The 55,201-nt window shown below is 71.4% G+C and carries 57 protein-coding genes, 3 pseudogenes and 2 riboswitches (1 of these 62 cut by a window edge); of the genes and pseudogenes, 34 read left to right on the forward strand and 26 right to left on the reverse strand.

Going from position 1 to position 55,201, the window contains the following annotated elements:
• The first annotated feature begins 12 nt into the window (after window positions 1–12).
• Window positions 13–726: a type 1 glutamine amidotransferase domain-containing protein gene (locus tag IEY91_RS32430; protein ID WP_164327154.1), complete on the forward strand. Its 714-nt coding sequence runs from the start codon at window positions 13–15 to the stop codon at window positions 724–726.
• A gap of 193 nt (window positions 727–919) precedes the next feature.
• Window positions 920–1,792: an aldo/keto reductase gene (locus IEY91_RS32435; protein ID WP_164327153.1), complete on the forward strand. Its 873-nt coding sequence runs from the start codon at window positions 920–922 to the stop codon at window positions 1,790–1,792.
• 102 nt (window positions 1,793–1,894) lie between these two features.
• Here IEY91_RS32435 and IEY91_RS32440 read toward each other — a convergent pair whose 3' ends face one another.
• Window positions 1,895–2,206 carry an NIPSNAP family protein gene (locus IEY91_RS32440; RefSeq protein WP_164327152.1) on the reverse strand — a complete coding sequence of 104 codons (312 nt, stop codon included), beginning with the start codon at window positions 2,204–2,206 and terminating at the stop codon, window positions 1,895–1,897.
• Window positions 2,207–2,271: 65 nt separating this feature from the next.
• Window positions 2,272–3,480 carry an MFS transporter gene (locus IEY91_RS32445; protein ID WP_164327151.1) on the reverse strand — a complete coding sequence of 403 codons (1,209 nt, stop codon included), beginning with the start codon at window positions 3,478–3,480 and terminating at the stop codon, window positions 2,272–2,274.
• 275 nt (window positions 3,481–3,755) lie between these two features.
• Here IEY91_RS32445 and IEY91_RS32450 point away from each other — a divergent pair, with 275 nt between their 5' ends.
• A complete protein-coding gene (locus IEY91_RS32450) occupies window positions 3,756–5,309 on the forward strand; it encodes a methionine--tRNA ligase (protein ID WP_189176727.1) in 1,554 nt (517 codons plus the stop codon).
• An 86-nt stretch (window positions 5,310–5,395) separates the two neighbouring features.
• Window positions 5,396–6,076: an HD domain-containing protein gene (locus tag IEY91_RS32455; RefSeq protein ID WP_189176728.1), complete on the forward strand. Its 681-nt coding sequence runs from the start codon at window positions 5,396–5,398 to the stop codon at window positions 6,074–6,076.
• Here IEY91_RS32455 and IEY91_RS32460 read toward each other — a convergent pair.
• Both IEY91_RS32460 and IEY91_RS32465 read right to left on the reverse strand, forming a co-directional pair.
• A complete protein-coding gene (locus IEY91_RS32460) occupies window positions 6,058–7,170 on the reverse strand; it encodes an LLM class flavin-dependent oxidoreductase (protein WP_189176729.1) in 1,113 nt (370 codons plus the stop codon). The two genes, IEY91_RS32455 and IEY91_RS32460, sit on opposite strands and share 19 nt — an antisense overlap.
• Complete coding sequence (locus IEY91_RS32465; protein ID WP_189176730.1) at window positions 7,170–7,742, reverse strand: SRPBCC family protein; 573 nt, start codon at window positions 7,740–7,742, stop codon at window positions 7,170–7,172. Before IEY91_RS32465 ends, IEY91_RS32460 begins: the two co-directional genes overlap by 1 nt.
• A 169-nt stretch (window positions 7,743–7,911) precedes the next feature.
• Here IEY91_RS32465 and IEY91_RS32470 point away from each other — a divergent pair, with 169 nt between their 5' ends.
• Both IEY91_RS32470 and IEY91_RS32475 read left to right on the forward strand, forming a co-directional pair.
• The gene (locus IEY91_RS32470; protein WP_229697369.1) at window positions 7,912–8,292 is read left to right on the forward strand and encodes an ASCH domain-containing protein; all 381 of its coding nucleotides are present in this window, start codon (window positions 7,912–7,914) and stop codon (window positions 8,290–8,292) included.
• 118 nt (window positions 8,293–8,410) lie between these two features.
• Entirely contained in the window at window positions 8,411–9,577 is a 1,167-nt protein-coding gene (locus tag IEY91_RS32475; RefSeq protein ID WP_189176732.1) for a serine hydrolase domain-containing protein, read from the forward strand.
• Window positions 9,578–9,591: 14 nt separating this feature from the next.
• On the opposite strand, the pseudogene IEY91_RS32480 reads toward IEY91_RS32475, so the two are convergent.
• Window positions 9,592–10,062: pseudogene (locus IEY91_RS32480) on the reverse strand (maleylpyruvate isomerase family mycothiol-dependent enzyme); the annotation flags it as partial.
• Window positions 10,063–10,339: 277 nt separating this feature from the next.
• On the opposite strand from IEY91_RS32480, the gene IEY91_RS32485 reads away from it, so the two are divergent.
• Complete coding sequence (locus IEY91_RS32485; protein ID WP_189176733.1) at window positions 10,340–11,482, forward strand: DUF6777 domain-containing protein; 1,143 nt, start codon at window positions 10,340–10,342, stop codon at window positions 11,480–11,482.
• A gap of 207 nt (window positions 11,483–11,689) precedes the next feature.
• Here IEY91_RS32485 and IEY91_RS32490 read toward each other — a convergent pair whose 3' ends face one another.
• On the reverse strand, window positions 11,690–12,184 hold the full coding sequence (locus IEY91_RS32490; RefSeq protein ID WP_164327143.1) for a winged helix-turn-helix transcriptional regulator: 495 nt from the start codon (window positions 12,182–12,184) through the stop codon (window positions 11,690–11,692).
• Between the two features lie 91 nt (window positions 12,185–12,275).
• Window positions 12,276–12,908, reverse strand: a complete 633-nt coding sequence (locus tag IEY91_RS32495) for a CGNR zinc finger domain-containing protein (RefSeq protein WP_229697370.1) — start codon at window positions 12,906–12,908, stop codon at window positions 12,276–12,278.
• Window positions 12,909–12,972: 64 nt separating this feature from the next.
• Between IEY91_RS32495 and IEY91_RS32500 the strand changes: the two genes are divergently transcribed.
• The 4 genes from IEY91_RS32500 (at window position 12,973) to IEY91_RS32515 (ending at window position 16,505) form a co-directional block, all read left to right on the forward strand.
• Complete coding sequence (locus tag IEY91_RS32500; protein ID WP_189176735.1) at window positions 12,973–14,199, forward strand: MFS transporter; 1,227 nt, start codon at window positions 12,973–12,975, stop codon at window positions 14,197–14,199.
• A 173-nt stretch (window positions 14,200–14,372) separates the two neighbouring features.
• Window positions 14,373–14,927 carry a hypothetical protein gene (locus tag IEY91_RS32505; protein WP_164327140.1) on the forward strand — a complete coding sequence of 185 codons (555 nt, stop codon included), beginning with the start codon at window positions 14,373–14,375 and terminating at the stop codon, window positions 14,925–14,927.
• Window positions 14,927–15,430 carry a hypothetical protein gene (locus IEY91_RS32510; RefSeq protein WP_164327139.1) on the forward strand — a complete coding sequence of 168 codons (504 nt, stop codon included), beginning with the start codon at window positions 14,927–14,929 and terminating at the stop codon, window positions 15,428–15,430. Before IEY91_RS32505 ends, IEY91_RS32510 begins: the two co-directional genes overlap by 1 nt.
• Window positions 15,431–15,662: 232 nt before the next feature.
• Window positions 15,663–16,505, forward strand: coding sequence for a sensor histidine kinase (locus IEY91_RS32515; RefSeq protein WP_189176736.1), 843 nt, complete (start codon window positions 15,663–15,665; stop codon window positions 16,503–16,505).
• Window positions 16,506–16,585: 80 nt separating this feature from the next.
• Here the strand turns inward: IEY91_RS32515 and IEY91_RS32520 are convergent, their stop codons facing one another.
• Window positions 16,586–17,203, reverse strand: coding sequence for a TetR/AcrR family transcriptional regulator (locus IEY91_RS32520; RefSeq protein WP_189176737.1), 618 nt, complete (start codon window positions 17,201–17,203; stop codon window positions 16,586–16,588).
• 110 nt (window positions 17,204–17,313) lie between these two features.
• Between IEY91_RS32520 and IEY91_RS32525 the strand changes: the two are divergent.
• The 3 genes and pseudogenes from IEY91_RS32525 to IEY91_RS32535 all read left to right on the forward strand — a co-directional run bounded on the left by IEY91_RS32525 (window position 17,314) and on the right by IEY91_RS32535 (window position 20,328).
• Window positions 17,314–18,798, forward strand: a pseudogene (locus IEY91_RS32525) (cytochrome P450).
• A 193-nt stretch (window positions 18,799–18,991) separates the two neighbouring features.
• Entirely contained in the window at window positions 18,992–19,297 is a 306-nt protein-coding gene (locus IEY91_RS32530; protein WP_189176738.1) for a hypothetical protein, read from the forward strand.
• Window positions 19,294–20,328 (forward strand): glutathione S-transferase family protein, encoded by a 1,035-nt coding sequence (locus IEY91_RS32535; RefSeq protein WP_189176739.1) that lies wholly within the window; start codon window positions 19,294–19,296, stop codon window positions 20,326–20,328. The genes IEY91_RS32530 and IEY91_RS32535 overlap by 4 nt, the downstream gene beginning before the upstream one ends.
• Before the next feature lie 111 nt (window positions 20,329–20,439).
• On the opposite strand, the gene IEY91_RS32540 is transcribed toward IEY91_RS32535, so the two are convergent.
• From IEY91_RS32540 to IEY91_RS32555, 4 genes and pseudogenes are all read right to left on the reverse strand, one after another.
• Entirely contained in the window at window positions 20,440–21,657 is a 1,218-nt protein-coding gene (locus tag IEY91_RS32540; protein ID WP_189176740.1) for a THUMP-like domain-containing protein, read from the reverse strand.
• 73 nt (window positions 21,658–21,730) lie between these two features.
• Window positions 21,731–22,945, reverse strand: a complete 1,215-nt coding sequence (locus IEY91_RS32545; RefSeq protein WP_189176741.1) for a glycosyltransferase — start codon at window positions 22,943–22,945, stop codon at window positions 21,731–21,733.
• Between the two features lie 161 nt (window positions 22,946–23,106).
• Window positions 23,107–23,865, reverse strand: a pseudogene (locus IEY91_RS32550) (MerR family transcriptional regulator); the annotation flags it as partial.
• A 52-nt stretch (window positions 23,866–23,917) separates the two neighbouring features.
• Window positions 23,918–24,556, reverse strand: coding sequence for a helix-turn-helix transcriptional regulator (locus IEY91_RS32555; RefSeq protein WP_229697371.1), 639 nt, complete (start codon window positions 24,554–24,556; stop codon window positions 23,918–23,920).
• Between the two features lie 186 nt (window positions 24,557–24,742).
• Here IEY91_RS32555 and IEY91_RS32560 point away from each other — a divergent pair, with 186 nt between their 5' ends.
• The 4 genes from IEY91_RS32560 (at window position 24,743) to IEY91_RS32575 (ending at window position 27,993) form a co-directional block, all read left to right on the forward strand.
• Window positions 24,743–25,108: a DoxX-related protein gene (locus IEY91_RS32560; RefSeq protein WP_189176744.1), complete on the forward strand. Its 366-nt coding sequence runs from the start codon at window positions 24,743–24,745 to the stop codon at window positions 25,106–25,108.
• Between the two features lie 92 nt (window positions 25,109–25,200).
• A complete protein-coding gene (gene rpmF / locus IEY91_RS32565) occupies window positions 25,201–25,371 on the forward strand; it encodes a 50S ribosomal protein L32 (protein WP_164327128.1) in 171 nt (56 codons plus the stop codon).
• A 31-nt stretch (window positions 25,372–25,402) separates the two neighbouring features.
• On the forward strand, window positions 25,403–26,551 hold the full coding sequence (locus IEY91_RS32570; protein ID WP_189176776.1) for a GTP-binding protein: 1,149 nt from the start codon (window positions 25,403–25,405) through the stop codon (window positions 26,549–26,551).
• 53 nt (window positions 26,552–26,604) lie between these two features.
• On the forward strand, window positions 26,605–27,993 hold the full coding sequence (locus IEY91_RS32575; RefSeq protein ID WP_189176745.1) for a bifunctional folylpolyglutamate synthase/dihydrofolate synthase: 1,389 nt from the start codon (window positions 26,605–26,607) through the stop codon (window positions 27,991–27,993).
• Between the two features lie 160 nt (window positions 27,994–28,153).
• Here IEY91_RS32575 and IEY91_RS32580 read toward each other — a convergent pair whose 3' ends face one another.
• Both IEY91_RS32580 and IEY91_RS32585 read right to left on the reverse strand, forming a co-directional pair.
• Complete coding sequence (locus tag IEY91_RS32580; RefSeq protein ID WP_164328812.1) at window positions 28,154–28,852, reverse strand: TNT domain-containing protein; 699 nt, start codon at window positions 28,850–28,852, stop codon at window positions 28,154–28,156.
• A 101-nt stretch (window positions 28,853–28,953) separates the two neighbouring features.
• Window positions 28,954–30,087, reverse strand: a complete 1,134-nt coding sequence (locus tag IEY91_RS32585; protein WP_229697372.1) for a hypothetical protein — start codon at window positions 30,085–30,087, stop codon at window positions 28,954–28,956.
• A gap of 284 nt (window positions 30,088–30,371) precedes the next feature.
• Between IEY91_RS32585 and IEY91_RS32590 the strand changes: the two genes are divergently transcribed.
• The 6 genes from IEY91_RS32590 (at window position 30,372) to IEY91_RS32615 (ending at window position 37,313) form a co-directional block, all read left to right on the forward strand.
• Window positions 30,372–31,568 (forward strand): lactonase family protein, encoded by a 1,197-nt coding sequence (locus IEY91_RS32590; protein WP_189176746.1) that lies wholly within the window; start codon window positions 30,372–30,374, stop codon window positions 31,566–31,568.
• A gap of 1,341 nt (window positions 31,569–32,909) precedes the next feature.
• Window positions 32,910–33,590 (forward strand): response regulator transcription factor, encoded by a 681-nt coding sequence (locus IEY91_RS32595; protein WP_164327125.1) that lies wholly within the window; start codon window positions 32,910–32,912, stop codon window positions 33,588–33,590.
• Window positions 33,587–35,083 carry a sensor histidine kinase gene (locus IEY91_RS32600; RefSeq protein ID WP_229697373.1) on the forward strand — a complete coding sequence of 499 codons (1,497 nt, stop codon included), beginning with the start codon at window positions 33,587–33,589 and terminating at the stop codon, window positions 35,081–35,083. The genes IEY91_RS32595 and IEY91_RS32600 overlap by 4 nt, the downstream gene beginning before the upstream one ends.
• A gap of 223 nt (window positions 35,084–35,306) precedes the next feature.
• Window positions 35,307–36,290: a 2-dehydropantoate 2-reductase gene (locus tag IEY91_RS32605; protein WP_229697374.1), complete on the forward strand. Its 984-nt coding sequence runs from the start codon at window positions 35,307–35,309 to the stop codon at window positions 36,288–36,290.
• 66 nt (window positions 36,291–36,356) lie between these two features.
• Window positions 36,357–36,845 (forward strand): NUDIX domain-containing protein, encoded by a 489-nt coding sequence (locus tag IEY91_RS32610; protein WP_164328808.1) that lies wholly within the window; start codon window positions 36,357–36,359, stop codon window positions 36,843–36,845.
• A gap of 141 nt (window positions 36,846–36,986) precedes the next feature.
• Window positions 36,987–37,313 (forward strand): transposase family protein, encoded by a 327-nt coding sequence (locus IEY91_RS32615; RefSeq protein WP_164327124.1) that lies wholly within the window; start codon window positions 36,987–36,989, stop codon window positions 37,311–37,313.
• A 70-nt stretch (window positions 37,314–37,383) separates the two neighbouring features.
• Here IEY91_RS32615 and IEY91_RS32620 read toward each other — a convergent pair whose 3' ends face one another.
• From IEY91_RS32620 to IEY91_RS42710, 5 genes are all read right to left on the reverse strand, one after another.
• Window positions 37,384–37,566 carry a hypothetical protein gene (locus IEY91_RS32620; protein ID WP_164327123.1) on the reverse strand — a complete coding sequence of 61 codons (183 nt, stop codon included), beginning with the start codon at window positions 37,564–37,566 and terminating at the stop codon, window positions 37,384–37,386.
• 182 nt (window positions 37,567–37,748) lie between these two features.
• The gene (locus tag IEY91_RS32625; RefSeq protein WP_189176747.1) at window positions 37,749–38,360 is read right to left on the reverse strand and encodes an isochorismatase family protein; all 612 of its coding nucleotides are present in this window, start codon (window positions 38,358–38,360) and stop codon (window positions 37,749–37,751) included.
• A 101-nt stretch (window positions 38,361–38,461) separates the two neighbouring features.
• Window positions 38,462–39,178, reverse strand: coding sequence for a DUF2470 domain-containing protein (locus IEY91_RS32630; RefSeq protein WP_189176748.1), 717 nt, complete (start codon window positions 39,176–39,178; stop codon window positions 38,462–38,464).
• A gap of 82 nt (window positions 39,179–39,260) precedes the next feature.
• Window positions 39,261–39,674, reverse strand: a complete 414-nt coding sequence (locus IEY91_RS32635) for a GNAT family N-acetyltransferase (protein ID WP_164328807.1) — start codon at window positions 39,672–39,674, stop codon at window positions 39,261–39,263.
• A gap of 20 nt (window positions 39,675–39,694) precedes the next feature.
• Entirely contained in the window at window positions 39,695–40,591 is an 897-nt protein-coding gene (locus IEY91_RS42710) for a helix-turn-helix domain-containing protein (RefSeq protein ID WP_373288069.1), read from the reverse strand.
• A gap of 146 nt (window positions 40,592–40,737) precedes the next feature.
• Here IEY91_RS42710 and kilB point away from each other — a divergent pair, with 146 nt between their 5' ends.
• Entirely contained in the window at window positions 40,738–41,205 is a 468-nt protein-coding gene (gene kilB / locus IEY91_RS32650; RefSeq protein ID WP_164327120.1) for a plasmid transfer protein KilB, read from the forward strand.
• A gap of 178 nt (window positions 41,206–41,383) precedes the next feature.
• Here the strand turns inward: kilB and IEY91_RS32655 are convergent, their stop codons facing one another.
• Window positions 41,384–42,043 (reverse strand): MBL fold metallo-hydrolase, encoded by a 660-nt coding sequence (locus tag IEY91_RS32655; protein WP_189176749.1) that lies wholly within the window; start codon window positions 42,041–42,043, stop codon window positions 41,384–41,386.
• On the reverse strand, window positions 42,043–43,128 hold the full coding sequence (locus tag IEY91_RS32660) for an S-(hydroxymethyl)mycothiol dehydrogenase (RefSeq protein WP_189176750.1): 1,086 nt from the start codon (window positions 43,126–43,128) through the stop codon (window positions 42,043–42,045). Before IEY91_RS32660 ends, IEY91_RS32655 begins: the two co-directional genes overlap by 1 nt.
• 126 nt (window positions 43,129–43,254) lie before the next feature.
• On the opposite strand from IEY91_RS32660, the gene IEY91_RS32665 reads away from it, so the two are divergent.
• Window positions 43,255–44,055, forward strand: a complete 801-nt coding sequence (locus IEY91_RS32665; protein WP_189176751.1) for an ABC transporter permease — start codon at window positions 43,255–43,257, stop codon at window positions 44,053–44,055.
• Between the two features lie 16 nt (window positions 44,056–44,071).
• A complete protein-coding gene (locus tag IEY91_RS32670; protein WP_164327116.1) occupies window positions 44,072–44,563 on the forward strand; it encodes a glutathione peroxidase in 492 nt (163 codons plus the stop codon).
• 51 nt (window positions 44,564–44,614) lie between these two features.
• On the opposite strand, the gene IEY91_RS32675 is transcribed toward IEY91_RS32670, so the two are convergent.
• From IEY91_RS32675 to IEY91_RS32685, 3 genes are all read right to left on the reverse strand, one after another.
• Window positions 44,615–45,292: a GNAT family N-acetyltransferase gene (locus tag IEY91_RS32675; RefSeq protein WP_189176752.1), complete on the reverse strand. Its 678-nt coding sequence runs from the start codon at window positions 45,290–45,292 to the stop codon at window positions 44,615–44,617.
• A 181-nt stretch (window positions 45,293–45,473) separates the two neighbouring features.
• Entirely contained in the window at window positions 45,474–46,067 is a 594-nt protein-coding gene (locus IEY91_RS32680) for a helix-turn-helix domain-containing protein (RefSeq protein WP_164327114.1), read from the reverse strand.
• 33 nt (window positions 46,068–46,100) lie between these two features.
• Window positions 46,101–46,883 (reverse strand): AraC family transcriptional regulator, encoded by a 783-nt coding sequence (locus IEY91_RS32685; protein ID WP_229697377.1) that lies wholly within the window; start codon window positions 46,881–46,883, stop codon window positions 46,101–46,103.
• 157 nt (window positions 46,884–47,040) lie between these two features.
• Here IEY91_RS32685 and IEY91_RS32690 point away from each other — a divergent pair, with 157 nt between their 5' ends.
• The 3 genes from IEY91_RS32690 (at window position 47,041) to IEY91_RS32700 (ending at window position 49,546) form a co-directional block, all read left to right on the forward strand.
• Window positions 47,041–48,348, forward strand: a complete 1,308-nt coding sequence (locus IEY91_RS32690) for an MFS transporter (protein WP_229697381.1) — start codon at window positions 47,041–47,043, stop codon at window positions 48,346–48,348.
• Window positions 48,349–48,427: 79 nt separating this feature from the next.
• Window positions 48,428–48,676, forward strand: coding sequence for an SCO4226 family nickel-binding protein (locus IEY91_RS32695; RefSeq protein WP_164327112.1), 249 nt, complete (start codon window positions 48,428–48,430; stop codon window positions 48,674–48,676).
• 324 nt (window positions 48,677–49,000) lie between these two features.
• Entirely contained in the window at window positions 49,001–49,546 is a 546-nt protein-coding gene (locus IEY91_RS32700) for an EF-hand domain-containing protein (RefSeq protein ID WP_189176753.1), read from the forward strand.
• A 7-nt stretch (window positions 49,547–49,553) separates the two neighbouring features.
• Here IEY91_RS32700 and IEY91_RS32705 read toward each other — a convergent pair whose 3' ends face one another.
• A complete protein-coding gene (locus IEY91_RS32705) occupies window positions 49,554–50,216 on the reverse strand; it encodes an O-methyltransferase (protein ID WP_164327110.1) in 663 nt (220 codons plus the stop codon).
• A gap of 70 nt (window positions 50,217–50,286) precedes the next feature.
• Between IEY91_RS32705 and IEY91_RS32710 the strand changes: the two genes are divergently transcribed.
• Window positions 50,287–50,952: a TetR/AcrR family transcriptional regulator gene (locus IEY91_RS32710; RefSeq protein ID WP_189176754.1), complete on the forward strand. Its 666-nt coding sequence runs from the start codon at window positions 50,287–50,289 to the stop codon at window positions 50,950–50,952.
• A complete protein-coding gene (locus IEY91_RS32715; RefSeq protein WP_189176755.1) occupies window positions 50,949–51,320 on the forward strand; it encodes a hypothetical protein in 372 nt (123 codons plus the stop codon). The genes IEY91_RS32710 and IEY91_RS32715 overlap by 4 nt, the downstream gene beginning before the upstream one ends.
• 18 nt (window positions 51,321–51,338) lie before the next feature.
• Here IEY91_RS32715 and IEY91_RS32720 read toward each other — a convergent pair whose 3' ends face one another.
• Complete coding sequence (locus IEY91_RS32720; protein WP_189176756.1) at window positions 51,339–51,680, reverse strand: hypothetical protein; 342 nt, start codon at window positions 51,678–51,680, stop codon at window positions 51,339–51,341.
• A gap of 173 nt (window positions 51,681–51,853) precedes the next feature.
• Window positions 51,854–52,071, reverse strand: a riboswitch (cobalamin riboswitch).
• A 150-nt stretch (window positions 52,072–52,221) separates the two neighbouring features.
• Window positions 52,222–52,320, forward strand: a riboswitch (adenosylcobalamin (AdoCbl) riboswitch).
• A 443-nt stretch (window positions 52,321–52,763) separates the two neighbouring features.
• On the opposite strand from IEY91_RS32720, the gene cimA reads away from it, so the two are divergent.
• Both cimA and IEY91_RS32730 read left to right on the forward strand, forming a co-directional pair.
• A complete protein-coding gene (gene cimA / locus IEY91_RS32725; RefSeq protein WP_189176757.1) occupies window positions 52,764–54,476 on the forward strand; it encodes a citramalate synthase in 1,713 nt (570 codons plus the stop codon).
• 53 nt (window positions 54,477–54,529) lie between these two features.
• A protein-coding gene (locus IEY91_RS32730) for a thiamine pyrophosphate-binding protein (protein ID WP_164327105.1) crosses the window boundary here: on the forward strand, window positions 54,530–55,201 show its beginning. Its footprint extends 1,653 nt past the window's final position; only the first 672 of its 2,325 coding nucleotides appear in the window; the start codon lies at window positions 54,530–54,532; the stop codon falls past the right edge of the window.

Genomic DNA, 55,201 nt, shown 5'->3' on the forward strand with positions numbered 1-55,201 from the left:
TACGTTCGGGGCATGTCGAAGATTCTTTACGTGATGACGGGCGCCACCTACTGGACGCTCGCCGACGGAACGCAGCACCCCACCGGCTTCTGGGCCGAGGAGGCCGTCGCGCCCTACGAGGCGTTCAAGGCCGCGGGCCACGAGGTCGTCGTCGCAACGCCGGGCGGCGTCGTACCGACCGTGGACCGCGGCAGCCTTGCCCCGGAGGTCAACGGCGGCCAGGAGGGCGCCGACCGGATCGCGGCCGGGCTCGCGTCCTTCACCGAACTCCAGGCGCCCATCAGCCTGGAGGACGTGGACCTGGACGACTACACCGCGGTCTACTACCCGGGCGGCCACGGCCCGATGGAGGACCTGGCGACCGACGCCACGTCCGGCCGACTGCTCACCCGGGCCTTGGAGTCGGGCAAGCCGCTGGCCGCCGTGTGCCACGCGTCCGCCGCCCTGCTCGCCGCCACCAAGGACGACGGCTCCACCAAGGCCGACGGCGCCAACTCCTTCGCGGGCTACCGCCTGACCGGCTTCACCAACGCCGAGGAGACCCAGGCCGGCCTCGCCCCCAAGGCGAAGTGGCTGCTCCAGGACCGCCTGATCGCCGCGGGCGCCGACTTCCAGGAGGGCGAGCCGTGGGCCCCGTACGTGGTCGTCGACCGCAACCTCGTCACCGGCCAGAACCCGGCGTCGTCCGCCCCGGTGGCGACAGAGCTCCTGAAGAAGCTGGGCTGACACCACTCCCACCTGCGGCTTCGCTCTGTCCTGTCCGACGTGACGCCCCGGCGGGCCGATACCACGGCGTCGGCCCGCCACGCCGGGGCCCGGCGGCTGCCGCTGCGCGGCCGAATCCACTCTTCACGCGTTCCAGCGCTTAGGTTCGGAGTCACACATCTTGTCGTACGTACGCTGTGAAAGGACCGCTCCCATGAGCACCTCGAACCCCTCGCGACCCGCCGACGCCGCGGGCACCTTCGCCCTCGGCGGCGACCTCCCCGTCAACCGGCTCGGCTACGGCGCCATGCAGCTCACCGGACCGGGCGTCTGGGGCGAGCCCAAGGACCGGGACGAGGCCATTCGCGTACTGCGCCGCGCCGTGGAGCTCGGCGTGAACTTCATCGACACCGCCGACTCGTACGGTCCCATAGTCAACGAGGTCCTCATCCGCGAGGCCCTGCACCCGTACGCCGACGACGTGGTCATCGCCACCAAGGCCGGCCTGACCCGCTCGGGCCCGGACGACTGGCGCGCGGTCGGCCGCCCCGAATACCTGCGCCAGCAGGCCGAGTTGAGCCTGCGTCACCTCGGCGTGGAGCGCATCGACCTGTTCCAGCTGCACCGCATCGACGAGCAGGTCCCGGTCGCGGACCAGATCGGCGAGCTCGTCCTGCTGCAGAACGAGGGCAAGATCCGCCACATCGGCGTCTCCGAGGTGACGGTGGATCAGCTCAAGGAGGCGCGCGAGCACGGCGAGATCGTGTCCGTGCAGAACCAGTACAACCTGGTCAACCGCAGCTCCGAGGACGTGCTCGAGTACGCCGAGCGCGAGAACATCGCCTTCATCCCGTGGTTCCCGATGGCCACCGGCGAACTCGCCCGCCCGGGCGGCCCGCTCGACGCCGCCGCCAAGGACCACGGCGCATCGCCGTCCCAGCTCGCCCTGGCCTGGCTGCTCCGCCGCTCGCCGGTGATCCTGCCGATCCCCGGCACGTCCAAGGTGGCGCACCTGGAGCAGAACACCGCCGCCGCGGGCATCACCCTGACCGACGCGCAGTTCGAGAAGCTCGCGGCCGCGGTCTGAGACACGGCGGCACGGCGCCTTTTGGCGTACGTCGCTTACGGCTTTGGGAAGAATTGAGTTCGGGGCGCGCCGGCCTGGCGGTTCGGTGCGCCCCGCCCCGTCCTAAGACATGACGTCGAGCGGCCGCAGGAAGCGGCGTTCGTACCGCTTGATGCAGCGGGTGCTACGAGCCAGTTCGATGGCGGCCTGGCACTCCGGGTCGGTCATGCTGTCCGTGCGGTACTGCTCGTACGCGGCGAAACTGGGAAAGGAGAAGAGGGCGTAAGCGATGTCGCTGTCGCCCTCACTCGGCAGGAAGTAGCCGTGGTGCGTCCCGCCGAAACGGTTGACGAGCCCGACCCAGCGGCGGCCATATTCCTCGAAGTCCTCGAGCTTGTCGGCATCGATCTCGTACTTCAGATGAATGGTGATCACGCCCACATGATGCTGCATGCCGGTTCGGGCTCGAAGGCGGCCCATGCGGCGCCGGAGCCCCCGGCTCAGCCCGTTCGGCCGCGCAGCCCCACAGCCGCCACCGCGAGGACGGCCGTCAGTCCGGCAAGGACCATCACCGCCGACGGCGACGCCCCGTCCACCAGCACGCCGCCCGCGAGCGCGCCGAGCGAGAGCGTCGCCTGGAACGAGGCGGTGAAAAGCACCGATGCCGCCTCGGGCGAGCGGGGCACCGCCGCCGCGAACCACGCCTGCGAGCACACCGGAACGGCCCCGTACGCGATCCCCCAGACCACCAGCAGCACGACCGCCCCGACCGGCCGGGTCCCGAGGACGGGCAGCAGCAGGGTGGCGACGGCGATCAGCCCCGCGGCCACCGCGAACGCGGCCCGCGGCCGACGCACCACCGCCGCGCCGCCCAGGAAGTTGCCCGCGATCCCGGCGGCCCCGTACACGAGCAGAAACACGGTGACCAGCCCCGGACCCACGTCCGTCACCTGCCGCAGAAACGGCGTCACATACGTGTACGCCCCGAAGTGCGCAAGGACGACGAGCACGGTCACGAGCAGCGCCCAGCGGGTGCCGACGCCCCGCAGCGCGCCTCGCAGGACCGACCCGCGCAACGCCTCCTCGGGCGGCAGCGGAGGAATCACCACGAGCATGGCCACCCACACCCCCACGGACAGAACTCCCAGCGCCACAAAGGCCGTTCGCCATCCCGCGACGTCACCCACGAAGGTTCCGGCGGGCACACCGAGCACCGACCCGAGCGGCACCGCCGAGAAGATCACCGCCGTCGCCCGGCCCACCGATTCCGGCGGCACGAGCCGCCCGGCGAGCCCGGCCCCGATGGACCAGAACCCGCCGATGGTGACGCCGACCAGGACGCGGGACACCAGGACGAGCCAGTAGGCGGGCGCCACCGCCGCGAGGAAGTTCGCCGCCACGAGGAGCGCCATGAAGGCGCACAGCATGAAGCGCCGGTCCACGCGGGCGGTCGCCGTGGTCACCACCGGCGCGGACAGCGCGGCGAGGAAGCCGGGCATCGTCATCGTAAGACCGGCCGTCCCGTCCGTGACGCGGAAGCTGTGCCCGATCTCCGGCAGCAGACCGATCGGCAGGATCTCGACGGTGACGATGACGAAGAGACCCGCCGTCACCGATGCGACGGCGAGCCAACTGAGCAGTTGGGAACGGGTAGTTGGGCGTGCCTGCGCGTGCTCGGCGGCGGGCGTGGTGGTGGAGGCTTGAGGCATGTGCGTCAGTTCAACAAGAGGCACTGCCCTCGGTCTGGCAGGTAAGCGACGCCGTAGTGGGCCCGCGGGCCCGCGCGGGCCGCGGAAAAATGCCCGGCCCCGACACCGCCCCCGTTGCTAGCATCACCGCATGATCACGCCCGAGTTCCGTGTCGCCATGATGCCCCGCCAGCGGGGCCGCTGACCGGACGCGCGTGTCCGAGGCCCCGAGACGGGGCCTCGTTCCGAGCGGCTGCGGAGCCCCGCCTCTCCCCCTGGAGAGCCTGGAGGCTCCCATGACCACACCGCCCACCGTTCCCTCTGCCACGCCACGTACCACGTACGTCACCACCACCATCCCGTACGTCAACGCCCGCCCCCACCTGGGCTTCGCCCTCGAACTCGTCCAAGCGGACGTGCTGGCCCGCCACCGCCGCCACCGCGGCGACCAGGTCCGTTTCCTCAGCGGCACGGACGAGAACTCGCTCAAGAACGTGCTGGCCGCGGAGGCCGAGGGCGTCCCCGTACAGGATCTGGTGGACCGCAACGCCGAGGCGTTCGCCGCGCTGCGCGGTCCGCTCGCCCTGTCCTTCGACGACTTCATCCGCACCAGCCGCGACCCGCGCCACCGGGTCGGCGTGGAGCGCCTGTGGCGGCGCTGCGCCGCGTCCGGCGACCTCTACCGCAAGCATTACGAGGGCCTGTACTGCGTGGGCTGCGAGCAGTTCTACACTCCCGCCGAACTCGTCGATGGCCGCTGCGCCGAGCACGGCACCGAGCCGCGGCTCGTCGCCGAGGAGAACTGGTTCTTCCGGCTGTCCCGGTACGCGGACGACCTGCGCGAGCTGATCTCCTCCGGCCGCCTGCGCGTCGAGCCTGCTGTCCGTCGCAACGAGGTGCTCGCCCTCATCGACAGCGGCCTGCACGACTTCTCCGTGTCCCGCTCGCACACCCGCGCCCACGGCTGGGGCATCCCCGTGCCGGACGACCCGGATCAGGTCGTGTACGTCTGGTGGGACGCCCTCGGCAACTACGTCACCAGCCTCGGCTACGGCACCGACGACCCCGCGTACGACCAGTGGTGGACCGGCAGCACGCGGCGCACGCACCTCGTCGGCAAGGGTGTCGTCCGCTTCCACGCCGTCTACTGGCCGGCCATGCTCCTGTCGGCGGGCCTGCCGCTGCCCACGGACATCCTCGTACACGACTATCTCACCGTCGACGGCCGCAAGATCAGCAAGTCCAGTGGTACGACGGTCGATCCGGCGGAGCTGGTCGCCGAGTTCGGCACCGACGCGGTGCGCTGGTGGCTGCTGCGTGACGTGCCGCGCGTCGGTGACGCGGACTTCACCCGGGAACGGCTTGTCGCGCGGGCCGACGCCGACTTCGCCGGCGGGCTCGGGAACCTCGTCAACCGGGTCGTGTCGATGGTCCACCGCTTCCGCGGGGGTCGCGTGCCAGGGCGGGGCGCGGTGGCCGCCGAGGGCACGGAGCGACTGCTGACCGCCTGTCGTGAGGTCTCCGGACACGTCGACGACGCCCTGGCGGACTTCGACTTCCGGCGGGCGACGGCCGCCGTGTGGCGGGTCGTCGAGGAGGCCGACCGCTGCGTCGACGCCACCCGGCCGTGGGAGCTGGCCAAGGCCGAGCGCGCGGGCGACCGGGCGGCGGGCGAACGGCTCGACGGGGTCCTCGCGGCGCTGGTCGGCGCGTGCCGCACGCTCGCGGACCAACTCGGGCCCCTCGTACCGGAGTCGGCGGCGCGGGTGGCGGCGCAGTGCGCGGAGGTCGACGGGCGGCTTCCGGTGGCGCGGCCGCTGTTCGCACGGGTCGGTGACGTGGAGGGGTGACCGTGGGCGCGGACTGGGAGGACTTGGCAGGATAAGCGGGGTACTTGTCATTGCGGACATCCGTCACCGGCTCAAGAATCTGAGTCATGGACGACACCTACGACGGCAAACTCTCCGAACTCCCCTTCCCCACAGGTGACTTGGCCTCCAAGGCCACCACCCACATCCGCTCCCTGCTGTCCCCCTCGCTGTTCAACCACAGCCTGCGCACCTACCTCTACGGCCGGCATCTCGGCGAGCAGGACGGGCTGCTGCCCGACCGTGACTACGACGACGAACTGCTCTTCCTCGGCTGCGTCCTGCACGACGCGGGGCTCAGCGCCGAGGGCGACCGGGACCAGCGTTTCGAGGTGGACGGCGCCGACGTCGCGGCCGAGTTCCTCACCCGCGAGGGCGTGTCGGCCGACCGCGTGGAGGTGGTCTGGGACGCCGTCGCGCTGCACACCACGTCCGAGATCGCCGCGCGCAAGCGGCCCGAGATCGCGCTGGTCAGCGCCGGGACCCGGCTGGACGTCGTGGGCAACGCCACGCAGCTTCCGGCCGGGTACGCCGACCGCGTGCACGCGGTGCTCCCCCGCCTGCACGCGGCCCCCGCGCTGCGCGACGCGGTCGTCGCCCAGACCCTCGCCAAGCCCGCCAAGGCGCCGCTGTTCACCCTCCCCGGCGAGCTGACGCGCCAGCGAACGGGGACGGACTGGCCGACGTGGGAAGAGATGACGCAGTCCCCCGGCTGGGGCGACTACGAGGGCTACGACCCGTCGGCCTGACCCTCCCCCGGTCCCTCGACGTCGCGTAGGAAATCGCTGCCCGGCGCCGTATCGATCTCCCGTACGAGATCAAGGGCTCGCCCCAGCGTGGCGAGGCGCGCGTCGAGGGTGTCACCGGCCGGATAGAAGCGGACAGTGGTGACACCCGCGGCCCGCCACACGCGCAGCCGTTCGCGCACCATGTCCTCGGTGCCGATGAGCGTCGTCGCGAGGACCATCTCGTCGGTCACCAGGCCTGCGGCGCCGTCCCGGTCGCCCGCCTGCCAGCGCTCGCGGACGGCCGCGGCGACGTCGGCCCAACCCTGGCGGCTGTACGCGTCGTTGTAGAAGTTCGTGGAAGCCGAGCCCATGCCGCCGAGGCTGAACGCGAGTTCCTTCTTGCGCCCGGCGACCATGGCGCGCAGGGCGTCCTCGTCCTCGGCGAACGCCACCTCCGCGCCCTGGCAGATGTCCAACTCCGAACGTTTGCGGCCCACTTCGGCCAGTCCGGCGTCCAGGTGGTCGAAGTACGCCGCCTGCGCGCCTTCGGGTACGAAGCTCGTGCCGAGCCAGCCGTCGGCGACGCGGCCGGTCAGGCGGAGCATGCGGGGCGAGAGCGTGGCCAGGTAGACGGGCAGGTCGTGCTCGGCGCGCATCGCCAGGCGCATCGGCCTGGCCTCGCCGCCCGGCAGCGGCAGGGTGAACTCCCGCCCCGCGTACGCCAGTTTCTCCCCGGCCACCGCCTGCCGCACGATCTCGACGGTCTCCCGCATCCGTGCCAGCGGCCGGTCGAACGGGACGCCGTGCAGCCCTTCGACGACCTGCGGTCCGGACGGGCCGAGGCCGAGCAGGAACCGGCCGCCGGAGATGTTGGACAGCGTGATCGCCGCGCGGGCGATGGCGACGGGGGTGCGGGTGGCGAGCTGGATGATGCCGGAGCCGAGCAGCATGCGCTCGGTCCGGGCGGCCAAGTAGCCGAGCGGGGACGGCGCTTCGGCGCCCCACGCCTCGGCCACCCAGCAGATGTCCAGGCCGAGCTTCTCGGCCTCGGTGACGTAGGCGACGGTGTCCTGCCAGTCGCCGCCGGACGCCTCGATGGTGGTGGCGGTACGCATCAGGCGTCACGCTCCGATCCGGCGCCCAGGCCGGTACTCGTGCCGACGCCTGTGACTCCCTCGGCCCCCGACTCGGCGAGCCCCTTGATGGCGTCGACGGTCACCCTCATCCCCTGCTCCAACTCCCGCATCCGCACGAAGACAATCTTCTGTTCCTTCTCCGGCATCCGCTCGATCGCGAGCGAGATGCCGGACCGCGCCGGGCCCATCCGCATCCAGTGCGTCAGCTCGGTGCCGCCGTCGCGCTCGCGCAGACTGAACCGCCAGGTGGCGGTGGGGTGTTCGGGATCGGTCACCGCCCATCCGAAGACGCGTGGCGCCTCGCACTCGACCACGTGTGACACCGTCGTCCACTCGCCGAGCGCCTCGTGCTTGTTGTGTCCGGCGAAACACGCCCCGCGCGTGGGGGCGACGGCGCCGTCCAGCCACTCCACGGCCCGCAGCTCGCCGCTCCGCTCCGGCATCCGCGCGATGTCGCTCACGAAGTCCCACACCCGCCCGGGCGGGGCGTCGATCCAGGTGCGCACCTCGACGGTCGGCCCCTCCGCGTAACGTACCCCAGTCCACTCCATGACCAGCAGAGTTGCTTAACAGGACTGACCTGTCAAGGAGTTGTCGGCCCAACACCGGACGGCGAGCACCCCTAAGGTCGGCCATGACACCCTCAGCAACGGCGCCGTGGTCTCGGCGCCGACGGACCCGCGAGTGAGGCGAAGAACGATGTGGCCGCGAGTCAACGGAATGCGCTCCATCGAGCTGGGAACGCCCGGCGCGATGCGGGCCGAGCTGAACGCCCTGGTCCTGGCCGGGACGAAGACCACCACCACCGGTCTCCTCGGTGACTACGCCAAGGAGACCGAGGGCCTGGAGTACCCGGGCGAGCGCCTCGCGCTGCTCGACGACGAGGGCCGGTACGTGGCCACCGTGGAGATCACGGACGCCGAGGTGACGTCGTTCGCGGGGGTGACCTGGGCCCATGCCGACGCCGAGGGCGAGGGCTTCACCTCACTCGCCGACTGGCGTACGGGGCACCGCCGTTACTGGGCGGAGCAAGGAACGCCGGTCACGGACGAGACACTCGTGGTGTGCCTGGCGTTCCGGCTGACGCGGGCCGAAGCCTGAGCGGCGGAGTGCTGGGCGTGGGCCCAAGTGGCGCCGGTGACCATCACGGTATATCCGGCGAACCGCATGGCCGCCGCTGCCCGCGCCCGCGGCAGGGCGTTGATGCCATCATGCTGGGGTGAGTCGCGACGTGAGTGCGGATGTGCGGGCCCGGGTCGACAGCCTCCTGCACGGACTCGTGGAATCCGGCGCGGAGAGCGGGCTGCAAGTCGCGGCGTACGTCGACGGGGAGCAGCTCGTCTCGACCTGCGCGGGCGCGTACGACCCGCCCGGGGTCCGGGCACCGGGGCCTGACGCTCCGGCCACTCCGGCGGCACCTGCCCCGCTCACGCCCGACACGCCGATCCACAGCTTCTCCACCGGCAAGGGCTTCATGGCCACGCTCGTGCACGTGCTCGCGGAGCGCGGCCTGATCGACTACGACACCCCGATCGCCCACTACTGGCCCGAGTTCGCCGCCCACCGCAAGGACCGGGCCACCGTGCGCGACGCCCTGACCCACACGATCGGCATCCCGCAGCTCCCGCCCGACATCACACCGGCGGAGCTGTGCGACTGGGACACCATGTGCGCCGTAGTCGCGGACCAGAAACCACTCTGGGAGCCGGGCTCGGACAGCGGCTACCACGGCTGGACCTTCGGCTGGATCCTCGGCGAACCGGTGCGCCGCATCACCGGCCTCACCCCGGCAGAGGCCCTTCGTACGTACGTCACGGAGCCGCTCGGCGTGGCGGACGAGCTGTACTTCGGCATTCCCGAAGCGGAACTTCCCCGCGTCGCACCGCTCGTGGAGGGCAACTGGGCGGCATGGCTGGAAAACCTGCCCCCGTCCGTGCCCTTCCGCCGCTTCGTCGTACCGAACCGGAGCGTGTGGACGACCGCCGAACTGGCCAACCGCCGCGACTACCTGCTCGCGGACACCCCGGCGGGCGGCACCACCACCGCACGCGCCGCCGCGCGCATGTACGCGGCGCTCCTGGGTGAGGTCGACGGCGTACGCCTGATCTCACCGGAGCGCCTGGAGCAGGTCACCGCGGTCGCGGTCCAGGGCAAGGACCAGATGCTCCTCGGCCGGTTCGCCAAGGGCCTCGGCTACTTCCTGGGGCTGCCCGAGATGGGCGGCGAGCACACGGCCTTCGGCCACCACGGCAGCGGCGGCAGCATCGCCTTCGCCGACCGCGAACGCGGCCTGACCTTCGCGCTCACCCGCACGCGGCTGGTCGGCGGCGAGGCGGACCGGGCCGCGCGCCTGGCGGCGGACGAGATCCGGTCCCACCTCTCCTAGCCCCCATCCAGCGGTCAGTAGACGATCGACACGATGCGGCAGGCGGCTCCGGCCAGTTCACGGTCGCCGTCGACGCGGGCGCGGGCCAGCGCGCTGTCCGGCTGGATGCCTCGGGTGCACAGGCGCCAGGCGGTCTCCGCGTCCAGACCGACCAGCGTGGCAGGACGTCCGGCATCCGGCTGGGCCAGCGACCAGCCGGCCCCGGTGGCCGTGGCCGTCCAGCTGCCACCGGCCGCCCCCTCGATCCGCACCCGGATCTGCGTGCCGAGTGGTGCGTCGACCTCGCGCAGAGCGTGCGGCAGCGCCCGCATGAAGGTGTCCAGGACCACGGACAGGAACCGCGGATCCGGGTCGGTGTCCTGGCCGATGGCGTGGCGGATCTGCTGGCGGTGGGTCCAGAACTCGGTGAAGTCGCGGGCGCTGTCCAACCACATCGGTGCCGGGTCGACACCGGCCCAGGACACACCCAGCGACGGCGATCGGGGGATCTCACCCAAGCCTGCCAACCACGTACTCGGTCGACTACCGAACATCCCCCTTTGGGCCGCTCGTGCCCGCGAGTCGGCCCGACCCGCTCCGCAGTCGGTACCGACTCGTCCGCACGCGGCCGAGCGGTCCGCCGTCGCGAGGTGGTGCGCGGTGGTGCGACTGGCGCCGTCGATGCGCTGCGGTGCGCCCCCTCAGCCCTGTCCGGTCGCTATCCGGCTCTGCCGGGCCGCGCCATGGTGAGCAGGGGTACACCAAGTGTGCAGGGGGGACATCATGAAGCTTTCCACGGGACGGCGCGTCGTCGCGGCACTGACCGCGGCCTTGCTGATCGCCGGCGTCACCACCGCGTGCGGTGGTGACGAGGACGCGAAAGAGAAGGTCATCCCGGTAGCGGCCGGAGCACTGGGGCCGGACCCGTTCTTCCGGGGAACCATAGGCCACGACCGGCAGGGTCTGACACCGCAGTCCGGCGGCGGCGTACGCACCGGTGACACCCCGGGGCTCTACGGCGGGACGCTCAACAAGAGCAGCTGCGACAAGGCCGCGCTGGTCGACTTCCTGACGGATGCGCGCAACACGAAGAAGGCGGCGGCGTGGTCGAAGGCGCGTGGCATCGGCGTCAAGGGCATCGGGCGCTATGTCCGGGGCCTGACACCCGTCCTGCTGCGCACCGACACGCTGGTCAAGAACCATGGCTTCCGCAAGGGGGTGGCCACGGTCTTCGAGTCTCTCCTCGAAGCGGGCATCGCGGTGCTCCTCGACCGGTTCGGCCAGCCAGTGGTCAAGTGCAACTGCGGCAACCCCCTCGCGCCGCCCTCGCTGAGTCCCGGCGACATCGATCCGGGCAGCATCCCGGATCCGGACTGGCGCGATCGGTATGACCGGGACAAGACCACGACTGTCAAGCCCGGCACGAAGCCCAAGCGCATCGGCAGGTTCCGGCTGCTCGACCTCGACAGCGGCAAGGGCATCGGACGCACGGCGGGCACGAAGGCGACGCAGGACGTCCGGCTGCCCGCACCGCCGCCGCTGCCGCCGCCGGCCCGGTCCGAGACCGGCACGCCCGCGCCGTCGAGCACCGCGCCCGCGCGCTCCGGAATCGTCGGCACCTGGGAGCTCGCCGGAGAGCGGGTGCGAGTCGAGGAGCGCGGACCGGACGCGTTCACCGGCCGGACCACTGCCGAGAACGAGGTCGGCACCGGGGGCTGCGTCATCGAAGTGGGCCGTGAGATCTGGAAGGTGAACGGCAGCGGACCGCGCTACACGGGCACCGTGCTCTCGCTCGACCCGCGGACCTGCCAGGACACAGAACACATCGACGCCACCTGGGAACTGACCGGCACGGACACGCTCAAGGTGTGTGCGAGTGTCGCGCAGCAGCAAGGGTGCAACACCCTTTCCCGGGTGACGGAGTAGGTCCAACGGCGACGGGCGGTCCTGTCATTCGCGCGCGGTGAACGCCCAAAGAGGGGCACAACAACCCAGGGAGAAGGCCACCCGCCACGACATGGGCAAAACCGCAAAACGGAGGCCGGGGGGTGATCCTTCACCAGCCACTCGGCCTTACCCCCGGCTCCGAGGCAACGGACTGGGTCCTCAGCCTCCACGGCTACTGGACACCCCCTAGGCGAACCTCCTGCGCACGTCCGCCCGTTCGGCCAGGCGAGGTGGGAAGCCCGGCCCCATCCGGGGTCTGGTGTCCTCGGACGTCATCGGCTGCTTGCAGTGCGCGCACACCACTTCGGGAGTGCCTTCGTGGCCGCACGGCTCGTGGTGGAAGACGACCGGTGGGCCGTCGTCGCCGCTGAGCCAGCGGTTGCCCCAGCTGTTCATGGCGGCGAGGACACCGAAGAAGTCGTGTCCCTTCTCGGTGAGTACGTAGTCGTGGCGCACCGGTTCGCTCTGGTAGGGGCGCTTCTCCAGGAGGCCCTCGTCGACGAGGCGTCGCAGGCGGTCGGCGAGGGTGTTGCGCGCGATGCCGAGTTCCTGCTGGAAGGTGTCGAACCGCGTCACTCCGTAGAAGGCTTCGCGCAGCACGAGTGGCGTCCACCAGTCGCCGAGCAGATCCATGGTGCGCGCGATGGAGCAGGGCCAGTTGGCAAAGGATGTCCGCCTCATGGAGTCAGCATAAGAAGGGTTCGCGCATGCGTACGCCCTCCGGTGCGCACCGGACGCACTCCGTGCACCCGGCCGTGCGTCGCCGCGGGGCTCAACCGCCTTCCGTGAGGCGCTCCTTGGCGCGCCGGTGGCCCGCCACCCGCTCGCGCGTCGCGCACCGCGGTGAGCAGTAGCGACGCGGCGTACCGCTGCCGCCGGTGACGTACACGTTGGCGCAGCTCGGTGAGGCGCACAGGCCGCCGGGGGGCCTCTGCCGGTCCCAGACGAGGACGGCGAGGGCCATGCAGGACGACGCGAGGAACCACTCCGCCCACGGCGCGTCGTCGTGGCCGTCCAGGTGGATGTGCCAGGGGGTGCCGCCGCCGTGCGCGGTGAGCCGGACCGGGCCGCAGCCGTCGGCCAGGAGCCGGTTCAGGCGTGCCGCCGCCGCGTCGGTGTCGGCGGCGGCGAAGACCTCGCGCAGCAGCGCCGCGACCGCGCGCATCTCCGTCACGTCGGCGGCGGACACGTCCAGGGGGTCCTTCTCGCCGTACTCGCGCAGGACGGCTTCGACGGTGCTGATCACGGTGTTCGCGGCGGGTGCGGGCTCTTCGGCGCCGAGGGCGCTGGATGCGCTGAGGGCGTTGACGAGCGCCGCGGTGCGCTGGGCGGACCGGAGGACGGAGTGACGGGTGGACCACTCGTCCTTGGCAGGCGTCGCGCCTTCGTCGTTCGGCTTCTTCACGAAGGCGAGGGTATCGCCGTAACGCCTATGGTTCGCCTGCCCGTTACCTTGTAACGTGCTGCGCATGTTAAAGCGTTACGGGATGGCGTCGTACCTCATGGCAGCCACGGCCGCACGTACCGGTGACGAGATGTCAGGTCCCGCGCTGCTCCTGGTGGGCCTTTCGGTGACGGGGTCTCCGGCCACGGCGTCGGCGCTCCTGTCGGGGATCACCGTCTCGGCGGCCGTGGGCGGGCCGGTCTTCGGGGCGATGCTCGACAGGGCGGCGCGTCCGGGGCGGCTGCTCGCGGGTGCGCTGGCCGCGTACTGCCTCGCACTGCTGGTCATCCTGTTGAGCCTCGGACGCCTTCCGCTGCCGTTCGTCCTCGCCACGGCCGTGTGCGGCGGGCTGCTGGGGCCCGCGCTCGCCGGCGGGTGGACCTCGCAAGTCCCGCGCGTGGCCGCCCCCGAGGGCCTGCCGCGCGCCAACGCGCTCGACGCGCTGACGTACAACTTCGCGAGTCTGGCGGGTCCCGCGCTGGCGGGCGCGGTCGCGATGGTGTCCGGCGCTTCGGCGAGCGTCGTCGTGTCCCTCGCCCTGATCGCCCTCGCGCTGCCGACGGCGTGGACGCTGCCGCGGAACCCCAAGGCGGCCCCGCGCGGGGCCTCCCGTCCGGTCGTCGCCGACCTGGCGTCCGGCTTCCGCGCCATCGGCCGCACCCGGCCCCTCGCCCGCGCGACCCTGACGTCCGTCCTCTCGTACGTCGGCGTCGGGATGCTGGTGGCCTGCACTCCCCTGCTCGGCGAACAGGCCCTCGGCGCCACCGGATCGGGGACGTTCCTGCTGGCCACCCTCGCCGCCGCGTCCCTCGCCGCGAACGCCCTGCTGGCACGGCGACCCGGCCTGCTGCGGCCCGACGCGACGATCCTGGGCAGCACCCTCGCGCTCACCGTCGCCCTGCTCCTCTCCGCGACCGTGTCGCCCGTCGCGCTCTTCGTGGCGATGGCGGTCGCGGGGGCCGGGACGGGCCCGCAGCTCACGGCGCTCTTCGCCGTACGTCACCGGGAGGCGCCCGAGCGTCTGCGCGGCCAGATCTTCACCACCGGGGCCAGCCTGAAGATCACCGGGTTCGCGATCGGCGCGGGCATCGGCGGCCCGATCGCCACGTGGTCGCTCTCCGGCTCACTCGTCACGGCGGCGGGCTTCGAAGTCCTCGCGGCACTGGCCTTCTGGGCACTCAGTACGGCCCCCACTCGCGCGCAAAAGAAACACACGCATCGCCCCACCCAGGAAACCCGCACGTCACCCTGACGCGCCGTCATCACACGGCTCCCACGCGCACGTACGGCCGTAACGTCCTGGTTCGTCCCGGGCGTCCTGCGACGTCCCGTGGCGCCCCCTGAGCGTCCCGTCGTGAGCGTGCCGTTGCGAACCGTGCCTCCCCCGTCGCGGGCGCCCCACCAGCCTCCCGGAAGAGAGCTTCTGTGCCCGTGCCCCCGTTCCTGCGCCGCCTCGTCGTCCTCGCACTCCTGCCCCTCCTGACCGCCCTCGTCGGCGCGCTGCTGACCCCGGCGCACGCGGACACCGCGCTCCCGGCCGACCGGTCCGCCGCCGTCAGCGCGCTGTCCACGACGGCCGACGAGCCGTGCACCAGTCCGGAACCCGTCGTCTGCGCCATCCGGAAGATGACGCCCGAGCAGCGCGCGGAGGCGCGGGAGATCCGCATCCGCTACCTGCAACTGCTCGACCACATGGAGGATGTCGCCGACGAGATGCGCGCCGAGGGGCGCTCCGACGAGGAGATCGCCCGGCGCCTGGTCGACATGCGCAACGAGGCCAAGGACATCACGCGGGCCGGCATGTCCCCGGAGGCGGTGAAGGAGCTGGAAGCACGCAACATGAAGAAGTACGGCAACCCGCTGGGCCCGACGGCCGACCAGCAGTTCGCCAGGTACGGGAGCTGGGCGGCCGTGATCGCGGCGGCGACGCGCAGCAGCGCGGCCGTCGACCAGGAGCTCGGACTGGAGCGCCGCCGCTGATGCCTGCCATAGGGAAGCCCACCGCACCGCCGTCCGCGGTGGTGCTGCAGGACTACGACCGGCACGGCCGCGTGTGGTCGCTGGACACCGCGACCGGCCTGCTCACACCCGGATCCGGCCGCTGCCACGGGTTCGTCCACCTCACGGACGCCGCCAGGGGCGGACACGCTCCGGTCGCGGCCGCCCTGTACGCCAAGGGGTCCGGCACCACCACACTCTGGCTGCAGTTCGGCCCGCAGTCGTGGGACTGCTCCTCGGTCGCCGTGCGGCAGGCGTCCGAGCCGGACGGGCACCGGCTGTTCACAGTGTTCGGGGCACGCGGCCCGGAGCTGGAACTGCGCTACCCGGCCCCGGATCCGGGGCCCGCCGACCCGACGTACGACTGGATCGACACCGTCGCGGACGACTTCTTCCTGTGGGCCGCGGAGCGCCTCACCGATGACGCCGAGGGCGCCAGGGAAGCCCTGACGGAGCACTTCGGCACGGGCTTCCTGCCTGCGTGAAGCCGGAGAGTTCATCGCGGGCCGGCTCGACGCGCCGTGGGGACGTCGCAGAGCCATGGCCATCGCTGGCGAGGCTCTGCTCACCTTCACGCCCTCGCCTACGCCACGGACCTCAGCACCACGTGACAGACGTGGATGGTGGCCGCGCTGGGCACGAGACACCCAGGGGCGGAACCAGTTCCGCAAGCAAGAGCGGCGGTAGCGACGGTTACTGCGGCCAGAGGGATGTGCTGTGGAATCTTCAAGAGTTCCCTGGCGGGCACGGGCCGGTACTGACGGCGGCACCGTCGGCTGGCAGTTCCAGCAGCCCGGCCTGGCGCCGAGAGCCGTTCCGTTCGGCCTTGTCGCCGTGGTGGCCACGGTCAGTGTCCTGGTGCCGGGCGGTGACGTGCGCTCCTGGGTGGAGTACGCGGCGAGTGCCGCCCTCTTGCTCGCGTGCGCCGGAGCCTTCCTTCTGCCCTGGCAGCGGCTGCCGGCGTGGGCCCCGGTTCTGGTGCCGCTGCTCTACGCCGGTTCCGTCCTGGAACTGATGCTGGCGTCGGGCACGGCATCCGGCGTGGGGCTTGTGGCGCTGGCCCCGCTGATCTGGTCGGTGCTCTACCACCGCCGGTGGGAGTCGGCGTGCGTGGTGGTAGCGGTGGTGTCCGTCCAGGCGGTGACATCCCTCGCTCAGGCCGTGCCCGGTGCCGTCATCGCCAGGCGCGTCGTGCTCTGGAGCGCCCTCAGCGCGATGATCGCGGTGGCCGCCCATGGCCTGCGGGACCGCATCCAGGCCTCGCTTGTGGCCAACGCCGCGTTGCAGGCGGAGGTTCGGCAGCTTTCCCTGGCGCGGGAGCGCGAACGTATCGCCGCTGATCTTCGTGAGAGCGTGGTCCGGAAGATCTTCGATGCCGGCCTTGACCTGCACGGCACGGCCACGATGATCGGCGAGGGGCCCGCGCGCAGACGCCTGTTGCACGGCGTGGCCGAGCTCGACGAGGTGATCCGGGCGCTGCGCGAGAGCGTGTTCGACCTGGGCCGCGACACCGACGCGGCGGCCGGCACCTCGGAGAAGCCCGAACCTCACGAGCACTGAGTTGCGGTGGGCGCCGTGGGGGCGCTTCCCATCGCCTGAAGCCCTCAGGCCGCCTGAAGCCCTCAGGTCACCCGAGGCCCTCAGGAGTCCTGCGGCAGGATCGCCCCCAGCAGGGCCCGCGCACACAGATCCCGCACCTGCGCGCGCGTCAACTCCCGCTCCGCCAGCCACTCCAGGCACACCGCGACCATGAAGGCCAGCCAGCCGCGCACCGCGAGCCGCACCGCGGGCAGCTCGGCCGTCAGGGGCGCGGTCTCGGGGTCCGCGGCCAGCGCCGCGAGGATCTGGCGCTCCTGCGCGGCGAGGCCTTCGCGATAGACCTCGCGGACCACGGGATCCCCGGCCGCCGCGGCGGTGTGGAAGGCGCGAAAGCCCTGGGCGTGGCCCTCCACGTACCCGAGGAAGGCGTCCAGGCCCACGCCGAGCTGCTCGCGCACGGGCAGGCCCGGCTCGGCGGACGTCAGGCGCAGCATGCGTTCGCTCTCGCGGCGTACGACGGCGGCGAAGAAGTCCCGCTTGGTCGGGAAGTAGTGGTACAGCAGCCCGCGGGAGACGCCCGCGATCTCGGCGACCTGCTCGATCCAGACGTCGTCGTAGGGGTTCTGCGCGAACAGCCGCGCCCCCACGGTCAGGAGCTGCTCCCTGCGCTCCTGGGTGCTGAGCCTGCGGCGCGTGCGCTCCTGCGGATTCGCGGCCATGCGAGCACCTTACTTGACGTCGGTTCAACAACCTGACCAGACTGGAAGCCCGTATTGAATCCACGTACAACAGGCGCCAACGGCCCCTGTGCACAAGGGAGATGGCGGCCATGGCACAGAAGACGGAGCGGACGCAGCCGACGGGTAGCGCGGGGGCGGGGCCCGGGGACCTGCCGAAGGGCTTTCGCGGCGCCGAGGCCGGCTGGCCCGAGTTGCACCGCATACCGCACCCGCCCCGCCGTGTTCCGCTGGTCGGCGACGTGGTCGGCGTGAACGTGCGTACGCCCGTGCAGGATTCGATGCGCATCGGCCGCCGCCTCGGACCCATCTTCCGCCGCAAGGCCTTCGGCAAGGAGATCGTCTTCGTCTGGGGCGCGGGGCTCGCGGGCGAACTGGCCGACGAGGCACGGTTCGCCAAGCATGTGGGGCTCGGGGTGGCCAATCTCCGGCCCGTGGCGGGCGACGGCCTGTTCACCGCGTACAACCACGAACCCAACTGGCAACTGGCGCACGACATCCTCGCGCCCGGGTTCAGCCGTGACGCGATGGCGGGCTATCACCCGCTGATGCTCGAGGTGGCCCGGCAGCTCATGGCGCGCTGAGACGGCGAGGCGACCGCGGGGCGGGCCGTGGACGTGCCCGGCGACATGACGAAGCTGACCCTGGAGACGATCGCCCGCACCGGATTCGGACACGACTTCGGCTCCTTCGAGCGCACCCGGCCGCACCCCTTCGTGACCGCCATGGTCGGCACGCTCACCCACGCCCAGCGCCGCAACGTCATGCCGCCCGCCCTCGCGCCGCTGCTCCTGCGCGGCTCCGAGCGGCGCAACGCCGCCGACATGGCGTATCTGAACCGGACCGTGGACGAGGTCGTCGCGGCCCGGCGCGCGGCGGACGCCTCGGGCGCGCGCGGCGACCTGCTCGACCGCATGCTGGACGTCGCCCACCCCGAAACCGGCGAACGGCTGTCTCCGGAGAACATCCGTCGGCAGGTCATCACCTTCCTGGTGGCCGGTCACGAGACCACGTCGGGCGCCCTGTCGTTCGCGCTGCACTACCTGGCGCGCCACCCCGACGTGTTCACCCGCGCGCGGGAGGAGGTCGACCAGGTGTGGGGGCGGACGGAGACGCCGGGATACGAACAGGTGGCCAAGCTCCGTTACGTACGCAGGGTGCTCGACGAGTCGCTGCGGCTGTGGCCCACCGCGCCCGCGTTCGCGCGTGAGGCGCGGCAGGACACGGTGGTCGGCGGGGTGCATCCGGTGCGGCGGGGCGCCTGGGCGCTGGTCCTCGCGGTGCTGCTGCACCGGGACCCGGAGGCGTGGGGCGCGCGGCCGGAGGAGTTCGACCCCGACCGGTTCGCGCCCGCCGCCGTGCGCGCCCGTCCGCCGCACGTGTTCAAGCCGTTCGGCACCGGCGCGCGGGCCTGCATCGGCCGTCAGTTCGCGCTGCACGAGGCGACGCTGGTGCTCGCGCTGCTGCTGCGCCGCTACGACCTGGTGCCGGAGCCGGGCTATGAGCTGCGGGTGGCGGAGCGGCTGACGCTGATGCCGGAGGGGCTGCGGCTGCGCTTGGTACGTCGGCCTGGGTGAGGGGGTGGCGGCGGTCCGGGTGACGTCGGGGCGGAGCCGGTTCGGGTGATGCCGCGGCGGCCTCGCGCGGGGTGGCTCGCGTGGTGGTGGGAGGGCACGCGCGTGGTGGTTGAAGGGCAATTGTCAGACCCGTGCGCAAGAGTGGGGGTTGCACCTTCGACCATGGGACCCGCGCGCTAAGGAGCCAACCGACATGACCGGCACGACGTACCCCGAACTGGCCGCGGCACAGGCTTGCTTGCGGCTGCTGCACACCGCACGCGCCGCCCTGGACGGACCCGTGACGGCACAGACCGCGGCGCTCCTCGCCGTGCCGATCCAGGACGCCGACGAGGCGCTGCGGCGCGCGGGCCTCGCGGGCAACGAGGCGGAGCTGCTGAACAGGATCTACGACCTCGCGCCGCACGCCCCGACGCCCCTGTCCGCCGACGCGGCGCACCCTCCCGCCGACACGCCCGCGCCCGCCCCGGCCCCCCGCCGCGAGGGGAGCCTGCGATGAGCGACGCGGCACAGCAAACGACGGCGTCGGGCAACGAATCACTCGGCAAGAAGCCGTTCAAGCGCTCGCGGAGCCACTTCGCCGACCGCGTCACGGCAGACGGCCGGGACGGCTGGCCGGTGGAGGCCGGGCGCTATCGCCTGGTGGTGAGCCGCGCCTGCCCCTGGGCGAGCCGCGCGCTCATCTCCCGCAGGCTGCTCGGCCTGGAGGGCGCGCTCTCGCTGGCGGTCACCGACCCGATCCAGGACGATCGGAGCTGGCGCTTCACCCTCGACCTCGACGGCCGCGACCCCGTCCTCGGCATCCGCTATCTCAGCGAGGCGTACGACGCGCGGGAGACGGGCTACCCCGGCGGCGTGAGCGTCCCGGCGCTCGTGGACGTACCCAGCGGCAAGCTGGTCACCAACGACTACCAGCAGCTGACGCTGGACCTCGCGACCCAGTGGTCGGCCCTGCACCGCCCCGGCGCCCCGGACCTGTATCCGGAGCCGCTGCGCGAGGAGATCGACGCGGTGATGGAGGGCATCTACCGCGACGTCAACAACGGCGTGTACAGAGCCGGTTTCGCCTCCTCCCAGGGCGAGTACGAGGACGCGTGCCGCGATGTGTTCCGGCGGCTGGAGGAGACCTCACGGCGCCTCGCCGACCGCCGCTATCTGGTCGGCGACACCATCACGGAAGCGGACATCCGGCTCTTCACGACGCTGGTGCGCTTCGACGCCGTGTACCACGGCCACTTCAAGTGCAACCTCTGGAAGCTGACCGAGGACCCGGTGCTGTGGGCGTACGCGCGGGATCTGTACCAGACCCCGGGCTTCGGCGACACGGTCGACTTCGACCACATCAAACGGCACTACTACCAGGTCCACACCGGCATCAACCCGACCGCGATCGTGCCCCTGGGGCCGGACCTCGCCGGGTGGCTGACACCGCATCACCGCCACAAGCTCGGCGGGAGCCCGTTCGGCTCGGGCACTGCGCCGGGGCCGGTGCCCGAGAGGGAGGAGGTGCCGCCGGAGGGACGGCCGTGACGGACCTCGCCGCCCGGCGTGACACCCCGCGCCCAGCGACGATCCCCGGGCGCCGCCCAGGGGCACCGCAGAACCCGTCTCGGAAACATTCTTTCGGAGGTTCCGACGGGCTCAGCCGATCGGATGGCCGAGCAGCATGACGGGGACTCGCGCGGCGCGCGTGAGGATCACGGTGGCCGTGTTCGGGCCGGGGGGCGTGCCGAGGCGGGAGAGTTCGTCCGGCACGACGGCCGCACCGCGCTCTTTCACCGACAGTTCGCCGATCCCACGCTCGCGCAGCAGCGCCTGGAGCTTTTCCACGTCGTACGGCAGCACGTCGGTGATCTCGTACGCGGTGGCGAACGCGGTGGCGTGCAAGGTGTCCGCGGTGAGGTAGGTGGTGGTCTCGTCGATGAGCCCGCCGCCGACGTCCTGCGCGACCTCGGCGAGCAGGCCCGCACGGACGACGGCGTCATCGGGCTCGTACAGGTAACGGCCGACCGGGCACACCGCCGGGGCGGGCAGGCCGCGGCTCGTGAGGGATGCTCCCCCGGGAAGCACAGTGGCACGGCGCACACCGTGGGGCACGGGGGTGTCTGGCCGGTCCGCGTCGTGCTCGGACAGGCCGAACCACAGGACGGCTTCGGTGACCTGTCCGCCGTAGGAGATCCATTCCGTCTCGGAACAGTCGGGTATGGCCTCCCCTGCGATGTCCGGTGGGACCTTGACAGCTCCCTCACCGACTTCGCGCACGACGTCCAGCGCCCACTCCAGCGGAGGCCAGTACTCAGGGGCGCCGACCTCCCCCTCCCGGCCTCTGCGCTGCGCGAGGCTGATGAAGACCGACTCCGAGTACCTCACGGCCTCCTCCGCCATCGCCGCGAGGTCCGCGCACTGCTGCGCCCACGCGAACTCCGCGACGATGCCGCCCAGCGCGCGCACGTTCGCCTGCGTGACCGCACAGGCCAACGGGTCCTGGTCGACCACAACGGTCACCATCGGCGCCCGGGCCATCTCGACTGCGTCAACGCCGACCCCGCACCCCACGGCGCCGGCGTTGACGATCCCGAACTCATTCAGGATCCGGACTCCCCGGTAGGCCGCCACGGCTTGAGGGGACGAGTGCTCCAGGCTGTCCGGCGTGAAGTACATGCGGTACGCCTCCACACCGAACTTCGCCACGGCCCTTCGCCGCAACCGCACCTGCTCGACAGCGGCCAACACCCACTCCGCGGGATACTCACCCCGCAGCCGCGCCGCCATCTCACCGGCCGGATCGAGACCGCTCACCGCAGCCAGCAACACCTGACCCCGCTCGGTCAACAGCCCCTCAAACGTACGAAGATCCATCCGCGCAGTCTCCCACCCACACACGACCGCCCGGCTGAGCGGCTTTGCCGGGGTCGGGCCATTGAGCACAAGCTCACTCCGCTTCGAACCGCTCCACGGCCTTCAGGAACTGACCTGCGCCGTCCTCCGCCGCCATGACGCGGGCGACGGCTTCGGCGGCGGACGCGTACGTCGTCTCGCGGACCGCGCGGGTGAGCGCGTCGGCCAGGCGCTCCGCCGTGAGCTCCCGGAACGGGACGGCGGCGGGGGCGGCGCCGAGCGCGGTCAGGCGGCCGGCCCAGAAGGGCTGGTCGGCGGTGACGGGCACGGGCACGGCCGGAACGCCCGCGCGCAGGCCCGCCGCCGTGGTGCCCGCGCCCGCGTGGTGCACCACGGCCGCCATGCGCGGGAAGAGCAGGGCGTGCGGGAGTTCGCCGACGGTGAGGATCCCGTCGCCCGACGCCGCAAGGCCCGCCCGGCCGGACTGCAGCACGCCACGCAGTCCGGTCCGGCGCAGCGCCGCCACGGCGACCTCACCCAGGCGTTCGCCCTCACCCGCCGCCATGCTCCCGAAGCCGATGAACACCGGCGCCGGGCCGGAGCCGAGGAAGTCCTCGACGTCGGACGGAAGTCGCGCGGCCGGGTCGTGGTGCGGCCACCAGTTGCCGACGACGTCGAGCCCGGCGCGCCAGTCGGCCGGGCGCCGTACGACCGCCGGGCTGAAGCCGTGCGACACCGGCCAGGCTTCGCGTTCCCTGCGGGCCCGGACGGCAGCCGTCGTGGCGGCGGGCAGGCCGAGGCGCGAGCGCAGATCCCCGACCGCGTCGGCGTAGACGCGGTCGACCATCCGCAGGGAGAACCGCCCCATGGCGCGGTTGCCCCAGCCGCCCAGGGTTCGCGCGCCGCTCACCACGGGCGCGAACTCCCGGGTCGGATGGGCAGGCTGGAGGTACGCGCCGATCGTCGGCACGTCGAGGGCCTCCGCGAGGTGCCAGCCGAGCGGCGCGGTGGTCGTGGACAGGACGAGCAGGTCGTCGGCCTCCTCGACGGCGTCCGCGAGTCCGCCGCCCAGGTCGCGTACGAATGCGCTCGCGGTCCGCATCAGCGCGCGCCGTCCCACCGCCGGGCCCGGAGCTCCCGCGTCGGCGGGCAGCGGGCGGAACCGCAGGCCCGCTCCCCGCACGAGCGGGGCGAAGCCGTCGTGGGTGGCGATCGCGACGTCGTGGCCCGCCGTGCGCAGTCGGGTGCCCAGACCGGTGTACGGGGCGATGTCGCCGTACGAACCGGCGGCGGCGATCAGGATTCTCACCGTCCGTCACCTCCGCAGGCGCCGCCCGCGGGCCCGTCACCGCCGCCACCACTATCAACCTCAGGTTCAGCTTTACCCTCACGTCGGCCTCGGTGGCCTCGGTGGTCTTGGTGACCCTCGTGGCCCATGTGGCCTTGAATGTCGCCGCGCACCCCGGCGGAAGCAGCATTGGCACGAACCGCCTCACGCAGATAGGAGGCAAGCCCTGGACGCTGCTGCGAGGGCGGTATCACCAGCGCGAACGCCCGCGCGTCGGCGACGAAGTCGTCGGCGATGCGCAGGTGCATGTCGGGCGGGCAGTCGGTGAACCAGCGGCCGATGTGCTGCCGATGCTGCTCGGCGAGTTCACGGGCCCGGGAGCCGTCGGCGGGCTCGTGGGCGTCGAAGGCCGCGAGGACCCGGTCGCGCCAGGCCGCCGCCTCGCCCATGACGCGGGCCCAGTCCTCCTTGGAGTGCGCGGCGGCGCGGGCCATGGCCTCCTTGTGCCCGGCGCTGCCCTCCCACTTGAGCTCGGCCTCGGTGGCGTAGCTCAGATCGAAGGTGATCTCGCCGAAGACCTCGAACCGTTCGCGCGGGCTCAGCCGGACGCCCGTCTGCTGCACCTCCATGGCACGCTCGGCGACCTCGACGAGCCGCTCCAGCTTGCCGATCTGCTCACGCAGCGCCCGCCGCCGGGCGCGGAGCTGGTCGAGGGCCTCGGCCTGCGGGTCCCTCAGGATCTCGGCGATCTCGTCGAGCGCGAAGCCGAGTTCGCGGTAGAAGAGGATCTGCTGGAGCCGGGCCAGGTCGGGGTCGCCGTACAGCCGGTAGCCGGCGGGGCTGCGCTCGCTGGGCGTGAGCAGTCCGGTCCGGTCGTAGTGGTGCAGCGTACGGACCGTGACCCCGGCGAAGCCGGCGACCTGCCCGACGGTATAGCTCATGATCGTCGCCCTTTCGTCGCCGTTCAGCGTGCAGCCTGACCTCACGTCAGGGTCAACCGGCAGCGGCGGGTGGGACGGCTTCCGTCCCGCGTCCCGCGCGCGGCGGCCGCAGCGACGCGGGGGTGCGGCCGACCAGGGTCCGTGCGGTGCGGGTGAGATGGGCCTGGTCGCTGAAGCCCGCGGCGGCGGCCACGTCCGCGATGACGCCGCCACCGTCCACCAGCGCTCCCACGGCGGTACGCAGCCGCCGCCACCGGCGCAGCACGCCGAGCGGAACGCCAACCTCCGCTCGCACCAGTGCCCGCAGCCGCGTCGGGGAAAGCCCGATCTCGGCGGCGACCTCGGTGAGCCTCAGCGCTCCTGGGCCGCCGCGCACGGCATGCAGGACGCGCGGGTCGACGGGGGCGGGCGGCCCGGCGAGGGCGGCGAGTTCACAGCACAGCGCGCCGGGCCCGAACCCATCGGCCGCCCCACACTCCCCCAGCGCCTCGACCAGCCGCCGCACGCCCCGCGCGTCCAACCACGTCGGCCCCGACCGGTCGGCCCGCAGGCACCACGGGTCCAGGAAGACGGCGACGAAGCCCGTCGAGGTGGCGCAGGTATGGGCATACTGCGGCGGCACCAGCACACCGGCTCCGACGCTCCCGTTCACGCGCACGCCCCCGCGCAGCGGCAGGACGGCCTTCCACACCGGATGACGGTGCCGGGCCACCTCGTACGCACGGGACTCACCGAAAACGGTGAGCTCCCCCGCGACCGCGAGCAGCGGACCGCGCCCTGGCCCCAGCCCCAGCCCCAGCCCCAGCCCCAGCCCCAGCCCCAGCGGACGATCGTTCTGTTCAAGACACCGCCGCGCCCACGCCCCGATCATCGGCGCATGTCGACCCCCGCCTCCCTCACCCTCGGCCCGTTCCTCGCCACGACCGCCCTCGCGCACTTCGTGTTCCCCGCCTACTTTCGCTCCCTGATCCCCGCCTGGCTTCCGCACCCCGCCATCTTCGTCACCGGCAGCGCGCTGGCCGAACTCGGCACCGCCGCCCTCCTGTTCGCGCCCGGCACGCGTGCTGCGGGCGGGTGGGCGGCGGCCGGGCTCCTGACCGCGTTCCTCGTGCCCCACGTCGACGCCGCACGTCACGCGCGTGCGCGGTCCGGAGTGTTGCACGGCCCGTGGGGCGTGGCCGCGCGCCTGGCGGTGAACGCGGGGTACATCGCGTGGGCGACGGCGGTGGCGATCACCGCGTAAGAGACACTTTTGTTAATGGGATCCATTTTCATGTAGCGTCTGGCTGACCCTGTGCGGCTCCCCCACCGCACCCACCACCCCTGGAGGACCCCATGGCCGTACCCAAGCGGAAGATGTCCCGCAGCAACACGCGTCACCGCCGCGCGCAGTGGAAGGCCAGCACGTCGCAGCTCGTGCCCGTGACGGTCGACGGCGTCACGCATCTCGTACCGCAGCGGCTCGTGAAGGCGTACGAGCGCGGTCTGATCCGGCCCGGAAGCTGAACGCCCGATGGCAACGGAAGCTCAGCGCGGCATGGCGTCCGACGACGGCCGACTGCCGGTGACGGTCCTGTCCGGCTTTCTCGGCGCGGGCAAGACCACGCTGCTCAACCACGTTCTGGGCAACCGCGACGGCCTGCGTGTCGCGGTGATCGTGAACGACATGAGCGAGATCAACATCGACGCCGCGCTGGTGCGCGGCGGCGAGGCGGCGCTCTCACGGACCGAGGAGCGCCTGGTCGAGATGACCAACGGCTGCATCTGCTGCACGCTCCGCGACGACCTCCTCGAAGAGGTCGACCGGCTGGCACGTGAGGGCCGCTTCGACCATCTGCTCATCGAGTCCAGCGGCATCTCCGAGCCGATGCCGGTGGCCGCGACGTTCGCGTTCCCGCGCGACGACGGGGCGACGCTCGGGGATCTCGCCCGCCTCGACACCATGGTCACCGTCGTGGACGCGGCGAACTTCCTGCCGGAGCTGACCGGCGGCGACGGCCTCGTCGAGCGCGGCCTTGATCAGTACGAGGACGACGAGCGCACCGTCAGCGACCTGCTGATGGACCAGATCGAGTTCGCCGACGTCCTCGTACTGAACAAGCTCGACCTCGTGACCCCCGAGGACGCCGACCGGCTCAAGGCGACGCTCGCGCGCCTCAACCCGGGCGCCCGCGTCGTCACCGCGACGCACGGCCGTGTGGACCTCCGGCACCTCCTCGGGACCGGACTGTTCGACCTGGAGCGCGCGCAGCTCGCGCCGGGCTGGGTGCGGGAGCTGAACGGCGACCATGTGCCCGAGACCGAGGAGTACGGCATCTCGAGCACCGTCTTCCGGGCCGAACTCCCCTTCCATCCCGAGCGGTTGTGGTCGTTCGTCACCAAGGGCATGGACAGCGGCACCTATGGACAGGTGCTGCGCTCCAAGGGGTTCTTCCGGCTCGCGAGCCGCCCGCGCGTGACCGGGCTCTGGTCGCAGGCCGGGGCGGTCGCGCGGTTCGAGCCGACGGGCGCGCACCACGCCGACGAGGACGCACACGACGATTCCGTGTGCGGCCAGGAGTTGGTGTTCATCGGCACCCGGCTGCGGACAGCGGCGCTGCGGGCCGCGCTGGCCGCGTGTCTGATGGCCGAGGGCGAGGAACCACCGGCCCGGGACCCGTTCCCTGCCTGGGACACGGCCTGCTGAGATTGGCGGAACTGTGACGGTGCGAGCCCGCGCGTGAGGCAGCATTTCCTGCCATGGAATATCAGCGAGCCCGCGACCTCACCGCCCAGCGCCGAGCGGTGAAACTGCCGGTCAAGAACTATCTGCCGCCGTTGCTCGCCGCCCTGGACCGACCGGACCGGGGGCTGCGGGGCATTCTGGTCGCGGGCACCAATGGCAAGGGGTCCACCTGCGCGTTCGCGGTCTCGGGGCTTGCCGCGCTGGGGCTGCGCGTCGGCAGCATGCCGGGTCCGGCGCTCCAGGAGGCCACCGAGCGCATCCGCGTGAACAACGTGCCCGCCTCGCGCATCGCGTACGCCGCCGCCTACACCGAGGTCGACGCCGCCGCCCAGCGGCTGAGCGATCCGCTCGACGCGCCCGCGCTTCGGGCCGCCGCGGCGGCGGTGCACTACCGCCGGGTCGGCGTCGACCTGGCCGTGATGGAGGCGAGCGCCGGCGGCCGCGACACCGCCGTGAACTCCTTCGACCTCGGCGTGAAGGTCATCACGAACGTGGCCCTCGACCACACCGAGTTCCTCGGCGAGACGTACGCGGAGATCGCCTGGGCCAAGGCCGGGGTGGTCCGTGACGGCGACCACGTGATCCTCGGCGATCTGCCGCCCGAGGCGGCTGCCTCGGTGCGGCGGGTGCTCGCCGAGCACAGCGGCCTTACGGTGTGGCGGCTCGGTGAGGAGATTCAGGTCGCCGCCGTGTCTTCGGTGGGGGCGGAGGAGGCAGAGGGGGAAGCGGGGGCAGAGAGCCCGGGAGGCGCGGAAGGCGCGGAGGGCGCCACCGCGCGCACGAGGCTGGTGGAGGTGCGCACGCCTCTCGGCGTCCACCACGACCTGCCCTGCCCGCTGCGCGGCACCCACCAGCAGCGCAATCTCGCGCTCGCCGTCGCCGGGATCGACGCCCTGCGCGCACGCGGCCTGGTGCCCGACTTCGACGAGCACCGGCTGCGGACCGGTCTGGCCGCCACCACATGGCCCGGCCGCCTCGAACTGGTACGCCCGGCCCGGCTCGACGACTGGTCCGGGTCGGTCCTCATGGACGGCGCGCACAATCCGCACAGCGTGGCCGCCGTGCTCCCGGACATCGTGGACATCGTGCGCAAGACGGGGGCGGGGCCGACCCCCGTACTCGTCTTCGCGGTGGAGGGAACCAAGGCCGCCGACGAGATGCTGGCGGAACTTCCGGCGGACTGGCCCCTGGTGCTGACGCGCACCGCGTCCCAGAAGGCCGCCGACCCGGACCATCTCGCCCGCCTGGTCGCCGACCGCCCGCACGTCCACCATGCCGTGGACGTGCCCGAAGCCCTGCGGCAGGCGGCCCGTCTCACCGGTCCCGACGGCCAGATCGTGGTCATCGGATCACTGACTCTGGTGGGCGAGACGCGGACCCTGCTCGGCCTGCCGCCCGGCTGAAGCCGGACCGTCAGCACGCTCAGATCAGCAGCCGCGCGCACCCCTCCGCCTCTGGGGGCCGGTTCGTGGACGCCCTAGATCCAGTAGTAGCCGTCGGGCACACCTGCCGCGCGCAGGGCGGCCAGCAGTTCGTGAACGTCCCCCGTCGTCTTTCTCGCTGCTATCCAGCGACCGGCTTGAGGTAGCCGTGGTCCAGGAGCCACTTCACGTTGAGGCGCTGGCCCTCGCCCGGGTCGAGGAACACGGGATCGAGCTTGATCTGCTCGCCGCCGCCGGGCTGTTCGAACCAGGGGGCGATGCCGCCCTGCCAGACGTGGAACGGCTTGGCGACCTTGTAGACGCGATAGTCGCAGGCGTACGCGGCGTCGCGGGTGTTGAGGTTCTGCGGGGGCAGCGCGCGCTCGGCGTAGGAGTCCCCGGCGGGCGCGAGGAACGAGCCGTACTCGGAGCCGAAGCGGTCGAGCAGTTCGCCCTTCTCCAGCTCCTCCGGGTGCTTGTCGACCTGGCCGTTGACCGTCTCGAAGCCGTCATTGGGCGGGTACTTCCAGGTCCCGGTGTCGGCCGGGCCCTCCCAGTACTTCTTCAGGAACGCGGCGGGCGCCAGCTTGCCCGTGCGCTTCCACTTCTTCAGGAGCGGGCCCACGGGCTTCTGCCACTTCTGGGGCAGCCACTTGGGGCCGAGGCGGGCGTCGCCGTGGAAGGTGCCGGTGCAGGGCTCGGGCTTCGTCGCGGACGCCGAGGACCGCGCCGCCGCGTCCGAGGCGTGGGGCGCCGCGCTCGCCGTCGGCGCCGCGGCGACGACCGTCACCATCGCCGCCGTCACCCCCATCGCGGCCAGGGTCGTACGTATTCGGATCACACGGCTGTGGTCCACTGGGCCACTCCTCAGGGTCTCCGCTCGCGTACGCGCGAGCATCACGAACAACTCGCACACGGTAGCGAATCAGTGGCGTTCAGTGGTCAACTCGCCCGGTCACGCGCCCCTGTTGACGACGTATTGGCCGGAACGCATCGGGGGCGGGTGCGTTCCGCGTACGAACGCGCGGCGACGAGCAGCCCCCAGCCGAGCCCTCCGAAGGCGAGGCCGCCGAACGCCACCATCCAGGCGAGCCCGGTGCCGCTGGTGAACACGCCGTCAGGCTCAGGCTTCGGCAGCACACCGGCGGCCATGAGCAGGGAACCGGCGGTGAGCAGCGTCCCGTACAGGGCGAGGCTGAATCCGGTCAGCCAGGCCGGGACCAGCGGCAGCAGACGCGGCACGCGACGCCCGGAAAGCAGCAGCGTCCAACGCGGGAACACCTGGCCCCAGCAGTGCAGGAGGCCGAGGAGCAGGAAGAAGCCGAGGAGCGCGCCGAGCACGGTCACGTCGACGCCCACTGACGCGAGCGCCTTCGCCGCGCCGGTCGACTCCGATTCGACCTCGTCCTGCCAGGCCTCCCCGCTCACGCCGATCGCGTCGCCGCCGAACAGCCAGACCGTCTTCACGACGGACCACGGCAGCAGTCCGCACATCAGCAGGTACGCGGTCGCGCGCGTGCGCGGTGGGGCGGTTGTCGCGGGCGGGTGGGCGAGCGGCCCGTCTCCGCCGCCCTCGTGCCACTGTCCGCAGCGGGGGCAACTGCCGCCCAGGCGACGGCGGTACGAGACGGCGACCAGGGCGAGCAGGGTCGTCCCGGCCGCGACCAGCAGGAGGTTCACCAGGCCCGTGACGCTCTCCAGGCCCGCGCCCGACGCCAGGGTCACGAAGTACATGGGCAGACCGATCGCGCCCCAGCCGAGCGCGGGGATGAGTACGGCCAGCGCCCCGCCCGTCGCGCGGCGGCCGCTCCTGCCGAGCGTCCTGGTCGTGGCCAGGCTGACCCCGGACGCGGCGAGGGCGAGGGCGGCCAGGAGGAGTTGGAGGGCGGCGGGGGTGTGGCGGTCTCCGGCCAGCGGTACGCCGGTGCCGGTCGCCGCCCACAGCGCTTGGAGTGCGGCGTACGCGACGCCCCAGGCCGCGGCGGCGCGTGGCGCCCAGGCGGGCCAGCGGCGACGCCACGGGGCGGAGTGTTCGGCCGCTTCCTGTCCGTCGGCGGTAAGGGTCGGGAGCGCCACGGTGTCCTCCGGGATGCGGCTCGGCGGGGAAGCATGAGGAGTTACGAGGAGAGGGATGGGGAATGGCCGGGCTCCTGCACAAACGGGGCCTGGACTCCGAGCCTCCCTTCAGCCCTCGCCTCCGCACATCGCTCCCATGGACCACCCGCCTCCCCCGCACGGCGGAACCATCGCGTTGCACTGCATGCAACTCAAGTTGCGCCTCTTGCCTGTTGGGGTGTTCGGGGGCCACTGTGTCTGCCTGCCACTCCGACATCACCGGTCCCCCACCCCGAGGTGTAGTCATGGACAGAAGGCGGTTCATCGGTTCGAGCCTCGCCACGGCGACGGCGGTCGCCACCGGCGCGGTCACCTCCGGCGCGGCAGCAGCACCACCGCCCACCGGGTCCCCCGGCGGAGCACCCCACGGCGCCGCGGCCGCTCCCCGTTCAGGCGCGCGTGCGCAACGGCCGCTGTTCCTCGGTACCTACACGTCCCAGCAGGGCGGCGGCACCGGCATCGGCCTTGCGACGTACGACGACGGGACCGGCGAGGTCACCGGCGTCGGCATGCTCGGCGGCATACCGGACCCCTCATACCTGGCGGCGCATCCATCGGGACGGACGCTGTACGCCGTCAACGAGCGTGAGCAGGGCGGGGTGACCGCGATCGCGCTCTCCCCCGACGGCGCGCACCGGGTGCTCGGCACGCGTTCCACGGGCGGCGCGGGGCCCTGCCATCTGTCCGTGCACCCCGGCGGTAGCTGGCTGCTGAGCGCCAACTACACGTCCGGCAGCGTGGCCGTGCACCCCATCGAGCCGTCCGGCGCGCTCGGCGAGCGGACCGACCTCGTCACGCACTCCACCCCGCCGCCCGGCCCCGGCCAACAGGGCCCGCACGCCCACCAGATCAGCGCCTCCCCGGACGGCCGGCACGTCCTCGCCGTCGACCTGGGCACCGACACCGTCTACACGTACCGCCTGGACACGACGGCCGGAAAGCTCAGCCGCGTCTCGCACGCGACGGTGCGGCCGGGCGCCGGACCGCGCCACCTCGCCTTCCACCCCTCCGCGCGGTTCGCGTATCTCGCCGACGAACTCGACAACACGGTCGTGGTCTGCGGTTACGACCCCGCGAGCGGCCGCCTCGCACCCGGCGAACCCCAGCCCACCGGAACCAAGCCGGGCGTCACGAGCTACCCGGCGCAGCTCGCCGTCACCGCCGACGGACGCTTCGCCTTCCTCGCCAACCGCGGCGACAACACCCTCACCCGATACGCCGTCGAACGGGACGGCGCACGGCTGCGCCTCCTCGACACGGTGCCCGTGGGCGGCGACTTCCCCCGCCACCTCGCGCTCTCCCCCTCGGGACGACTCCTGTTCACGGCGAACCAGCGATCGGGTTCGGTGAGCGTCTTCCGCGTGGACGCGGCCACCGCCGAACTCACCCTCGCGGGCAAGCCGTTCGCGGCACCGATCGCGGTGTGCGCGTTGCCGTTGTAGCGCTGGCATCCGCGAGCGTCGCGCCAGCCGAAGCGCTCCGGAGAGCTGCTGGCGACGAGATCACCGACGGATATGGGAACGCGCTCGAAGTACGCGATCTCCTTGGACTTGGCCGAGTTGGTGAAGTCGCGGAGACACCGGCCTGCTACCAGGCCGTGTCCGTGGAGTGCGAAGCGTCCTCGTCAGCACACCGTGTGCCCAGAGACGACGGCCGTTGTGCCGTCGACTCTGAGCAGCCCGGGCCACGTCCACGAGCTCGGCAATGACCAGACGGCCACCGCCCACTCAGCCGGACTCCGCTTACACGGCGCACGCTGTCGGAGGGCACTGGGTCGACCCGGTCCGGTGGAAATCTCCCGCGCTCCTCGTGCTGGATAGGATCGAATCCCGGGGCCTCGGCCGTCTCCCCACACAACAGGACGTAGGCGTTGTCCGGTTGAGCGGCAGCAGAATGAAGCGGCTCGGAGGCGGTATCGCATTCCTGCCCCGGCACGGTCAGCAGAAGTAGTGCGGCGGCCCTCACCGAGAGCGATGCGGGCCGCCTTCCACGACGTTCCCCTACTTGCGATACTGCGTATACATCTTTGTCGCCCCTACGCCCTTCGGGCACTCAGCCCTGTTGTAATCAGGACCCCAATACACGGGGGCGTTGTACTCCCGGCCATTGGCGCAGTAGACCTTGACCCGGACGTCGGCTCCAGAGCATGTGGCATGCGCGCGTCCCCGGTCGGCGTAGTCGATCCACTCGGACCCTGACGTCGGGCACTCCGTGTAGATGGTCGAAGCCGCAGCCGACGCAGGCGGACTCGCAATGGCCAGCCCTCCAGTGAGGGCCAGAAGTCCGGTGGCAAGTGTGACCGCACCGCGGTTCTTCCTGATCTTACTGAGCATGGTGAGACCTCTCTCAAGTCTGCTGCCGCTGGGCGGCAGATGGGGAATGGGGCCGTCCGGACGTGACGCCAGAGGAGCGCATTGACACTCGCTCACCTCACGAGCAGTCAGATATGGCGGCACCATGCGTGGCGTCTGCTCCGCAGGGCTCCAGAGCTGCCCTTGTGCCGGACTTGATCATGTTGTTGCCCGCCCTCCTTCCGTTCGCCGGGTTTGCTGGCTTCCAGAAATCGACGGGTACGGCCCCCGGGAAAGTGCCCGAGGGTGGCTCGCCGCCGGTTTCGAGTAGAAACAGTGGCAGTGCCGTCCTGTGGAGAAGCTGAGGGACCCTGAGGATCATTCAGGAAGCCGATCCCGCGCTCGGGTCCACGGGATTGGACGCTGAATCGGACGCCCTGGGAGGCGACGATTCTCAGCGTGGCTTCAGGTGCCTCCCGCGATACTGAGCGCATGCGGATACTCGTGGCGGAGGACGATCCCAGGTTGATGGAGTTGCTCCGGCGCGGTCTGCGCGGGGAGGGCTTCGTCGTCGACGGCACGGGCAATGGGACACGGGTCCTGGAACTGGTCCAGGAGAACGACTACGACGTGGTCGTCCTGGACATCATGCTGCCGGGGATGAACGGGCTGCGGGTCTGCGCGCGCATGCGGGAGGCCGCGCTCTGGGTCCCGGTGCTGATGCTCACGGCCAAGGACGGCGAGTTCGACGAGGCGGAGGGGCTCGACACCGGGGCCGACGACTACGTCACCAAGCCGTTCTCCTACGTGGCACTGGTGGCGCGTCTGAGGGCTCTGGTGCGCCGGGGACAGCGGGAGCGGCCGGCTGCCATCGAGGCGGGCGACCTGCGCGTGGACCCGGCCACGCGGCGCTGCCATCGCGGACAGATCCCCGTCCCGCTCACCATGCGTGAGTTCGCGGTGCTGTGGTACCTGGCGAGCCGCCGCGGGGAGGTGGTTTCCAAGACCGAGATCCTGGAGCACGTATGGGGCAGCTTTGACGGCGACGTCAACGTCGTGGAGGTGTACGTCAGCGCCCTGCGCCGAAAGATCGACAGCCCGTTCCATCGGCGTACGATCCACACCGTCCGCGGCGCCGGCTACCGTCTCGAAGACGAACCAGCCTCGCCATGAGGCGACTTGGACGGATCCGGTTGCTGCCGACGCTCAGCATGCGGGCCAAGGCAGCGCTGCTGTCCGCCCTGCTGGTGACTCTCCCGCTGGCTGCCGGCTCCTTCCTCGCCACGGACTTCTGGCGCCGCTCGCTCCTGGAGAACGCCATGGAGACGACGGTTCTCAGGGCGAACGTCACGAACACCTTCGCCCGCGGCGTCAAGTCGAACGCAGCCGAGCTGCCCCCGGGGGCACGGCAGTACTGCGTCTCCGGCAAGCCGAAGGTCCTTCGGACGGGCGGGCTCACCGCCACGGTCACTCCCGGCGGCCCGGACTCGGGCGCGCTGTCTCTCTGGTTGTGGCCCGACCTCATCGACGGGGACGGCGCTCCCAGAACCCTGCGCATCGTCTACCCGGAGTATCCGACACCCTCGTCCCACCGGCTCATCACCGAATACGACCTCAAGAAGGAACAGGCCGCGCTGGATGCCATGGCCCAGCGGATCGTCGGCACCGCGGCGGGACTGGTCCTGCTCACCGCGGCGGTTGCCTGGTTCATCGCCGGACGCACCCTGCGGCCCATGGAGGCCATCCGGCGGCAGTTCACGGAGCTGAGCACGCACCACCTCGATCAGCGCGTCCCCGTACCGCCGCGGAACAACGAGATCAGCCGACTGGCGGTGACCATGAACGACACACTCGACCGGTTGCAGAGTTCGGTGGAACAGCAGAGGCGCTTCACGGCGAACGCCTCCCACGAACTGCGAACCCCCCTGGCGGCGCTGCGTGCCGAGTTGGAGATCGCTCTCGCTCAGCCGCAGAACGCCGACTGGCCCCAGGTGGTCGAACGAGCACTGGGGGACGCGGTACGTCTGCAGCAGCTCACGGACGACCTGCTCATGCTCGCGCGTCTCGACGCGCAAGCGACGCTGTTCGACTCCGGCAAGCAACTGGATCTGGCCGATCTGGTGCGTGAGGAATGCGCGCGGCGAACCCTGCCCGCGCATCTCGCCCTGACGGTCTCCGCCGGCCAGGATCCTGTGCCGGTCCGGGGCCACTGTTCACTGCTGGGCCGGGTACTGGGCAACCTCCTCGACAACGCCGAGCGTTACGCCGCCCAGCGCATCACGGTGTGCCTCACCCGCGACGCCGGCGCGGGAACGGTCACGCTCGACGTCGGAGACGACGGACCCGGCATCCCGGCCGAAGACCGCACCCGCGTCTTCGGCTACTTCACCCGGCTCGACGAAGCGCGCAGCCACCACACCGGCGGAGCCGGCCTGGGCCTGGCCATAGCCCAGCACATCGCCACCCTCCACCACGGCAGTCTCACCATCACCGACAGCGACCACGGCACCCACTTCCGCCTCACCCTCCCCGGCCCTCAGCCGCAGCGGGAGCCACAACCGCCGGACCGTCCGCACACGGAGACCGAAAACGACTGTCCGGCATCCGCCGGACGCCCCCCGGACAGTGACGCCCCGCGCGTGGGTCAGTCGTTGCAGCCGAACTAGTCCAGCTGCGTCCGCACGCACCACAGCGGCGGTCGTCGCCAGCACGCTCGTCGTCACCACGGGTGTCATCCCTGGGGACTGAAGCGCCCCGCAGATCCCGTGATCTGTGGTGGGTTCGACCTCGCGGAACCCTCCCGGCGGGGCCGGATTAGGGTGAGGCGACCGGGCGGTGGACGCGCGGCGGGCTCGCCCGGGGCGAGTGGGAGCCAAGGGGAGGTTCTTCGTGACGGATGGTGTGCGGGACACGGGTGGGGCGTTGAAGGTCGCGGTGATCGGTGCCGGTGGCGTCGGCGGGTACTTCGGGGGGCGGCTCGCGGAGGCCGGGCACGATGTCGGGTTCGTCGCGCGGGGCGCCCATCTGGCGGCGCTGCGGCGCGACGGCCTGACCGTGGACAGCCCGGCGGGCGACTTCACCGTCGCGCCCGCGCGCGCGAGCGACGACACGCACGACATCGGGGAGGTCGACGTCGTCCTGCTGTGCGTCAAGACCTCGCAGCTGCCGCCCGCCATCGCCGCGTTGAAGCCGCTGATCGGCTCCGGCACGGCGGTGGTCACGCTGCAGAACGGCGTCGAGGCGCCGGAGCAGGTGGCCCAGGAGGTCGGCCGCGACGCGGTACTGCCCGGCACCGCGAAGATCATCGCCCATTTGGACGGCCCTGGGCGGGTGCGGCACGTCGGCGGGCCGGGAGCCCTGGCCTTCACCGAGTGGGACAACCGCGCCACGCCCCGCGTGGAACGGCTCCGCGCCGCGCTCACCGCCGCGGGCGTGAACGCCACGGTGCCCGACGACATTTGGGCCGAGCTGTGGGCCAAGTTCCTGTTCGTGGTGCCCTTCGGCGGGCTCGGTACGGTGACGGACGCGCCGTTCGGGGTGCTGCGCTCGCGGCCGGGGACGCGGCAGTTGCTGGTCGAGGGGATGACCGAGATCGAGCGGGTGGCGCGGGCCAGGAACGTACCGCTGCCGGACGACATCGTGGCGCGCACGCTCGACTTCATCGACCAGCAGCCCGCCGCGGGCACCTCGTCCCTCCAGCGCGACATCCTCGCGGGCCGCCCCTCGGAGCTGGACGCGTGGAACGGTTCGGTGGTGCGCCTGGGCGAGCTCGCGGGGGTGCCTACGCCCGTCAATCGTTACTTGTACGAGGTGGCGGGTGTGCTGGCCGCGCGGCCTCGGCCCGAGGAGACCGGCGGGGGCGACAACGGCTGACGCCGACCCCATGGTTCCGGCAAGTTGTCAGTGGTCTCTGCGATCGTGTGCGTCGTGGATGAGCTGGTGGAGCGTGTAGACGAACGGGACCGCGTGCAGGGGGTGGTCTCCCGCAGGGAGGCTGTCCAGAGGGGCTGGCTGCACCGCATCGCCACGACCGTGTGCCGGGACGAGCAGGGTCGATTCCTCGTTCATCAGCGGGCCGAGCATATGTCCCGGTTTCCAGGGCAATTCGAAGCCGCTGTTGGCGGAGCCGTGGGAGTCGGTGAACCCTACGAGCAGGCAGCCTCCCGAGAGTTGGGTGAGGAGATGGGAGTCCGGGCGCCGGCGCGCTTCCTGTTCAAGTTCTTGAGCCGAGGCGGACTCAGCCCGCACTGGCTCGGCGTACACGAGGTCGTGGTGCGGGCCAGTGTGAATCCGGCTCCTCGCGAGGTTGCTTGGTATGGCTGGTTGACTGAGTCGGAGCTTCGACGGTCACTGCGGGAGTGGCGCTTCACTTCCGACAGCCGGGAGCTGTGCGACCGGTACTTCGCCTTCCGGGCAGGGCGGGAATAGGCGCCTGGCAGCGAGTGCCGGGATCAGGCACACATTCCGTGAGGGCGATCACCGGGATTCGGGGACGGTGACGTAGCGTCACCTGGGACCGTGGTGTGGTGTGACGAGCTCGTCAGCGTGCTGTTCCCGTACCTCGGCACCGTGCTGGTGGACGCCGTCTTCCCCGAGGACGCCGCGGTTCACGTGGTGGCCAGAACCCGGGACGTCGTCGTGAGTTGTCCCGACTGCGCGATGCCGTCCGAGCGGATACACAGCACCTACGAACGGCATCTGGCCGATGGCCCCGTGGGTGATCAGGCGGTACGGATCGATCTGTCCGTCCGGCGGTTGTACTGCGAGAACTCCGCTTGTCCGCGCCGTACCTTCGCCGAGCAAGTCGACGGACTCACCGTGCGGTACGGCAGGCGGACTCCGGCTTGCCGCCGGGTGCTGGATTCCGGCATCACCCGTCGGCCGGGAAACCGATGAATGTCGGTGAGAGGTCAGAGCGCTGGCAAACCGGGCCTTGCCCGAGCGTCCCCGACCCCAGATCCGTGCTTCAGAAATCGTCGTCCACAACGGCGCCGTCCTTTGCATCTTGGGCGGCGTCCTCGCCATGCTGCTGAGCCTTCTGAGCAGCCTTCTCCTGAGCACGCTGCGCCTTGTCAGCCGGGTCACCCGGGTCACCCGCGGCATCCTTTGCCTTATTTGCGGCATTCTCCAAGAAGTCGCCGATACCCATCACGTTCCTCCGAGCTGTGTTTGCGGTCACTACTCCAAGGGACGCACGGCGCAGACGGAACCTCCTCCCGGAATCGCCATCCGGGTGAACAGGACCATCGCCGGACGGCCCGCTTCACGGCAGTACCCGGGCCCGCCCCGGCGCCGGAGGTCCACCACCCGAACCACGGGCAGCAGCGACTGCTACAGCGCCACGAAGCCGACGTCGTCCACGCTCGGCACGATCTCGACCTCGTCGCCGAGCGCCCACTCCGCGACGCGCGACACGGTCGCCGCCGGAATGGCGTCGCTGATGCCCGCCGCCGCCGGAATGTCGTACGTCGCGTGCGCGTCGTGCGCGATGACGACCCGGAAGCCGAGGTCCAGGGCGGTGCGCGCCGTCGCGCTCACGCACATCTCGGACATGACCCCGCAGAGGGCGAGCGAGCCGATGCCCTCCGCCCGCAGCACGTCCTCCAGTTCGGTCTCCTCGAAGCCGTCGTCGACGGTCTTGTGGAACACCAGCTCGCCGCGCTCGGCGTCCACCGGGAAGTGCGTCTCCCAGGTGGGCGTGCCCCGTTCGTCGAGGGCGCCTTCCGGGCCGTCGTTCTGCAACTGGATGACGAGCGAGCCGGCCGCCCGCGCCTTGGCGAGGAGCTGCTCCACACGCGGCAGCAGGCGCTCCGCGTCGGGCACGGCTTCGTCACCGACGACGAAGCCGGACTGGGTGTCGACGATGACCAGGGCCTCGACCGGCTCCACGGGAGCGGATCCGGCGGGCGTCGACTGACTCGATGATGCGGTGGCAGAACTCATGTACCCCATCATCCCTGCGGGTTGCGGACGCCGGGCACCGGCCCCCGTACTCCGCGAAGGCCGGGACATGTACGTCAAGAACCCCGCCGCACCACGTGCCTTCAGGACTCCGGCGGAGCCGGCCGCAGCACGGGCCGGCGCAGCAGCCGCGCCTTGGTGAGCAGGGCGTGCATGCGCTCGGTGACCTGGCCCAGGTCGTCGACGGGTTCGTAGAACGGCAGCCGTACGTCGGCCTGGCTGCTGACCCGTTCCAGGCGCAGCGTCAGGCCGTGCCGGTCGATGGCCAGCGGTTTGACGGCGACGACGCCGGACAGGCTGTCCGCGGCGACGAGCCGGGTGAGCTGTTCGACGGCCTCGGGGTGGGCGTCGAAGAGGTGGGTGAGCAGCCGGCCTTCGGCGAGTGCCAGGGGGTCCGGGTCGGTGAGCGCGAACTCCTCGAGGTCGATGCCGGTGCGGCCGTTCCCGTCGTGCAGCACGGCGCAGGCCGGCTCGAAGACGAGGTGGTCGCGGGTGGCCGTGAGGGTTCCGGAGAGCCAGAGCCGGGACCGGACCCGGTCCCTGACCGGCACCGGGGCGACGTCGGCGAACTCGACGAGCGTCGAGGGTTCGCCGCGCGGCGCGCAGATCAGCGCGGCGGCGAGCGCGCTGTCCTCCGGCGGGTGCAGGAGCACCGTGCCGCGCTCGCTGACGGTGTGGGCACCGACGAGGTCGTCTCTGCCGATCTCCGTGGTCACCGCGCAGGACCAGGCGGTGGCGAGCACGGAGCGAGCGCGCGCCGCCGCGGTGGGCATGGTCGTGCTGACGTGTCGGACACCCATCCTTCAACCTCCATTAGGTAAGCCTTGCCTAACTTATCGGAGATCGCGTGACGCTGCCAGCACGCGTGACCCGCGAGTCGCGTCAGGTCCGGCGATGCATCCCGATCGATTCGGGAGCGGTCGGGCGGAACCCGAACTTCTCGTACAGGAAGCGGGCGTCGCCGTCCGCGATGAGTGAGACGTACGCCCCCTGTGGCGCCCGGCGCTCCAGCTCGCCCACCAGCGCCGCCATGATCCGCTTGCCCAGGCCTTGGCCCTGGTGGGCGGGCAGGACGCAGATGTCGACGATCTGGAAGACGCAGCCGCCGTCGCCCACGACCCGCCCCATGGCGACCGCCTCGCCCTCGGAACCGTCGGAGTTGCCGGCGCGGACAGTCACCGCGTGCCAGGTGTTGGGCAGCCCAACACGGGCCGCCTCCACCGTCCTCGCGCTCAAGCCGGACTCGACCCGCAGCCGGAGATAGGTGTCCACCGAGGGCGTCTCCGCCCGCAACATGTAATGGTCAGTATTGGCATTCACCTGCTACATGCTAGCTGCACGGCGACGGCGATCTTGCCGCGTGGGCGTCCGCGGCCCTCGCCGGCGGAGCCGCCTTCCAACAGGGTGTGCGCCTGTGCGATGTCGGCCAGCGGCAGCACGGCGCCGATCACCGGCCGGAGCTTGCCCCGGTCGAACATCGCCCGCCTCCTGGAGACCCTGCGCGACGCGTTCTCAGCGGCTGTCCAGAAGTCCTGTCGGTAATGGGCTGGGAACCAGGGGCTCGTCCAGGGGGCTGCGGTGGCAAGGTTTTGATCGGGTGAGTGGCCGCGGAAGAACGTGTGGACCTGCCGTCTTGGTATCTCAGGGCGGCGGCCGGGCAGCGTCCAGCGGGCCCGGACATGCGGCAGCAGGTGCACGTGCGTTTCGTCTGCTGTCGGGACCTTCGCACCCGCGGGCAGCAGTGTCATGCGACGGCGGATGGCCGTCGTGACCCCGTCCCGGGCCGGATCCCCGCGGGCGATCAGCTTCGGCCGCCGCCAGACGGCCACCTGCCGCAGGCGCCGATACAACGTGCGGCGAGACATCCGCGGCCGCCCCAGGTATCGGTGCAGCTTGCAGACGGTCCACGGCCACAGCCGCTCAAGGAGCGCGATGATCCGTGCGGTCAGCCGGCCTCCGCCCAGTCTCGGCCGTCCGCTGCGGGGCCGATCAGCCAGGCCGGCCACACCGGCGGTGTCAAAGCGGCCGATCCACCGACGCACCGTGGCCGGGTCACACTCCAACAGCACGGAGATCTGCGTTGGTGACAAGCCTTGCAGGGACAGCAGGACCATCTGTGCCCGTACAGCCACACGCCATGGACCGCGCAACTTCCCACGCAACAGGGCCAGTTCCGAGCCAGAGGCGTTGGCGAACACGGTTGGTGGGCGCACACTGACCACGACCTCGCCGGGCAGTCGGGCGATGCTGACACCTCGATCGAACCCTCGGCGAGGGCTGTGTCAACACCCCGCGTTCAGAGGTTGGCGCGCTCGCCAACCATCTGTGCGCGCGGACGACCTTGTGGTGTTCTACCCCCGTGGACAGTGTTCTCGCGACCTTGATAGCAGTCCTGGGGACCCTGCTTGGCGCTGCCATGACACACCTGTTTCAACGCAGAGCAGCCGCCCGTGACCAGGTGTTCGCGGCTCAGCAGCAACTCCGCTTGGAGCGCATGACCGTGTACAGCGATTTCGCCGGGGCAGAGACTGAGTTCAGACGAGGCCAACACGACCGCTGGTACCGCGCACTCGAGGCCCCGGACAGCCCTGCCTGTTTCGAAGCTCGCATCGAGGCATACCGCCTTCGCTCGCGCGCCCTCCATGCGCTGTTCCGGGTCCAGCTCGTAGCAAGCAGCCAAACGATGATCGACGCCGCACGACACGCCCACCATCTGACAGCCAGGGTGCACAAAGCATCCGGCGAGACAGAACTGGATGCACTTGGCGCGCAGGCCCGAGACGCCGTGGAGCACTTCGTGAAGCTTGCGTCCTCTGATGTGCGGTAGGGCTGTGGAAGCCCCCAATCTCTCCGGGTCTTCCGAGGCCAGCAGACCGCCTTACATTGGCGCGCAGAACTTCTGGATACGCGCTCAGATGCCTTCCCTGACCCCGGCAAGGTGAAGACCCTGCCGGGGCCGGCGTTCGACCCCGGGCGGCAACGGGGCGATCTCCGCCCTCAACCCGTCAGTGGCCGCGCGCGATCCACTCCTCCAGATGCGGCGCCTCCGCGCCGATCGACGTGCTGTCGCCGTGGCCGGTGCGGACCACCGTCTCGGTCGGCAGCGTCAGGAGCCGGTCGCGGATGGAGTCCACGATCGTCGGGAAGTCGCTGAAGGAGCGGCCCGTCGCGCCGGGTCCGCCCGCGAAGAGGGTGTCGCCGGTGAAGACGGTGCCGAGCGCGGGCGCGTGCAGACTGACCGCGCCGCGGCAGTGCCCCGGCGTGTGCAGGACCCGCAACACCGTTCCGGCGACGGTCAGTTCCTGGCCGTCGGCCAGCTCGCCGTCCGGCGCGCGGTCCGGGTGGGTGAGCTTCCACAGCTCCAGGTCGGCCGGGTGCAGCAGGATGGGCGCGCCGGTGCGGTCGGCGAGTGCGGGCGCGGCGTCGACGTGGTCGTCGTGGGCGTGCGTGCACACGATCGCGACCAGACGCCGCTCGCCCAGGGCGGCCGCGATGGCCTCCGCGTCGTGGGCGGCGTCGATGACGACGGCCTCGTGGTCGTCGCCGACGATCCAGACGTTGTTGTCGACGTCCCAGGTGCCGCCGTCGAGCGAGAACGTGCCGGAGGTGACGAGATGGTCGACGCGCGCGCCGCCCGGCGCCGCGGCGCCTTCGGAGGCGGCCATCAGAAGACCACCACCGAGCGAAGCACGTCACCGTGGTGCATCCGCTCGAAGGCCTTCTCGACCTCGTCGAGCGCGATCGTCTCGGTGACGAACGCGTCGAGGTCGAGCCGCCCCTGCCGGTAGAGGTCGATGAGCATCGGGAAGTCCCGCGACGGCAGGCAGTCCCCGTACCAACTCGACTTGAGCGCGCCGCCGCGCCCGAAGACGTCGAGCAGCGGCAGGTCGATCCGCATCTCCGGCGTGGGCACACCGACCAGGACGACGGTGCCCGCCAAGTCGCGGGCGTAGAAGGCCTGTTCGTACGTCTCGGGGCGGCCGACCGCCTCGATGACGACGTCGGCGCCGAAGCCGCCCGTCAGCTCTCGGATCGCCTCCACCGGGTCACCGGAACGCGAGTTGACGGTGTCCGTGGCGCCGAGCCCGCGCGCGGTCTCCAGCTTGCTGTCGTCGATGTCCACCGCGATGATCTTCGCAGCTCCGGCCAGGCGGGCGCCCACGACGGCCGCGTTGCCGACGCCGCCGCAGCCGATGACGGCCACCGAGTCGCCGCGCCCCACGCCGCCGGTGTTGATGGCGGCGCCAAGTCCGGCCATCACCCCGCAGCCGAGCAGACCGGCCGCGGCCGGGGAGGCCGCCGGGTCGACCTTGGTGCACTGTCCCGCCGCGACCAGCGTCTTCTCCGCGAAGGCGCCGATGCCGAGCGCGGGCGCGAGTTCGGTGCCGTCGGCCAGGGTCATCTTCTGCTTCGCGTTGTGCGTGGCGAAGCAGTACTGCGGGCGGCCGCGCTTGCAGGCGCGGCACTGGCCGCACACGGCACGCCAGTTGAGGATCACGAAGTCGCCGGGGGCGACCTCGGTGACGCCCTCGCCCACCGACTCCACGACGCCCGCCGCCTCGTGCCCGAGCAGGAACGGGAAGTCGTCGTTGATGCCGCCTTCACGATAGTGCAGGTCGGTGTGACAGACCCCGCACGCCTGGACCTTCACCACGGCTTCGCCCGGCCCCGGGTCCGGCACGGTGATCGTCTCGATCCGCACCGGTTCGCCCTTCGCGCGTGCGATCACGCCCCGCACCTGCTGCGCCATGACTCTCGCCCTTCTCTCGCCTGCGTACGTCTCTCACCTGCGTACGTCCCGTCCGGCGCCGCCGCCCGAGGGGGGCGAACACGCCGGTACGAGGAGCCTACGGCCCGCCGTGCCTATGGTGAGGACGTGCGCGAAATCGCTGCTCAGACACTGCTGCCCGTCAATGTGACGCTGGCCGTCGTCCTGCTCGTACTGCTGCTCGTCGCGGCGACGACGGCGGCCGTGTTCCGACTCTCGCCCGACGGGTCGCGGGGCCGGGCGCGGGAGATCGTCGTGGCCGGGGTGCGGGCCACGGCCCAACTGGCCGCGGTGTCCCTGCTGATCGGCTGGGTGGTCGATCACACGGCGGCTCTGTTCGCCTTCCTGCTGCTGATGTTCGCCGTGGCCACCCGCACCGCGGGGCGGCGGATCACGCCGAACGGCACCTGGTGGTGGGCGGCGGTGCCGATCGCGGCGCCCGTCGTGCCGGTCGTCGCCGCCCTCACCCTGGCGGGCCTGGTCCCCATCCACGGCATCGCGATGATCCCCGTGACCGGCATCCTCATCGGCGGCGCGCTCACGGCGACGGTCCTGGGCGGCCGCCGCGCCCTGGACGAACTGCGCACCCGCACGGGCGAGTTCGAGGCGGGCCTCGCCCTCGGCCTGCCGGAGCGCGACGCCCGCCTTGAGGTGACCCGCCCCGCCGCGTCCGACGCGCTCCTGCCCGGCCTCGACCAGACCCGCACGGTCGGCCTGGTCACGCTGCCCGGCGCGTTCGTCGGCATGCTGCTCGGCGGCGCCTCGCCGGTGCAGGCGGGCGCCGTCCAGCTCTTCGTCCTCATCGCCCTGATGGCCGTGCAGGCGGTGGCCGTCGCCGTGACCGTCGAGCTCATCGCGTACGGCAGGCTCCACCGCGACGAGCCCCCGGCCCCCGCGGTCACCGGCTGAGCGTACGCTCGGCCCCATGTCTGTTTACGACGCAGTAGAAATCGGCAGCCTCCAGGGCGGCTCCGCCGACCTCTCCCAGTACCGGGGCAAGGCCGTCCTGATCGTCAACGTCGCCTCCAAGTGCGGGCTCACCCCGCAGTACGCGGGCCTGGAGCGGCTCCAGGAGACGTACGCCGCCCGCGGCTTCACCGTGCTCGGCGTGCCCTGCAACCAGTTCATGGGCCAGGAGCCCGGCACGTCCGAGGAGATCGCCGAGTTCTGCTCGGCGACGTACGGCGTGACCTTCCCGATGACGGAGAAGGTCGACGTGAACGGCGACGGGCGGCACGCGCTGTACGAGCGGCTCGTGAAGACGGCGGACGCCGAGGGCCACAGCGGTGACATCCGCTGGAACTTCGAGAAGTTCGTGATCTCCGCCGACGGCGAGGTCGCCGGCCGCTTCTCCCCGCAGACCGAGCCCGACTCCCCCGAGGTCGTCGCCGCCATCGAGGCGAACCTCCCCGCCTAGCCGACGCCCGCGCGGCGCGGGTACGCCCGCGTTCGCGCTCAGGGCCGGTGCTCAGGGCCGGTAGACGCACGCCGCCAGCGGCGCGCTCAGGTGCCAGCCCAGCGTCTCGTACAGCGCGCGCCCGTCGGGGGTCGCGCCCAGGACGCCGATCGCCGCCCCGCGGGCCAGGGCCTCGTCGGTGAGCGTACGCATGACGAAGCCGCCAAGGCCGCGGCGGCGGTGGGCCTCCTGTGTCACGACGCGGTCCACGACGGTCGCGTGTCCGAGGACGGCCATCTGGCCCTGGGCCGCGAGCTGTCCCGCACCGTCGTGCACCCGCACGAAGGTGACGCCGTCGTCCGTCTCGACCGACGCGGTGTAGCCGTCGGGCGCCACCGGCTCCGCGGGCCGGAGCCCGACGGCCATCAGGTAGCCGCACTCTTCCTTGTCGACCACCCAGCCCTCCGGGAGCCACGGTTCGGCGTCGAGCGGCTCCACGGGGACCTTGAGCCAGGTGTACGGCGCCGTGACCGATGCGGCCGCAGCGCGCACCACGGCCGCGCTCGGCTCGGGCAGCACGTGGCGCCCTGTCTGGCCGGGCTTGCCCACCTCCACGTACACGCCCCAGGGCAGCTCCGCCGGACAGGGCGTCCGGCGTGACACGGCCCAGCCCGCCGCCCAGATCCTGACCAGTTCCGCGACGTCCGTGATGTCCGCGCACCCTGTTGTGCCGGTGCTCTCCGCAGCCATGAGCCCTCCCAAGAATCCTGTCGTCGACCGCACACATCGCCGTGTGCGGTAAATTGCACGCTAGTACAGAATACTGTTCAGCGCGAGAGGTCTCTGCCCCTCGACTCAGACAGTCGGCCCAGACAGCACAAAGCCCCACGGACGCGTGTCCGTGGGGCAGTTGAGCGCGGGCCGGGAGGCCTCAGTAGAGGCTGGAGAACAGCACGACGACCATCTGGGCCGGTTCCTCGCCGTCGTTGCGGAACGTGTGCGGATGTCCGGCCGACCACTGGATGCAGTCCCCGGCGCGCAGTTCGTGGTCCACGCCGTTGTAGCGGGCGACGAGGGTGCCCCGGGTGACCGTGACGAGGTCGGTGCCCTCGTGCTGGAGGTCCTCGGTGAGGCCGCAGCCGGGCTGGAAGTCGCCCGTGACGACCTGGTATCCGAGCTCCGGCGAGCGCAGTACGCGGTAGACGACGCCGGGGGCCCGGTTCAGTGTCTCCTGCTCCTCCCTCGGGAAGACCGAGGGGGTGGCCCGGCCGCGGGAGAAGCCGAGGAACGAGCCGACGTCGTGGTCGAAGACCTTCGCGAGCCGGCCGAGCCGCTCCAGCGCGATGTCGGTCTCGCCGCGCTCCAGGGAGGCCAGGAACGACACCGAGAGCCCGCACTCCGCGGCGACCTGACGCAGCGACATGCCGCGCTGCGTACGCAGCCGGTGCAGCACCTGGCCGGGCGGCGGGAAGCCCAGCTCCGGATCCCGCGCGGAGGGACGGGTCGAGGGGTCCGGATCAGCCATGACGGCATCCTAAGCACCCGCGGCGGCGCGCGGTCAGGGGCGTCGGCTGTGGGTGCCGGGCGTATGGCCGAAGGAGCGGCGGAAGACGTCGATGAACGCGCTCGTCGACGACCAGCCGCAGCGGTGCGCGACGGTGGTGACGGGCGTGCCGTCCGCGAGCATCCGCAGCGCGTGGTAGAGGCGCGACTGGGTGCGCCACTGCGGGAAGGTCATGCCCAGTTCGGCGCGGAAGAGGCGGCTGAGGGTGCGTTCGCCGACGCCGGTCGCGGCGCCCAGGGCGGCGAGGGTGCGCGGGTCTTCGGGATGGTCGTGGACGAGGGCGCAGACGGCTGCCAGGCGGGGATCCGCGGGGGTGGGCAGTTGCATCGGCTGTTGGGGCGACGTACGGAGCTGGTCGAGGAGGACCGCGCGCAGTCGGCGTCGTTGGGGGCCGGTGTCGGCGGGTGCGCGGGTGTACTCGACGATCAGCTCGCGCAGCAGCGGGCTGACCGACAGGACGGTGGGGGCGTCCAGGCCGAGCGGGTTCTCGTCCGGGGGCAGGCCGACGAAGTGCGCGTTCAGATGGCCGTGGGCGCGGTGGGCGTGGACGGTGCCCGCGGGCACCCAGATGGCGCGGGTGCCGGGCGCGAACCACGTACCGGCCTCGGTGGTGACGGCGACGACGCCGGACCCGGGCAGCACGATCTGGTGGTCGTCGTGCCGGTGGGCGTCGATGCGCTCACCGGCGGCGAGGGTGCGGACGTGGGTGGGGGCTTTGGGGGTGTGGCGGACGGGTTCCGGCGCGGGGTGGACGGTTTCCTGCATGGGACGGGCCATGGGACGGACCACCTCCGGCACGGGTCGCATACGGCGGGTGCCCCACTTGGCGGGCAATCGCTACAAGCTGGCACTTTATCGGAAGCCCGACACCGGGTGCCGTCGCGACGATCGACACGTGCCCAGAGAAGAGACCCGCAACAGACCCCTCGCCCTGATGTCCTTCGGCCACGCCTGCGTGGACGTCTACCAGGGATCGGTGGCCGCGCTCGTACCGTTCTTCGTGGCCGAGCGCGCCTACTCCTACGCGGCGGCGTCCGGCATCGTCCTCGCCGCCTCCCTCCTTTCGTCCGTGGTGCAGCCGCTGTTCGGGGCGCTCACCGACAAGTGGGCGATGCCGTGGCTGCTGCCGGTGAGCGCGCTGGTGGGCGGTGCCGGTGTCGCGCTCAGCGGCGTCGGCGGTTCCTACGCCCTGACCCTGGCGGTCGTCGCCGTGTCCGGGATCGGCGTCGCCGCGTACCACCCCGAGGCCGCCCGCGTGGCGCGCGTCGCCAGCCGTGGCAGCCACACCGCGATGGGGTGGTTCTCGCTGGGCGGCAACATCGGCTTCGCGACCGCGCCCCTGCTGGTCGCCGCCGTCGTCGCCACCGGCGGCCTGGGCGCGACCCCGCTGCTGATGGTGCCCGCCGTCGCGGGCGCGGTGCTGTGCGCGGCGGCCGTGCGGGCGCTGCGGACTCCGGGGTCCTCGAACGCGGGGACACGCGGCCGCGACGCCGTCGGCCGCGACGACTGGCCGTCCTTCCTGCGGCTCTCCGGTGCCATCGTGTGCCGATCGATCGTCTTCGTCGGGCTGAGCGCGTTCATCGCGCTGTACGTGCGCGAGCGCACCCGTGGAGGGGAGTTCTCCGGTACGGCGGCGCTGTTCGTGCTCTACCTCGGCGGGGCGGTGGGCACGGTGGCCGGGGGCAGGCTCGCCACCCGCCACAGCCGCGTCACGGTGGTCCGGTGGTCGTACGCGCTGAGTGTCCTCGCGGTCGCGGGGGTCGTACTCGTCCCGGGCCCAGTGCTCTACCTCTTCGTCGCGCTCACTTCCGCGACTCTGTACGTCCCCTTCTCCCTGCACGTCACGCTCGGCCAGGACTATCTGCCCCGGCGCGTGGGCACGGCCAGCGGCGTCACGCTCGGCCTGACCGTCAGCGTCGGCGGCGTCGCCAGCCCCCTCATCGGCGCCCTCGCCGACACCACCTCCCTCCAGCTCGCCCTCGCTCCGCTGATCGCCCTGCCCGCCGTCGGCTGGCTCCTGCTGCGCCCGCTGCGCGAGCCGGCCATGCCGGAGGCGACGCGTTACGACCTTCCGACGCGCGCGCACGCCGCGACCGGCGGTGATCCCCGCCGGTCGGCCTCGACTTTCGTCTACCGACACGGGGCGCTTCCCTCCGACCACACATCCGGCTCCGGGCCTCGCCCGGCGACGGCAGCCCCTGGTTGCACCGGCGAGGTGGCGGGCGGACGATTGAGGGAGTAGGGGCGTGGCCGCCAGGCAGAAGACGCGCCCAACGGGTCCGCGCCCAGGTGTCCCACAGAACGACCGGAGGTGGCGGGCGATGACCACATTCATGGATGTCCACCACGACATGAAGGGCATCACGGCCGAGCAGCTCTCGGCGGCACACCGGGCAGATCTGGCGATCGAGGCCGATGAAGGAGTGCACTTCGAGCGGGCGTGGGCCGACCCCGACGCGGGAGTCGTGTACTGCCTGTCCGAAGCCCCCTCGGCGGATGCCGTGAAACGTATCCACGAACGAGCCGGCCACCCGCCGACCGAGATCCACTCCGTGCCGCTCTCCGTCTAGACGGGACGAGCTGGACGGGACGAGCCATTTCCGCATCGCGCACCCGGCCGAAGTCCGCCGCCGAGCCGGGAGTACGTCCTGACCGCCCTCAAGCACGTAGTGACCGGGCCGAGCGTCGCCACCAGCACATGAGAAGCGGCTGACTCCCCTCTGAAGAGCCCCTTCCCAGCGGCCCCCCCCGCCGCCGGGAAGGGGCTTTGTACTGGCAACGGCACAGGAACGGCCTCAACTGCCCTGTCCCTCCCGCTCCCCCGCTCCTAACGTCTCCAGAGCGGCGCCGCCATCCGCTCCGACAGCGACGACACGGACAGAAGGGGAACGCGCATGACCGAGGACGTGAAGGCCCAGAAGTTCAGCACCCTCTTCCGCTGGTTCGACCAGAACGGGGACGGCCGGCTCACCCACGACGACCTGCAGAACATGGCCGAGATGTTCGCCGGTCTCGCCCGCGAGGACGACAAGGAGAACGCCACGGCGATGCGCAACGCCTTCGAGACGTGGTGGCAGTTGCTCCTCACCCACGGCGACGCCGACGGAAACGGTCAGATCTCCAGGCAGGAGTTCATCACCGTCATGGAGGCCAACGTCACGCACCCCCAGCACTTCGAGGCAGCCGTACTGGCCATCGTCGACGCCCTGATGCGGGCCCTGGCCGCCGACAAGGACGGCGTACTGAGCCTGCAGGAGTACGTCCGCATGTACGACGCCCTGGGAATTCCCCCGGAGCACTCCGAGCCGGCCTTCCGCAGGCTCGACCGCGACGGGGACGGCTCACTCAGCCACGCCGAATTCCGCGCCGCCATCACCGAGTTCTACCTGAGCCCCGACCCGAAGGCCCCTGGGAACTGGCTGCTCGGCCCCTTCGCCTAGGGCTGGTCTAGAGGCGGCAGCTGATCTCCATTCCGTCTTCCACGGGGAACGTGACGCTCTGGTAGCCGTTGCGGGGGTCACGGACGTAGGCGAGGTAGGGCGCGAGGTCCTCCAGGTCGACGTCGTCGGCGACGACGAGGGTGCCGGGCGCGAGGCGTGGTTCGAGGATTCGCAGGACGGGCAGGCACAGGTCCTTCCAGCCGTCGAGGAGGACGAAGCCCGCGGAGCCGGAGACCGCGGCGAGGGTGTCGCGGGCATCTCCTTCGAGGACGGTGATCAGGTCATCGAGACCCGTCTCGACGAACGTCCGGCGGGCGGCCGCGGCCTTGGCGGCGCTCAGTTCCGTACTGATCACCCGCCCCGTCCCGTTGTCGCGCACCGCGGCGGCGAGATGGAGCGTGGAGATGCCGAAGGACGTGCCGAACTCGACGACGGTGGCGGGGCGGGCGGCCCGGATCAGGTTGTAGAGGAGGCGGCCGCCCTGGGCGGAAATCGGCATGTACACCTCCGCCTTGGCGTCGGCCTGCTCCTGCGGGCCGAGGGGCGCGGAACCCTGGGGCCACGCCGCCCGGATCCGCCTGCTGGTCGCCTCGTCCTGCTCGGCATGCCGGAACATCCGGTCGAGGGCGGAGGCGACGCGGGGGTCTTCGAGGGTGTTGGTGGGTGTCATGGACCTAGGCTAGACGCACCGTTGCGTAGCGTCTAGAGATTCTGGCCTAGTCTGGCCCCGGGAGGCAGACATGGAACGAGGAAGTACGGCCGCAGCGGCGGCCGGGCCACAACCGGCGGCACGCCACCACGGCAACAGGCACGGCCGCAGCGAACAGGCCCGGCAGGCAGTGCTTGAGGCGGCGGACGACCTCTTGGTCGAGAAGGGCTTCACCGGCGTCACCATCGAGGGCATCGCCGCCCGGGCGGGCGTCGCCAAGCAGACCGTCTACCGCTGGTGGAAGACCAAGACCGACATCCTCCTGGACGCCTTCCTCCAGGACGCGGCCGAAGCCCTGACCCCGCCGGACCACGGCGACCTGGCCCCGGACCTCCGTGCCCACCTGCGCCAACTGGCCCTGTTCCTCACCCGGTCCGACGCGGGCGCCGTCTTCAAGGCCCTCATCGGGCACGCCCAGCACGATCCCGCGTTCGCCGCCGCCCTGCGGTCCGGGTACCTCGACGAACAGCGCCGACGCGACCGGCTCCCGCTGGAACGCGCGGTGGAACGCGGCCAGCTCGCCGCCGGACTCGACATGGCCGCGGAGATCGACCAACTCGTGGGACCGGTCTACCACCGCGTCCTGGTGACGGCGGAACCCGTCGACCAGGCTTTCACCGACCGCCTCGTCGAGGCGTTCCTGCACCGCGCGGACGTGGCGGACGCAGCCGACGCAGGGGAGATGAGGAGCAGATGACTCTCAAGGCAGGCCAGCGGGTGGTGCTGGCAGCCGACACCCCGCTGACCGATTCGGCCGAGGTGTCGGGGGTCGTGATCGGGTTCCTGTCCCTGGCGGCGGGCACCGGCGGGACCGTCGAGCAGGTGGTCGGCCACCAGGACGAGAGCGCCGACGTGCGCGAGTACGAGCGGCTCAAGTCGCTGCTCGACGCCTTCGGGCGCGAGATGCCCACGGAGAGCAGGAGGCAGCTCGAAGAGAAGATCGGCTCGCTGGAACCCGCGTGGACCGCGTTCCAGGAACGGGCGCCCCGCGTGAGCGTGCGGGTCCGCTTCGACAACGGGTTCATCCTCGACGGGGCCCACGAGGACGTCTTCGTCCCTGCCTGAGGGCGCGTCGCGCCCAGGTCAGACCGGAGAGTGCCTGCCGCGTCCGGTGCGCCCCGCTCCGGTGATGGCGCGCACCTGGTGCGCGCGTCGGCGTATCTCGGTGAGCAGCGCCAGGTCGGTGTGCGGAGGGCCGGAAGGCGGCGGGGCCTCCTGCGACTCGGGCAGGGGGTCGGCGTCGAGCGTCTCGGCCAGCGTGTCCAGGTAGTCGGTCATGTCGACGACCGCGTCGCGCAGCAGCCGCATTCTCGCGGTCTGGCTGCCCAGTTGTCTCCGCGTGGCGAGCAGAATCTCGAACTCCTTCACGGACACAGCGATCATGGGCTGGCCGTCCACGACGATCTGCTGAGGATGGTTCCGCACCGAGGGCCCCCTTCGTGTCTTTGTCACGTCAGTGCAGTTGGTCGAGGCCGGGACACGGACGCGAAGGGATGGCGAAACCGGACGGAACGCACTGGCGCCACTGGCGCGGTGCTCCGCCTGATGTGTACGCCGACCCGCCCACGAGGTCACCGGGATGTCCGCGCGCGAAGTGCTCCGCACGCGGGCAGTTGGCAGGTCTTCGGACTCACGGGCACGTCCTCACGGAGGACACCTACTGGCCGTCGCTTCCCAGGCCCGGAGGTCGGGCCCAGTGCGCGTGACGGCGGTCGTTCCCGCTCACCGCTGCGGGGCAGTCCCGGATTCCCACCGGGTTCCCTCTTGCGACGCGCCTGCCTGGCGGACAGGGCGAACCAGCTGCTCCACGCAGCCTACGGGGTGCCGTTCGGCGGCGAACAGGACCGTCCGCGATCACCGCGTTCCCGGTGCACGAGCCCGGCGCCGCTCGCACCCCAGGAACGGTGGGTGGGGGTCGATAGGGGGTGACGGGCGCAGGAGCGGCTGATAGACATGAGGGGCCAACACCCGCGGCACGGGGAAGCCGGTGAGATTCCGGCACGGTCCCGCCACTGTGACCGGGCGAGCTCCAGGCTCCCCGGAAGTCAGATCGCCGTCCGCGGGTCCACGACGAAGCCCACGAGGATGGCGCCGATACGTCGCGGGAGTCCGCCTTGCCGCACTTCACCTGACATTCCGTCACACGGCCGCCTCTTCAGGCCGACATCCCCAGCGGCGGCGCGGCACATCGCAGGCCGTTCGCCGCTCGCTGCGTAGGCACAGCGTCGTGCCGACCTTTTCGCGTGGCCGACCCGCGCCACACCCCCATGCGCGGAACACAACAGCCACATTCGCTGCAGGAGTTGCTGTCGCGCGGCCCACCATCGCCGCGCTCGTGCCGACTCTCGACGGGACCTCGCACCGCCCGACCGGTGGCGCCGAGTCGACCCGGATGCCGCGTGGCTCGTCCACCACCGGCCGTACCCATGGCGACGCGCTTCCGCAATCCCGCCCGGTCGGCCTCTGACGCCCTGGCTCTGCTTCGACAACCGCTCAGGAAGGACGCCCGTGGCTCACACGCGCACCGCACCGGCCGGGACCCCGCTCGGCGACAGCTTCCATCTGTACGACACCACCCTGCGTGACGGCGCGCAGGGCGAGGGGATCTCCTACTCCGTCACCGACAAGCTCACCTCGGCTCGTCTCCTCGACTCCCTCGGGGTCGGATTCATCGAAGGGGGCTGGCCGGGGGCCCTGCCCAAGGACACCGCCTTCTTCCAGCGCGCGGCCACCGAACTCGACCTGAGACACGCGGCGTTAGTGGCCTTCGGCAGCACGCGCAAGGCGGGCCGGCGCGCGGACCAGGATCCGCAGGTGCGTGCCCTGCTGGACTCCGGCGCCCCCGTGATCACTCTGGTCGCCAAGACCGACCGGCGGCACATCGAGCGTGCTCTGCGTACGGACGTGGCGGAGAACTGCGCGATGGTCCGGGACACCGTCCGCTTCCTGGTGTCCGAGGGGCGCAGGGTGTTCCTCGACGGCGAGCACTTCTTCGACGGGTACGCCGACGACCCCGATACGGCACTGCGGGTCCTGGAGGCGGCCATGGCAGCAGGCGCCGACGTCTCCGTACTCTGCGACACCAACGGAGGCCAGCTCCCCGGCCGCCTCGCCGAAATCGTCGCCGAAGTGATCGAGCGCACCGGGTTCCGGATCGGCATCCACTGCCAGGACGACACCGGCTGTGCCGTGGCCAACACGATCGCGGCCGTCGAGGCCGGTGCCACCCACGTACAGTGCACGGCCAACGGCTACGGCGAACGCACGGGCAACGCGGACCTGTTCGCGGTCATCGGCAACCTCGCCACCAAGCTGGACATGCCGGTGCTGCCGCGGTCACGCCTTGCCGAACTCACGGGGACCGCCCGGAGCCTGGCCGCGACCGCCCACGTCAGTCCCGACCGGTACCAGCCCTATGTGGGGGCCGCGGCCTTCGCGCACAAGGCGGGTCTGCACGCCAGCGCGATGAAGGTCGATCCCGGGCTCTACCAGCACATCGACCCGGATGTCGTCGGCAACGAATCCCGCATCCTCGTCACGGAGATGGCCGGGCGGGCCAGCCTGGAGCTGAAGTGTCTCCAACTCGGCTTCGACGTCCAGGACACGGAGGCCGTCTCCCGCGTCGTGGCCCGCGTCAAGCAGTTGGAGGCGGACGGCTGGTCCTTCGAGTCCGCCGACGCCTCGCTCGCCCTGCTCCTGCACGACGAACTGGGCAACACACCCACGGGCCAGAACGCGCCGCGACGGCTCCCCCCGGTCTTCACACCCCTGACCTATCAGGTCGTCGAGCGCCACGACACGGACGGCAGGGTCGTCTCCGAGGCGAGCGTGCGACTGCGAGTGGAACGACAACCCGAGGCGGATAACGGTCCTTTCGCAACCGCCGATACCGGGGAAGTCACCGCGACGGCCGAGGGCGACCGTCCGGTCGCGGCCCTCGACGCGGCGCTGCGCCGGGCACTCGCCCCACGCCTGCCGTGGGTCACGGAGACCGCCCTCGCCGACTACAGCGTCCGCGTACTCGACAACGCCTCCGGCGCCCCCGCGCTGACCCGTGTCCTCGTCGTCTCCCGCGACGCGGAACGCGAGTGGACCACCGTCGGTGTCCACGCCAGCGTGGTCGTGGCCGCCATGCTCGCTCTCCGCGACGCCCTTACGTACAAGCCCCTGGGAGACACGCTCTCCGCGAAGCGCCCGGACCGTGTGCTTCCCGCGAGATGAACCGCTCGAAGGGCCCCAGGAACATGCAGGAATCACACCGAAGAGGTTTGACGATGAAGAGCTCCACCACCGGCGCACGGCCGGTCGACCCCGACCTTGAAGTCCTGGCCGAGATCGAGAACCGTGTGCTGTGGCTTTCATCGGCGATCGTCCACCACGCCAATCGGGTGCGCCCGAATCCGACCGGCCTCAAGGTCGGGGGCCATCAGGCCTCGTCCGCGTCCATGGTGTCGCTCATGACAGCGCTGTGGTTCCGGCATCTGCGGCCCGAGGACCGGGTGTCGGTCAAGCCCCACGCCTCACCGGTGCTCCACTCGATCAACTACCTTCTCGGGCGTCTCGACGCCTCGTACCTGCCGCGGCTGCGGGAGTTCGGCGGCCTGCAGAGCTACCCGAGCAGGACCAAGGACCCGGACCCGGTGGACTACTCGACCGGATCGGTCGGCATCGGGGCCACCGCTCCGGTCTGGGGCGCTCTCGCCCGCCGCTACACCGCGTCCGTGGGAGGTGATCCGGGCACGGGACGCCAGTACTCGCTGCTCGGCGACGCCGAGCTGGACGAGGGAGCGGTCTGGGAAGCGGTGCTTGATCCCTCGGTGGCGGACCTCGGTGAGATCGTCTGGGTCGTCGACATGAACCGGCAGTCCCTGGACCGGGTCGTCCCAGACATCGCGGCCACGAAGCTGCAGGGAATGTTCGCCGCCGCCGGGTGGCAGGTCATGACG

It is taken from the genome of Streptomyces lasiicapitis, assembly GCF_014646335.1.
GTDB lineage: Bacteria > Actinomycetota > Actinomycetes > Streptomycetales > Streptomycetaceae > Streptomyces > Streptomyces lasiicapitis.

Bases quoted from the DNA above. Each gene is read 5' to 3' on its own strand.
- IEY91_RS32430 (WP_164327154.1), top strand. From the start codon at position 13: ATGTCGAAGATTCTTTACGTGATGACGGGCGCCACCTACTGGACGCTC.
- IEY91_RS32435 (WP_164327153.1), top strand. From the start codon at position 920: ATGAGCACCTCGAACCCCTCGCGACCCGCCGACGCCGCGGGCACCTTC.
- IEY91_RS32445 (WP_164327151.1), bottom strand. From the start codon at position 3,480: ATGCCTCAAGCCTCCACCACCACGCCCGCCGCCGAGCACGCGCAGGCA.
- IEY91_RS32450 (WP_189176727.1), top strand. From the start codon at position 3,756: ATGACCACACCGCCCACCGTTCCCTCTGCCACGCCACGTACCACGTAC.
- IEY91_RS32455 (WP_189176728.1), top strand. From the start codon at position 5,396: ATGGACGACACCTACGACGGCAAACTCTCCGAACTCCCCTTCCCCACA.
- IEY91_RS32460 (WP_189176729.1), bottom strand. From the start codon at position 7,170: ATGCGTACCGCCACCACCATCGAGGCGTCCGGCGGCGACTGGCAGGAC.
- IEY91_RS32465 (WP_189176730.1), bottom strand. From the start codon at position 7,742: ATGGAGTGGACTGGGGTACGTTACGCGGAGGGGCCGACCGTCGAGGTG.
- IEY91_RS32470 (WP_229697369.1), top strand. From the start codon at position 7,912: ATGCGCTCCATCGAGCTGGGAACGCCCGGCGCGATGCGGGCCGAGCTG.
- IEY91_RS32485 (WP_189176733.1), top strand. From the start codon at position 10,340: ATGAAGCTTTCCACGGGACGGCGCGTCGTCGCGGCACTGACCGCGGCC.
- IEY91_RS32490 (WP_164327143.1), bottom strand. From the start codon at position 12,184: ATGAGGCGGACATCCTTTGCCAACTGGCCCTGCTCCATCGCGCGCACC.
- IEY91_RS32500 (WP_189176735.1), top strand. From the start codon at position 12,973: ATGTTAAAGCGTTACGGGATGGCGTCGTACCTCATGGCAGCCACGGCC.
- IEY91_RS32510 (WP_164327139.1), top strand. From the start codon at position 14,927: ATGCCTGCCATAGGGAAGCCCACCGCACCGCCGTCCGCGGTGGTGCTG.
- IEY91_RS32520 (WP_189176737.1), bottom strand. From the start codon at position 17,203: ATGGCCGCGAATCCGCAGGAGCGCACGCGCCGCAGGCTCAGCACCCAG.
- IEY91_RS32530 (WP_189176738.1), top strand. From the start codon at position 18,992: ATGACCGGCACGACGTACCCCGAACTGGCCGCGGCACAGGCTTGCTTG.
- IEY91_RS32535 (WP_189176739.1), top strand. From the start codon at position 19,294: ATGAGCGACGCGGCACAGCAAACGACGGCGTCGGGCAACGAATCACTC.
- IEY91_RS32540 (WP_189176740.1), bottom strand. From the start codon at position 21,657: ATGGATCTTCGTACGTTTGAGGGGCTGTTGACCGAGCGGGGTCAGGTG.
- IEY91_RS32560 (WP_189176744.1), top strand. From the start codon at position 24,743: ATGTCGACCCCCGCCTCCCTCACCCTCGGCCCGTTCCTCGCCACGACC.
- rpmF (WP_164327128.1), top strand. From the start codon at position 25,201: ATGGCCGTACCCAAGCGGAAGATGTCCCGCAGCAACACGCGTCACCGC.
- IEY91_RS32570 (WP_189176776.1), top strand. From the start codon at position 25,403: ATGGCGTCCGACGACGGCCGACTGCCGGTGACGGTCCTGTCCGGCTTT.
- IEY91_RS32575 (WP_189176745.1), top strand. From the start codon at position 26,605: ATGGAATATCAGCGAGCCCGCGACCTCACCGCCCAGCGCCGAGCGGTG.
- IEY91_RS32590 (WP_189176746.1), top strand. From the start codon at position 30,372: ATGGACAGAAGGCGGTTCATCGGTTCGAGCCTCGCCACGGCGACGGCG.
- IEY91_RS32595 (WP_164327125.1), top strand. From the start codon at position 32,910: ATGCGGATACTCGTGGCGGAGGACGATCCCAGGTTGATGGAGTTGCTC.
- IEY91_RS32600 (WP_229697373.1), top strand. From the start codon at position 33,587: ATGAGGCGACTTGGACGGATCCGGTTGCTGCCGACGCTCAGCATGCGG.
- IEY91_RS32620 (WP_164327123.1), bottom strand. From the start codon at position 37,566: ATGGGTATCGGCGACTTCTTGGAGAATGCCGCAAATAAGGCAAAGGAT.
- IEY91_RS32625 (WP_189176747.1), bottom strand. From the start codon at position 38,360: ATGAGTTCTGCCACCGCATCATCGAGTCAGTCGACGCCCGCCGGATCC.
- IEY91_RS32630 (WP_189176748.1), bottom strand. From the start codon at position 39,178: ATGGGTGTCCGACACGTCAGCACGACCATGCCCACCGCGGCGGCGCGC.
- IEY91_RS32635 (WP_164328807.1), bottom strand. From the start codon at position 39,674: ATGTTGCGGGCGGAGACGCCCTCGGTGGACACCTATCTCCGGCTGCGG.
- IEY91_RS32655 (WP_189176749.1), bottom strand. From the start codon at position 42,043: ATGGCCGCCTCCGAAGGCGCCGCGGCGCCGGGCGGCGCGCGCGTCGAC.
- IEY91_RS32660 (WP_189176750.1), bottom strand. From the start codon at position 43,128: ATGGCGCAGCAGGTGCGGGGCGTGATCGCACGCGCGAAGGGCGAACCG.
- IEY91_RS32670 (WP_164327116.1), top strand. From the start codon at position 44,072: ATGTCTGTTTACGACGCAGTAGAAATCGGCAGCCTCCAGGGCGGCTCC.
- IEY91_RS32675 (WP_189176752.1), bottom strand. From the start codon at position 45,292: ATGGCTGCGGAGAGCACCGGCACAACAGGGTGCGCGGACATCACGGAC.
- IEY91_RS32680 (WP_164327114.1), bottom strand. From the start codon at position 46,067: ATGGCTGATCCGGACCCCTCGACCCGTCCCTCCGCGCGGGATCCGGAG.
- IEY91_RS32685 (WP_229697377.1), bottom strand. From the start codon at position 46,883: ATGGCCCGTCCCATGCAGGAAACCGTCCACCCCGCGCCGGAACCCGTC.
- IEY91_RS32690 (WP_229697381.1), top strand. From the start codon at position 47,041: ATGTCCTTCGGCCACGCCTGCGTGGACGTCTACCAGGGATCGGTGGCC.
- IEY91_RS32695 (WP_164327112.1), top strand. From the start codon at position 48,428: ATGACCACATTCATGGATGTCCACCACGACATGAAGGGCATCACGGCC.
- IEY91_RS32700 (WP_189176753.1), top strand. From the start codon at position 49,001: ATGACCGAGGACGTGAAGGCCCAGAAGTTCAGCACCCTCTTCCGCTGG.
- IEY91_RS32705 (WP_164327110.1), bottom strand. From the start codon at position 50,216: ATGACACCCACCAACACCCTCGAAGACCCCCGCGTCGCCTCCGCCCTC.
- IEY91_RS32710 (WP_189176754.1), top strand. From the start codon at position 50,287: ATGGAACGAGGAAGTACGGCCGCAGCGGCGGCCGGGCCACAACCGGCG.
- IEY91_RS32715 (WP_189176755.1), top strand. From the start codon at position 50,949: ATGACTCTCAAGGCAGGCCAGCGGGTGGTGCTGGCAGCCGACACCCCG.